The organism is Haloarcula salina (genome assembly GCF_010119195.1).
Classification (GTDB): domain Archaea; phylum Halobacteriota; class Halobacteria; order Halobacteriales; family Haloarculaceae; genus Haloarcula; species Haloarcula salina.
This window is the reverse complement of sequence record NZ_WRXL01000004.1, coordinates 280,928-336,998: the sequence shown is the minus strand read 5'-3', so window position 1 is coordinate 336,998 and position 56,071 is coordinate 280,928. Positions and strand designations below refer to the sequence as shown.

53 protein-coding genes and 3 tRNA genes (2 of these 56 cut by a window edge) are annotated in these 56,071 nt (G+C 67.4%); 26 read left to right on the top strand and 30 right to left on the bottom strand.

The genetic code is table 11. The features are described from left to right. Window positions 1-181 carry the 3' portion of an MBL fold metallo-hydrolase gene (locus tag GM656_RS13045; RefSeq protein WP_162414109.1) on the top strand. Its footprint begins 395 nt before the window's first position, so only the last 181 of its 576 coding nucleotides appear in the window; its start codon lies off the left edge, out of view; the stop codon is at window positions 179-181. A gap of 24 nt (window positions 182-205) precedes the next feature. Here GM656_RS13045 and sugE read toward each other — a convergent pair whose 3' ends face one another. The 3 genes from sugE to GM656_RS13030 form a co-directional block, all read right to left on the bottom strand. Further along, window positions 206-529, bottom strand: a complete 324-nt coding sequence (gene sugE, locus GM656_RS13040; RefSeq protein ID WP_162414108.1) for a quaternary ammonium compound efflux SMR transporter SugE — start codon at window positions 527-529, stop codon at window positions 206-208. A gap of 178 nt (window positions 530-707) precedes the next feature. Continuing rightward, a complete protein-coding gene (locus GM656_RS13035) occupies window positions 708-1,532 on the bottom strand; it encodes an ATPase (RefSeq protein WP_162414107.1) in 825 nt (274 codons plus the stop codon). Then, on the bottom strand, window positions 1,529-1,798 hold the full coding sequence (locus GM656_RS13030) for a DUF5827 family protein (protein ID WP_162414106.1): 270 nt from the start codon (window positions 1,796-1,798) through the stop codon (window positions 1,529-1,531). The genes GM656_RS13035 and GM656_RS13030 overlap by 4 nt, the downstream gene beginning before the upstream one ends. Window positions 1,799-1,879: 81 nt before the next feature. Between GM656_RS13030 and GM656_RS13025 the strand changes: the two genes are divergently transcribed. From GM656_RS13025 to GM656_RS13015, 3 genes are all read left to right on the top strand, one after another. Beyond that, on the top strand, window positions 1,880-3,553 hold the full coding sequence (locus tag GM656_RS13025; protein WP_162414105.1) for a histidine kinase N-terminal 7TM domain-containing protein: 1,674 nt from the start codon (window positions 1,880-1,882) through the stop codon (window positions 3,551-3,553). A gap of 24 nt (window positions 3,554-3,577) precedes the next feature. Next, complete coding sequence (locus tag GM656_RS13020; protein ID WP_162414104.1) at window positions 3,578-5,755, top strand: beta-glucosidase family protein; 2,178 nt, start codon at window positions 3,578-3,580, stop codon at window positions 5,753-5,755. Window positions 5,756-5,852: 97 nt separating this feature from the next. Then, the gene (locus GM656_RS13015) at window positions 5,853-6,242 is read left to right on the top strand and encodes a thioredoxin family protein (protein ID WP_162414103.1); all 390 of its coding nucleotides are present in this window, start codon (window positions 5,853-5,855) and stop codon (window positions 6,240-6,242) included. Window positions 6,243-6,257: 15 nt separating this feature from the next. Here GM656_RS13015 and GM656_RS13010 read toward each other — a convergent pair whose 3' ends face one another. Next, window positions 6,258-8,498, bottom strand: a complete 2,241-nt coding sequence (locus tag GM656_RS13010; RefSeq protein ID WP_162414102.1) for a thioredoxin domain-containing protein — start codon at window positions 8,496-8,498, stop codon at window positions 6,258-6,260. Window positions 8,499-8,642: 144 nt separating this feature from the next. Between GM656_RS13010 and GM656_RS13005 the strand changes: the two genes are divergently transcribed. Together GM656_RS13005 and GM656_RS13000 are read left to right on the top strand one after the other, a co-directional pair. Further along, the gene (locus GM656_RS13005; protein ID WP_162414101.1) at window positions 8,643-9,392 is read left to right on the top strand and encodes a pirin family protein; all 750 of its coding nucleotides are present in this window, start codon (window positions 8,643-8,645) and stop codon (window positions 9,390-9,392) included. Between the two features lie 63 nt (window positions 9,393-9,455). After that, on the top strand, window positions 9,456-10,016 hold the full coding sequence (locus tag GM656_RS13000) for an NAD(P)/FAD-dependent oxidoreductase (RefSeq protein ID WP_162414100.1): 561 nt from the start codon (window positions 9,456-9,458) through the stop codon (window positions 10,014-10,016). Window positions 10,017-10,090: 74 nt separating this feature from the next. On the opposite strand, the gene GM656_RS12995 is transcribed toward GM656_RS13000, so the two are convergent. Further along, window positions 10,091-10,705, bottom strand: a complete 615-nt coding sequence (locus GM656_RS12995) for a TetR/AcrR family transcriptional regulator (protein WP_162414099.1) — start codon at window positions 10,703-10,705, stop codon at window positions 10,091-10,093. A 138-nt stretch (window positions 10,706-10,843) separates the two neighbouring features. On the opposite strand from GM656_RS12995, the gene purD reads away from it, so the two are divergent. The 3 genes from purD (at window position 10,844) to GM656_RS12980 (ending at window position 14,351) form a co-directional block, all read left to right on the top strand. Then, window positions 10,844-12,193, top strand: a complete 1,350-nt coding sequence (gene purD / locus GM656_RS12990) for a phosphoribosylamine--glycine ligase (protein ID WP_162414098.1) — start codon at window positions 10,844-10,846, stop codon at window positions 12,191-12,193. 50 nt (window positions 12,194-12,243) lie between these two features. Continuing rightward, complete coding sequence (locus GM656_RS12985; RefSeq protein WP_162414097.1) at window positions 12,244-13,740, top strand: TrkH family potassium uptake protein; 1,497 nt, start codon at window positions 12,244-12,246, stop codon at window positions 13,738-13,740. A gap of 77 nt (window positions 13,741-13,817) precedes the next feature. Continuing rightward, window positions 13,818-14,351, top strand: a complete 534-nt coding sequence (locus tag GM656_RS12980; protein ID WP_162414096.1) for an acyltransferase — start codon at window positions 13,818-13,820, stop codon at window positions 14,349-14,351. Window positions 14,352-14,368: 17 nt separating this feature from the next. Here the strand turns inward: GM656_RS12980 and GM656_RS12975 are convergent, their stop codons facing one another. The 4 genes from GM656_RS12975 to GM656_RS12960 all read right to left on the bottom strand — a co-directional run bounded on the left by GM656_RS12975 (window position 14,369) and on the right by GM656_RS12960 (window position 18,417). After that, a complete protein-coding gene (locus tag GM656_RS12975; protein WP_162414095.1) occupies window positions 14,369-15,163 on the bottom strand; it encodes a mechanosensitive ion channel domain-containing protein in 795 nt (264 codons plus the stop codon). Window positions 15,164-15,166: 3 nt separating this feature from the next. Further along, a complete protein-coding gene (dacZ, locus tag GM656_RS12970) occupies window positions 15,167-15,976 on the bottom strand; it encodes a diadenylate cyclase DacZ (RefSeq protein WP_162414094.1) in 810 nt (269 codons plus the stop codon). An 88-nt stretch (window positions 15,977-16,064) separates the two neighbouring features. Next, window positions 16,065-17,387: a cobyrinic acid a,c-diamide synthase gene (locus tag GM656_RS12965; protein WP_162414093.1), complete on the bottom strand. Its 1,323-nt coding sequence runs from the start codon at window positions 17,385-17,387 to the stop codon at window positions 16,065-16,067. A 13-nt stretch (window positions 17,388-17,400) separates the two neighbouring features. Next, window positions 17,401-18,417 (bottom strand): nicotinate-nucleotide--dimethylbenzimidazole phosphoribosyltransferase, encoded by a 1,017-nt coding sequence (locus tag GM656_RS12960; RefSeq protein ID WP_162414092.1) that lies wholly within the window; start codon window positions 18,415-18,417, stop codon window positions 17,401-17,403. 87 nt (window positions 18,418-18,504) lie between these two features. Here GM656_RS12960 and GM656_RS12955 point away from each other — a divergent pair, with 87 nt between their 5' ends. Next, window positions 18,505-18,729: a DUF7385 family protein gene (locus tag GM656_RS12955; protein ID WP_162414091.1), complete on the top strand. Its 225-nt coding sequence runs from the start codon at window positions 18,505-18,507 to the stop codon at window positions 18,727-18,729. 399 nt (window positions 18,730-19,128) lie between these two features. On the opposite strand, the gene GM656_RS12950 is transcribed toward GM656_RS12955, so the two are convergent. Further along, a tRNA-OTHER gene (locus GM656_RS12950) sits at window positions 19,129-19,230 on the bottom strand. A gap of 129 nt (window positions 19,231-19,359) precedes the next feature. Between GM656_RS12950 and GM656_RS12945 the strand changes: the two genes are divergently transcribed. Then, entirely contained in the window at window positions 19,360-19,680 is a 321-nt protein-coding gene (locus GM656_RS12945; protein ID WP_162414090.1) for a cupin domain-containing protein, read from the top strand. On the opposite strand, the gene GM656_RS12940 is transcribed toward GM656_RS12945, so the two are convergent. Beyond that, the gene (locus GM656_RS12940) at window positions 19,681-21,507 is read right to left on the bottom strand and encodes an FAD-binding protein (RefSeq protein ID WP_162414089.1); all 1,827 of its coding nucleotides are present in this window, start codon (window positions 21,505-21,507) and stop codon (window positions 19,681-19,683) included. Between the two features lie 241 nt (window positions 21,508-21,748). Between GM656_RS12940 and GM656_RS12935 the strand changes: the two genes are divergently transcribed. Both GM656_RS12935 and GM656_RS12930 read left to right on the top strand, forming a co-directional pair. Continuing rightward, complete coding sequence (locus GM656_RS12935) at window positions 21,749-23,104, top strand: PAS domain S-box protein (protein ID WP_162414088.1); 1,356 nt, start codon at window positions 21,749-21,751, stop codon at window positions 23,102-23,104. A 63-nt stretch (window positions 23,105-23,167) separates the two neighbouring features. Next, window positions 23,168-23,470, top strand: a complete 303-nt coding sequence (locus GM656_RS12930; protein WP_162414087.1) for a hypothetical protein — start codon at window positions 23,168-23,170, stop codon at window positions 23,468-23,470. Between the two features lie 79 nt (window positions 23,471-23,549). Here GM656_RS12930 and GM656_RS12925 read toward each other — a convergent pair whose 3' ends face one another. From GM656_RS12925 to GM656_RS12910, 4 genes are all read right to left on the bottom strand, one after another. Beyond that, window positions 23,550-24,437, bottom strand: coding sequence for a succinate dehydrogenase/fumarate reductase iron-sulfur subunit (locus GM656_RS12925; protein ID WP_162414086.1), 888 nt, complete (start codon window positions 24,435-24,437; stop codon window positions 23,550-23,552). A gap of 3 nt (window positions 24,438-24,440) precedes the next feature. Continuing rightward, entirely contained in the window at window positions 24,441-24,806 is a 366-nt protein-coding gene (locus tag GM656_RS12920; RefSeq protein WP_162414085.1) for a succinate dehydrogenase hydrophobic membrane anchor subunit, read from the bottom strand. After that, window positions 24,806-25,201, bottom strand: coding sequence for a succinate dehydrogenase, cytochrome b556 subunit (sdhC, locus tag GM656_RS12915; protein WP_162414084.1), 396 nt, complete (start codon window positions 25,199-25,201; stop codon window positions 24,806-24,808). The genes GM656_RS12920 and sdhC overlap by 1 nt, the downstream gene beginning before the upstream one ends. Window positions 25,202-25,281: 80 nt before the next feature. Next, window positions 25,282-26,322 carry a succinylglutamate desuccinylase/aspartoacylase family protein gene (locus GM656_RS12910; protein WP_162414083.1) on the bottom strand — a complete coding sequence of 347 codons (1,041 nt, stop codon included), beginning with the start codon at window positions 26,320-26,322 and terminating at the stop codon, window positions 25,282-25,284. A 137-nt stretch (window positions 26,323-26,459) separates the two neighbouring features. Here GM656_RS12910 and GM656_RS12905 point away from each other — a divergent pair, with 137 nt between their 5' ends. Beyond that, complete coding sequence (locus tag GM656_RS12905; RefSeq protein WP_162414082.1) at window positions 26,460-27,812, top strand: RimK family alpha-L-glutamate ligase; 1,353 nt, start codon at window positions 26,460-26,462, stop codon at window positions 27,810-27,812. 27 nt (window positions 27,813-27,839) lie between these two features. On the opposite strand, the gene GM656_RS12900 is transcribed toward GM656_RS12905, so the two are convergent. The 3 genes from GM656_RS12900 to GM656_RS12890 all read right to left on the bottom strand — a co-directional run bounded on the left by GM656_RS12900 (window position 27,840) and on the right by GM656_RS12890 (window position 30,433). After that, complete coding sequence (locus GM656_RS12900; protein ID WP_162414081.1) at window positions 27,840-28,451, bottom strand: DNA-3-methyladenine glycosylase family protein; 612 nt, start codon at window positions 28,449-28,451, stop codon at window positions 27,840-27,842. 38 nt (window positions 28,452-28,489) lie between these two features. Beyond that, a complete protein-coding gene (cysE, locus tag GM656_RS12895; protein WP_162414080.1) occupies window positions 28,490-29,047 on the bottom strand; it encodes a serine O-acetyltransferase in 558 nt (185 codons plus the stop codon). 228 nt (window positions 29,048-29,275) lie between these two features. Beyond that, window positions 29,276-30,433 carry an acyl-CoA dehydrogenase family protein gene (locus GM656_RS12890; protein WP_162414079.1) on the bottom strand — a complete coding sequence of 386 codons (1,158 nt, stop codon included), beginning with the start codon at window positions 30,431-30,433 and terminating at the stop codon, window positions 29,276-29,278. Between the two features lie 114 nt (window positions 30,434-30,547). On the opposite strand from GM656_RS12890, the gene GM656_RS12885 reads away from it, so the two are divergent. After that, entirely contained in the window at window positions 30,548-32,512 is a 1,965-nt protein-coding gene (locus tag GM656_RS12885; protein ID WP_162414078.1) for a 3-hydroxyacyl-CoA dehydrogenase/enoyl-CoA hydratase family protein, read from the top strand. Window positions 32,513-32,522: 10 nt separating this feature from the next. Here the strand turns inward: GM656_RS12885 and GM656_RS12880 are convergent, their stop codons facing one another. Further along, window positions 32,523-33,188 (bottom strand): DUF502 domain-containing protein, encoded by a 666-nt coding sequence (locus GM656_RS12880; protein ID WP_162414077.1) that lies wholly within the window; start codon window positions 33,186-33,188, stop codon window positions 32,523-32,525. A gap of 137 nt (window positions 33,189-33,325) precedes the next feature. Here GM656_RS12880 and GM656_RS12875 point away from each other — a divergent pair. From GM656_RS12875 to GM656_RS12860, 4 genes are all read left to right on the top strand, one after another. After that, window positions 33,326-33,400, top strand: a tRNA-Glu gene (locus GM656_RS12875). Between the two features lie 119 nt (window positions 33,401-33,519). Then, on the top strand, window positions 33,520-34,701 hold the full coding sequence (gene glmU, locus GM656_RS12870; RefSeq protein ID WP_162414076.1) for a bifunctional sugar-1-phosphate nucleotidylyltransferase/acetyltransferase: 1,182 nt from the start codon (window positions 33,520-33,522) through the stop codon (window positions 34,699-34,701). Between the two features lie 120 nt (window positions 34,702-34,821). Beyond that, on the top strand, window positions 34,822-35,001 hold the full coding sequence (locus tag GM656_RS12865; protein ID WP_162414075.1) for a DUF7576 family protein: 180 nt from the start codon (window positions 34,822-34,824) through the stop codon (window positions 34,999-35,001). A gap of 177 nt (window positions 35,002-35,178) precedes the next feature. After that, window positions 35,179-37,164, top strand: a complete 1,986-nt coding sequence (locus tag GM656_RS12860; protein ID WP_162414074.1) for an AMP-dependent synthetase/ligase — start codon at window positions 35,179-35,181, stop codon at window positions 37,162-37,164. Window positions 37,165-37,169: 5 nt separating this feature from the next. On the opposite strand, the gene GM656_RS12855 is transcribed toward GM656_RS12860, so the two are convergent. The 7 genes from GM656_RS12855 to GM656_RS12825 form a co-directional block, all read right to left on the bottom strand. Further along, window positions 37,170-37,559 (bottom strand): secondary thiamine-phosphate synthase enzyme YjbQ, encoded by a 390-nt coding sequence (locus GM656_RS12855; protein ID WP_162414073.1) that lies wholly within the window; start codon window positions 37,557-37,559, stop codon window positions 37,170-37,172. A 38-nt stretch (window positions 37,560-37,597) separates the two neighbouring features. Next, the gene (locus GM656_RS12850; protein ID WP_162414072.1) at window positions 37,598-38,584 is read right to left on the bottom strand and encodes a hypothetical protein; all 987 of its coding nucleotides are present in this window, start codon (window positions 38,582-38,584) and stop codon (window positions 37,598-37,600) included. A 108-nt stretch (window positions 38,585-38,692) separates the two neighbouring features. Further along, window positions 38,693-40,732, bottom strand: coding sequence for a SpoVR family protein (locus tag GM656_RS12845; RefSeq protein WP_162414071.1), 2,040 nt, complete (start codon window positions 40,730-40,732; stop codon window positions 38,693-38,695). Further along, window positions 40,729-42,039 (bottom strand): YeaH/YhbH family protein, encoded by a 1,311-nt coding sequence (locus GM656_RS12840; protein ID WP_162414070.1) that lies wholly within the window; start codon window positions 42,037-42,039, stop codon window positions 40,729-40,731. Before GM656_RS12840 ends, GM656_RS12845 begins: the two co-directional genes overlap by 4 nt. Beyond that, window positions 42,030-44,312: a PrkA family serine protein kinase gene (locus GM656_RS12835; RefSeq protein WP_162414069.1), complete on the bottom strand. Its 2,283-nt coding sequence runs from the start codon at window positions 44,310-44,312 to the stop codon at window positions 42,030-42,032. The genes GM656_RS12840 and GM656_RS12835 overlap by 10 nt, the downstream gene beginning before the upstream one ends. Then, window positions 44,312-46,384, bottom strand: a complete 2,073-nt coding sequence (locus tag GM656_RS12830) for a PrkA family serine protein kinase (protein ID WP_162414068.1) — start codon at window positions 46,382-46,384, stop codon at window positions 44,312-44,314. The genes GM656_RS12835 and GM656_RS12830 overlap by 1 nt, the downstream gene beginning before the upstream one ends. Window positions 46,385-46,838: 454 nt before the next feature. Next, the gene (locus tag GM656_RS12825; protein WP_162414067.1) at window positions 46,839-47,501 is read right to left on the bottom strand and encodes a helix-turn-helix domain-containing protein; all 663 of its coding nucleotides are present in this window, start codon (window positions 47,499-47,501) and stop codon (window positions 46,839-46,841) included. 99 nt (window positions 47,502-47,600) lie between these two features. Between GM656_RS12825 and GM656_RS12820 the strand changes: the two genes are divergently transcribed. Continuing rightward, window positions 47,601-47,978: a DUF5820 family protein gene (locus GM656_RS12820; protein ID WP_162414066.1), complete on the top strand. Its 378-nt coding sequence runs from the start codon at window positions 47,601-47,603 to the stop codon at window positions 47,976-47,978. Window positions 47,979-48,011: 33 nt separating this feature from the next. Then, the gene (locus GM656_RS12815; RefSeq protein ID WP_162414065.1) at window positions 48,012-48,464 is read left to right on the top strand and encodes a UPF0179 family protein; all 453 of its coding nucleotides are present in this window, start codon (window positions 48,012-48,014) and stop codon (window positions 48,462-48,464) included. Window positions 48,465-48,485: 21 nt separating this feature from the next. On the opposite strand, the gene GM656_RS12810 is transcribed toward GM656_RS12815, so the two are convergent. The 3 genes from GM656_RS12810 to GM656_RS12800 all read right to left on the bottom strand — a co-directional run bounded on the left by GM656_RS12810 (window position 48,486) and on the right by GM656_RS12800 (window position 50,493). Then, a complete protein-coding gene (locus tag GM656_RS12810) occupies window positions 48,486-49,055 on the bottom strand; it encodes a hypothetical protein (protein ID WP_162414064.1) in 570 nt (189 codons plus the stop codon). A 122-nt stretch (window positions 49,056-49,177) separates the two neighbouring features. Beyond that, a complete protein-coding gene (locus GM656_RS12805) occupies window positions 49,178-49,966 on the bottom strand; it encodes a M14 family metallopeptidase (protein ID WP_162414063.1) in 789 nt (262 codons plus the stop codon). A gap of 44 nt (window positions 49,967-50,010) precedes the next feature. Beyond that, entirely contained in the window at window positions 50,011-50,493 is a 483-nt protein-coding gene (locus tag GM656_RS12800; protein ID WP_162414062.1) for a DUF309 domain-containing protein, read from the bottom strand. 104 nt (window positions 50,494-50,597) lie between these two features. Between GM656_RS12800 and GM656_RS12795 the strand changes: the two genes are divergently transcribed. The 5 genes from GM656_RS12795 to GM656_RS12775 all read left to right on the top strand — a co-directional run bounded on the left by GM656_RS12795 (window position 50,598) and on the right by GM656_RS12775 (window position 55,849). Beyond that, window positions 50,598-50,681, top strand: a tRNA-Leu gene (locus GM656_RS12795). Window positions 50,682-51,228: 547 nt separating this feature from the next. Further along, window positions 51,229-52,551, top strand: coding sequence for a PGF-CTERM sorting domain-containing protein (locus GM656_RS12790; RefSeq protein WP_394352098.1), 1,323 nt, complete (start codon window positions 51,229-51,231; stop codon window positions 52,549-52,551). 191 nt (window positions 52,552-52,742) lie between these two features. Continuing rightward, complete coding sequence (locus GM656_RS12785; RefSeq protein ID WP_162414061.1) at window positions 52,743-54,362, top strand: PGF-CTERM sorting domain-containing protein; 1,620 nt, start codon at window positions 52,743-52,745, stop codon at window positions 54,360-54,362. A gap of 56 nt (window positions 54,363-54,418) precedes the next feature. Beyond that, window positions 54,419-54,940 carry a metal-dependent hydrolase gene (locus GM656_RS12780; RefSeq protein WP_162414060.1) on the top strand — a complete coding sequence of 174 codons (522 nt, stop codon included), beginning with the start codon at window positions 54,419-54,421 and terminating at the stop codon, window positions 54,938-54,940. Window positions 54,941-55,504: 564 nt separating this feature from the next. After that, window positions 55,505-55,849, top strand: coding sequence for a hypothetical protein (locus tag GM656_RS12775; protein WP_241692766.1), 345 nt, complete (start codon window positions 55,505-55,507; stop codon window positions 55,847-55,849). A gap of 169 nt (window positions 55,850-56,018) precedes the next feature. On the opposite strand, the gene GM656_RS12770 is transcribed toward GM656_RS12775, so the two are convergent. After that, window positions 56,019-56,071, bottom strand: partial view of a proline racemase family protein gene (locus GM656_RS12770; RefSeq protein WP_162414059.1) — the final stretch only. The gene runs 979 nt beyond the window's last position; only the last 53 of its 1,032 coding nucleotides appear in the window; its start codon lies off the right edge, out of view; its stop codon occupies window positions 56,019-56,021.

Here is a 56,071-nt window from a genome sequence, read left to right as displayed (position 1 = left end):
CGGGAGCTTCGGCCGGACCGACCTGGAGGAAGGGAACCGGAATCTGCTCGTCGAGAGCATCGAGCGCGTCCTCTCGGTCGCGGACGAGGGCCTCGCCGAGATGCACACCGGCCACGGGCCGAGCGTGACCGACCGCCCGTACCAGGACGTCGAACTCGCGCTGCAGGCCGCGAAGTTCTGAGTGCGCCCGTCGGCCCGGACTCCGTCAGCCACCGGCCGACGTGAGATTGAGGCCGACGATTCCGACGACTATCACGCCGATGAACGCGATGCGGGAGAGGCTCGCCGCCTCGTCGAAGAGAACGATTCCGAGCGACGCGGTCCCGACGGCTCCGATACCGGTCCAGACCGCGTACGCCGTCCCCACGGGGAGGTCTTTGACGGCCTGCGCCAGCAACACCATACTGATACCGAGCGCGAGGACGGTGCCCAGCGTGGGCACCGGTTTCGAGAGCCCGTCGGAGTATTCGAGGCCGACCGCCCACGCGATCTCGAACAGGCCCGCGAGCACCAGAACGTACCATGACATCTCGACTCCCGCATCCGTCGCCGGGCGGGCTATATCTTCCGTTCCCTCTCGGCACCGCCCGCGACGGGGGCGCTCTCATAGGGATTATCGTAGCCAGCCGGAGGTCCGGAGACCCTCTGCCGGCCGAGGGAGTCGATTCTGATGAAACAGAATCTATGGACTTCTACGATACCCTCTATCAGTCGAACGCGCAGGCGAGCAGCGCGTCGTAGGCGTGGTCGTAGGCGTCGGCGACGGCCGCCGGGTCGCGCCGCGACTCGGCGTCGAGCGCCGGGAGCCTGACCGCGGCGGCCCGCTCGACGAGGTCGACGACGTTCGGGACCCGTTCTTCCAGTTGGCCGACGCCCGCGCCGCCGGTCGCGATCTCGCAGGCCTTCGCGTAGCGGTCGCCGTCGTAGATTCGGGCGCGGCCGGGCTCGACGACGGCGACGGCGTCGGGCTCGAACCCCGACAGCGGGCGAGCCACGTCCCCGTAGGACTCGACGACGGCCCGGTTGGCCGCCTCGATATCAGCGGCCACCGATTCCAGCGCCTCGACGTGGAGCACGCGCATCAGGTCGTTGAAGTCGGCGACCGAGGTGACCCGCGGCGCGTTCTCGACGGGGAGGCGCTCGCGGACCGACTCGGGGAGGTCGACGGTGCCGTTGACGACGTACTCGACGCCCTCGTCCCCGCTCGGGCGGCCGACGCGGTCGACCACGAACTGCTGGTCCTCCCGGCCGAGCAGGCCCGTTTCGGCCCCCGGCGACGGGTGCCAGAGCCGGTGGATCGGATTGATCTCCTCGGGAGCCACGTCGTTCGGTGCGGCCTCGGTCAGCCGTCTGGCGTCCTTGCCGTACAGCCGCCCGTCGGCGGTCGATCGCTTGTAGTCGTCGTGGTCGAACCAGTAGTTGTTGCCGGCGCGGGGCTTGAACCCCTCGGCGCTCGTCCGTTCCAGCAGGCCCACGCTGAACGTGGTCTTGCCGGCGTCCACGCGGTCGCCGCCGGCGACGAGGAGCTTCATGCGTCGGCGAGCCCGTACAGCCCGACCAGGTCGTCGGCCTCCGGTTCGGCGAACACGAGGGCGTCCTGATTGAAGATCATCCACGGGATGGCCCAGTCGATGAACACCGCCTCGTTTGCCTCGTTGAGTTCGGCGTCGGCGGGCAGGCCCTGCAGGAGGCGGGCGAGCTCCGGAATCGTGTACAGTTTCTCGGGGTCGAGCACGTCTTCGGGTTCGTGGAGGTCGAACGGGCGGATCTCCTCGAACTCGTCTCTGTCGACTGGCATACCCCCCGGTATGCCGAGGGGGTGGGTAAATCCCTCGAACCTTCGGAACCCATTTACACTGGCATGGAAACAGTCCCCACAATGGAGGCGCTGTTCGTCGGGTACGCGATGGCGCTGCTGCTGGTGACGGTGGTCCTCGTCTCGCTGGTCGCGTACGCCTGGAACCGGCGGGACTACGCCGGCGGACGGGCCCTTGCGGTGCTGCTCGGCGGCGTCTCGATCTGGTGTTTCTGTGCGGCCGCCGGCGTCCTCACCCGCGGGACCGAACTGGCGCTGCTGTGGGCTCACGGGGTCTTCGTCGGCGTCATGCCCGCCGTCGCGGGGCTGTTCGTGTTCGCGCTGGCCTACGCCGGCCACGAGCGATACCTCGACGCACGGACCTACGGCCTGCTCGCGGTCGAACCGATCGCGTTTTTCGCGGTCATGGTCGCGGGTCCCGACGGCCTGGTCTATCGCATCGCCGGTCAGTCGGAGGCGGTCATGTACGGCTGGGAGCTCGGCTACGGGCCGGTGTTCCTGGCGCACGTGGTCTACTCGTACTTCCTCGTCGCCGCGTCGAGCGCCGTCCTCGTTCACTTCGCGCTGGTCGGCGGCGACCTCTACCGCCGGCAGGTGTACGCGGTCCTGCTCGCGATTGTCCTTCCGTGGGTCGGGAGCGTCGCCGACACGCTGAGCACGTTTCCGGTCGCGCCTACGCCGCTCCTGTTCGGCGCGACCGGAATCGTCCTCACGTGGGCCGTCTTCGAGGCGCGACTGCTCGACATCTCGCCCGTCGCGTACCGCGAGGTGGTGGACTCGCTGAACAGCGCCGTGGTCATCGTCGACACGTCCGGGACGGTCCTCGAAGTGAACGACGCCGGGGGGCGTCTCTTCGGCGACGAGGCCCTCGTCGGCCGCCCGGTCGCGGACGCGCTGGACGACTGGCCGGAACTGGTCGAGTGTTACCGGGCACGGGACGACGGCGACGAGGCGCGGCGGACGGTCGTCGAGCACGGCGATCGGTACTTCGACGTCGACCTCTCGCCGCTGCGCGACTCGCGGGACGCGCTGGTGGGCCACGTGCTCCTCGTCCACGAGATCACCGAGCAGAAGGAGCGCGAGCGGGAACTGGAACACCGGAACCGACAGCTCGACCAGTTCGCCGCCGTCGTCAGCCACGATCTGCGAAACCCGCTGAACGTCGCGAGCGGTCGGCTCGCGCTGGCCCGGGAGCGAAACGACCCCGCGGAGTTCGACCGGATCGAGGCGGCCCACGAGCGGATGAGTCGGATCATCGACGACGTGCTCGCGTTCGCCCGCGACGAGCAGACGACGAACGCGGAGCCCCTCGACCTCTCGGCCGTCGCGGAGGCCGCGTGGGCCCACGTCGACACTGCGGAGGCGACGCTCGAAGTCGACGACGACCGCGTGATCGTCGGCGACCGCGACCAGCTCCTCCAGCTGTTCGAGAACGTCTACCGGAACAGCGTCGAACACGGCGGCCACGGCGTCGCGATCCGCGTCACGGGGACCGCCGACGGGTTCGCCATCGCCGACGACGGGCCGGGAGTCCCCGAAGCCGAGCGCGAGGCGGTGTTCGAACACGGCGTGTCGCGGACCGATGCCGGGACGGGGCTCGGACTGGCCATCGTCGAGCACGTCGCGGACTCCCACGGCTGGACGGTCGAGATGGCCGAGAGCGAGGGCGGCGGCGCGCGGCTCGTCGTCGGCGGCCACACCACACCGGACCCGGCCGCCGGCGGGTCGGCAGTATAAGGGGATGGGGCGTCGAGGGTCGGTGTGACCACGACTGACGACCCCGTCGAGGCGACACTGGAGCGCCTCTCCCGACAGCAGAAGCTCTCGCTGGTCCGCGGCGCGCCCGATCCGGAGGGGACGGCCACCGGCTACCTGCCGGGCGTCGACTCAGTCGGCGTCCCGCCGTTCAGACTGGTCGACGGCCCGCTCGGTATCCGTGCCGAGGGCGAGCGAGCGACCGCCTTCCCCGCTTCGATTGCGACGGCGGCGGCGTTCGACACCGACCTGGCCCGCCGCCAGGGCGCGGCGATGGCTCGCGAGGCGACGGCGCTGGGACAGGACGCGCTGCTCGCGCCGGGCGTGAATATCATCCGCGTCCCCCACTGCGGGCGGAACTTCGAGTACCTCTCGGAAGACCCGGTCGCGTCGGGCGACATCGGTGCGGCCCTCGTCTCCGGCGTCGAGTCCGAAGGGGTCGTCGCCACCGTCAAGCACTTCGTCGCCAACAATCAGGAGACCCGCCGCACCAGCGTCAGCGCCGAGGTCGACGAGCGGACGCTTCGGGAACTGTACCTGCCGCCGTTCCGCGCGGCGGTCGACGCCGGCGTCGGCTCGGTGATGACGGCCTACAACCGCGTCAACGGCACGCACATGAGCGACCACGAGTACCTCGTCGGCGACGTGCTCAAGGGCGAGTGGAGGTTTTCGGGCTACACCGTCTCGGACTGGTACGGCCTGGAGACGGCCGTCGGCGCGGCCAACGCGGGGTTGGACGTGGAGATGCCCGGCGTCTCCATGGAGGTCTGGGGCGGTGACGGCGACGGAGACGGCGAACTTGACGACTTCGAGTGGCCCGACGGCATTCCCGACGGGACGCATGCGGGCCTGTTCGGCGAACCGCTCGCCGAGGCCATCGACGCCGGCGAGGTCCCGCCGGAGCGACTCGACGACATGGTCCGGCGCGTCCTCGGACAGTTGGCCAGGTTCGGACGGCTGGACGAGGCCGGCGCGGGTGCGGGGGACCGCGGGACCGACGACGGAGAGGGTGACGCCGGGGAACTCGACAGCCAGCGCCACCGGGACCTCGCCCGGGACGTCGCCGCCCGCGGGACCGTCCTCCTCGACAACGATGGCCTGCTCCCGCTGGACGACGTGACCGACGTGGCCGTCATCGGGCCCCACGTCGACGAGGCGAAACTGGGCGGCGGCGGGTCCTCGGAGACGACGCCGTTCCGCTCGGTCTCGCCGCTCGACGGCATCGAGGCGCGGGCCGAGGGCGCGGTCGCGTCGGCGTTCGGCGTCCCGCGAATCGAGTCCGTCTCGCTGTTCGACATGCTGCCGTTCGTCGGCGACGAAGCGGACGACGAGACGGGGGACGCTGGCGACACGGCCGAGGCGGACGACCGCGACCCGTCGCTCGACGACGCGGTCGCCGCCGCCGAGGCCGCCGACGCGGCCGTCGTGGTCGTCCGCGACGCGACCACGGAGGCGCTGGACCGCGACACCCTCGACCTCCCCGGCGAGCAGGACGCCCTCGTGGAAGCGGTCGCCGACGCGAACGACGACACCGTGGTCGTGGTCCGCTCCGGTGGCCCGGTCTCGCTCCCCTGGCGCGAGGACGTGGCGGCAGTGGTCGAGCAGTGGTACCCCGGCCAGGCCGACGGCGAGGCACTCGCCGACGTGCTCTACGGCGACAGAGACCCGAGTGGACGACTCCCGGTCACGTTCGCGCCGGAGGGGGCGTACCCCACGGCGGGCGACGACCGCCGCTTCCCCGGCGTCGACGGCGAGGTCCACTACGACGAGGGCCTGTTCGTCGGCTACCGGCACTTCGACGCCGCCGAGGCGGAGCCGACGTACCCCTTCGGCCACGGCCACTCGTACGCGGCGTTCGAGTACGGCGCGGTCGAGGCAGGCGACGACCAGACCGTCTCGGTCACCGTCGAGAACGTCGCCGACAGACCGGGCCGGGAGGTCGTTCAGGCGTACGTCCGGCCGCCGGACGTGGACGGCGTCGAGCGCCCCGAACGGGAGTTCGCGGCGGTCGAACCGGTCCACCTCGACGCGGGCGAGCGACGGACGGTGACGCTCGCGCTCGACGACCTCGCGCTGTCGCGCTACGACACGGACGAGGGCTGGACGGTCGATTCAGGATCCTACACCGTCGAAGTCGGCCGTTCCGCGCGAGACGTTCGAGGGACGGCGACCTTGGAGCGATAGCCGGCGCTCCGCGGTCGCGATTCCGTCCCTGTCGGCCGGCTGACGCGAAAACGCCCCGGCCGAGGATTTCAAGCCCCCCGACTCCGTAGCGATGCCCATGAGCGAGACTCTGGAGACGATGGAACCGAACCCGGTGTGGGTGAAAGACGCGTACTCGGACACGGTCGACGTGCTCACGCGCCACTCGCAGGACCTCGTGTTCAAGATCTGGGGTGGCGACTGGTGCAAGGACTGTCGGGCGCAGCTCCCCGACTTCGGCGCGGCGCTGGACGCCGCCGGCGTCCCGGACGCGAACGTCCACCACTACCCGGTCGAGAAGGAAGACGACGGTTCGAAGACCGGGCCGCAGGTCGAGGAATACGGCATCGAGTACATCCCGACGGTCGTCGTCGAGCGCGGCGGCGAGGAGATCGCCCGCTTCGTCGAGGAGGAGCCGGTCCCCATCTCGGTACACCTCGCACAGAAGATCGACGCCGCGCTGGAGTGAGCGAGTCGACGGTCCTTATTCTTCGCCCCACGCCAGCGCCTCGCCGAGGTCGTGTGCCGGCGGCGAGCACGCGAAGTTCCGGCAGACGTACGCGGTCGGCCGGCCGTCTTTCGCTTCTCTCCCCGCCCAGATCGGCGGGGCCTCGTCCAGTTCGAGCGCGTCGAGCCAGTCCTCGAGGCGGTCCGCGTCGGCCGGCCGGTGGGCGACGAGCCGACGGGGGAGGTACCGCTCGGACAGCGTCTCCGTCCACTCCTCCGGATAGGTCCCACGCTCGCCGACCAGCGTGAGTTCGAGCGCGCCCTGCTCGTACGTGTCCGTGGCGAGCGTGAGCGAGGCGTGCTGGAGCGGGTTCGACGAGACGCGGTCGGCGTGGGTCCTGACGACCCGCTCGGCCACGTCTTCGAAGCGGTCGTCGTCGCTGAAGTGCGACAGCGACAGCAGGAGGTCGACGGCGACGCCCGTGCTCGACGGCGTCGACTGGTCGGTCAGCTCCTGCGGGCGGGCCACGAGCGATTCGCCGCCGCTCGGCGTGAAGAACAGGGTGTCCCGCTCGTCGTCCCAGAACGCCTCCGTGATGGCCTTGCCGATGTCCATCGCGAACGCCAGGTGGTCCACGTCGCCGGTCGCCTCGAACAGCGTCAGCGCGCCGCGCCCGAGGAAGGCGTAGTCCTCCAGGTAGCCGTCGATGGCCACGTCGCCGTCCTTGTACCGTCGGCTGAGTCGCCCCGACTCGGCGTCCCAGAGGTGCTCGCGGACGAACTCCAGCGCGTCGGCGGCCACGTCGGCGTAGGCGTCGTCGAGGACGATCGCGCCCTCCGCGAGCGCCCGGATCATCAGGCCGTTCCAGCCGGCCAGCACCTTCTCGTCGCGGGCCGGCCGCGGGCGGTCCTCGCGGGCCGCGAAGGCCTGGTTCAGGGCGCGCTCTAAGATCTCGGTGATCGCGTCCTCGCCGCGGTCGTACTCCTCGGCGAGCGCCGACACGGGCTTTCGGACGGCGAGCACCGTCGCCCCCTCGAAGTTCCCGCGCTCCGTGACGCCGTAGTAGTCACAGAAGATGTCGGCGTCAGTCTCGTCGTCGACGGCCTCGCGGACCTGCTCGGGCGTCCAGACGTAGAACAGCCCCTCGTCCGTCTCGCCGTGGGGGTCGTCTCGCGGGCTGCCCCCGCTCGACTGTTCCGAGTCGCTCCGCGACTCGCTATGCGGCGCGCTCTCCGCATCGAGCGTGCTGTAGAAGCCGCCCTCGGGGTGCTGGAGTTCGCGCTGAACGAACTCGAAGGTCTCGCGGACGACCGCGGCGTAGCGCTCGGAGCCGATTGCCTGGTACCCCGCGAGGAAGGCCCGCGGAATCTCGGCGTTGTCGTACAGCATCTTCTCGAAGTGCGGAACGGCCCACTTCGAGTCCGTGGCGTAGCGGTGGAAGCCGCCGCCGACGTGGTCGTACAGCCCCCGGTCGGCCATCACGTCCAGCGTCTCCTCGACGACGGCGAGGTAGTCGTCGTCACCACCGTCTCGCGGGTCGTTGCCCGCCCCGCGAGCCCGTTTCGAGTCGCGTGGCGACTCGCTGTCGGCAGCGGCGCGCAGGAGCGCGTGGAGCCGCCCGTTCTGCGGGAACTTCGGGCCGCCGGACCCCCAGCCGCCGTGCTGTCGGTCCGCGCCGCGGTGGGCGATGGTCGCCGCGGTCTGGACGATGTCGTCCGCGGGGTCCCCGGGGTCGGCCGGCGTCGCTTCGAGGTCGCTCTCGATGGCGTCGGTCCACTGCTGGGCACGGGTCTCCATGTCCGCGCGCTGCTCGGGGTCGGCCCACGAGTCCGCCAGCCGTCGGAGCAGGTCCCCGAAGCCCGGTTGGCCGCGCTTCTCCTCGGGCGGGAAGTACGTCCCGACGTAGAAGGGCTTGCCCTCGGGCGTGAGCCAGGCCGACAGCGGCCACCCGCCACCGCCGGTCACCTGCTGGCAGATGCTCATGTACACCGAGTCGAGGTCCGGCCGCTCCTCGCGGTCGACCTTGATCGGGACGAAGTTCTCGTTGAGGAACGCGGCGATGTCCTCGTCCGCGAAGCTCTCCTCTTCCATCACGTGACACCAGTGACACGCGGCGTAGCCGATGGAGAGGAAGATGGGCACGTCGCGCTCCCGGGCGGCCGCTAGGGCTTGGTCGTCCCAGGGCTGCCAGTTCACCGGGTTGTCGGCGTGCTGGCGGAGATACGGGCTCTCCTCCTCGTCCAGCCGGTTCCGCTCTGTGGGCGCGGTATCGCTCATGATCGGGAGTCGGTGCGCCGCGGGGAAAAGAGGCGCGACGCCGGCGACGGGGGCCGTCCCTCGGCTCCGAAAGTCGTCGCGAGGTGCCCGCCGGTTTCGGCCGCTTCCCGAGCGGTTTTACCGCCCGGTAAACTACTGGGGCGTATGAACGGCAACGAGTCCCGAGCGGCCGTCGACAGTCCGATCGCCGGCGAGCGGGTCCGTCACGGGACGGGCGTCGAGTCGAACCGCGCGTTCCCGACGAACGGCTACCCGCACCACCTGGACCCGTTCGTGCTGTTCGAGCGGTTCTACATCGACCCGGACGAGGGCTTCCCGATGCACGGTCACAGCGGCTTCGAGATCGTCTCGTACATGCTCGACGGCGGGATGGATCACGAGGACTCGCTGGGCGTCGTCGACACCGCCGCCGAGGGCGACGCGATGCGAATCACCGCCGGCGAGGGCATCAGACACTCCGAATTCCCGGCGGACGGCCGGGCCTGCTCCGGCCTGCAACTCTGGGTGAACCTCCCGCGAGCGGAGAAAGACATCGAACCGGGCTACGCCGACGCGTCGGCCGACGACCCCCCCGTCGACGAGCGTGACGGAGCGACCGTCAGGACCGTCGTGGGTGACGGCTCGCCCCTCGACCTCGTCACGCCGATGCGCTATCTCGACGTGTCCGTCGCCGAGGCGTGGACGTGGGAGATTCCGGAGGGCTGGTCTGGCTTCCTCTACGCTGTCGAGGGCGACGGGACTGTCGACGGGGCGGAGTTCGGCGGCGGGGACGTGCTGCCGGTCGCCGAATCGCGCTCGCTCGACCTCCGAAGCGAGGACGGACTCCGGGTCGTCGCCGTCGCGGGCCGGCCACACGGAGACCCCATCCGCCAGCGCGGTCCCGTCGTGTACTGAGCGACGACCGGCTCGTTTTACCAGATGGTAAAATATTAGGACGAGCGGTCCGACCGGTCACGTATGGTAGACGTAGCAGTCGTCGGCGGCGGTCCCGCCGGCCTGAGCGCGGCACTGTACGCGGCCAAAAACGACCTCGAAACCGTCGTCTTCGACACGGACGAGTCGTGGATGCACAAGGCGCACCTGTTCAACTACCCCGCCGTGCGGAGCATCAGCGGCGACGAGTACCTCGAAATCGCTCGCGGACAGGCCCGCGACCGCGGCGCGACGCTCCACGACGCGGAAGTGACCGACGTGGAACAGGCCGACGACGGCTTCGTCGTCTCGACCGACGACGACGAGTACGGCGCGGACTACGTCGTCCTGGCGACCGGCGGCGCGCGCGACCTGGCCGAGGACCTCGGCTGTGCGTTCACCGAGGAGGACGTGGTCGACGTGACTCTCGACATGGAGACCTCCGTCGAGGGCGTCTACGCGACCGGGGCGATGGGGCGCGCCGAGAAGTGGCAGGCCGTCATCGCCGCCGGCGACGGCGCGGCCGCCGTCCTCGACATCCTCTCGAAGGAAAAAGGCGAGTACTACCACGACTTCGACATGCCGTCGGACGTTCCCGAACTGTAATTCGGGCGTCCGGCGTCTCGGCGCTTCTCGTTCGACGGCCGCGGAACCGACCGTGGGCTCGACCGCCGCGGCCGTCAGTTCTCCGGCGACAGCGAGTCGAGGACGAACTCGTCTATCGCCCGCTTGGTCTCCTGGGGGGCGTCCTCGTGACCGAGGGCGATGCGGCGCTCCCTGGCCGCGTGGATCGCGTCCGTGATCAGTTGTCCCATCCGCCGGGCGTCCACGTCGCGGAACGCGCCCTGCTCGATACCGTCCTCGATGACGGACACGATGCTCCCGCGGATGCGGTCGTAGTGCTCGTTGAACCGCTCGCGGTGTTCCGCGTCGTGCTGGGCGTAGGCGTACAGCTCGTGGTACACTTTCATGCGGTCCCAGTGCGTGAACTGGTCGAACTCCGGCCCGAACAGGCAGCGGTCGATTCGCGCGTCGAGCTCCGCGCGCGGGTCCGTCTCCGCGTCCACCTCGACGCTGCCCTCGTACTGGTCGATGACGTACTCGAGAAACGACGACAGCAGGTCGTACTTCCCGTCGAAGTGGTAGTGGATCACCTGCCGGGACAGATCCATCTCCTCGCCGATGTGGCGCACGCGCAGGTCCTTGTACCCGTGTTCGCTGAGCGCCCGGAAGGTGGCCTCCATGATCTCCTCGTGCGTGCTTCCGGACTCGACTGCCCCGTCCGACCCGGTCATTACGGGGGAATAGACGTGCGCGCCACAAATCGGTTTCTCCATCGGACCGGCTCTGCGTGAGCGCTGAGACGGCCGCGCCAGCGGGCGTGAACCGCGGAAAAGACAATACTTACGTGAAAGCCCATCCGGCCTTCGGGTATGTCTGAGACAGTGCTGCTCGTGGGTGGCGGCGGCCGCGAACACGCGATCGCTCGCGCGCTCGCGGACTCGCCCGCGGACCTCTACGCCTGTGCCGGCAACCGGAACCCGGGAATCGTCGCCCTCGCCGAGGGCTTCGAGACGCTCGACACGACGAACCCGCAGGCCGTGACGACCTACGCGCGCTCGGTCGACGCGACGCTCGCCGTCGTCGGGCCGGAGGCCGCGCTCGCCGCGGGCGTCGCGGACGCGCTCGACGACGCAGACGTCTACACGTTCGGGCCACAGGAACAGGAGGCCCGCATCGAGACGGACAAGGCCTTCCAGCGCCGCTTCATGCGGGAGCACGACATCCCCGGCTGTCCGGACTTCGAGACGTTCGAGGACATGGACGCCGCCTGCGAGTACATCGACGAGTACGACGGCGACCTCGCCGTGAAGCCCGCCGGCCTCACCGGCGGCAAGGGCGTCCGCGTCATCGGCGACCAGTGCACCGCCGAGGAGGCGAAAGAGTACCTCCGCAGTTCCGACTACGACCGCGTCGTCCTCGAGGAACGACTCGTCGGGGAGGAGTTCACGGTCCAGGCGTTCGTCGCCAACGGTCAGCTTCGGGTGACGCCCGCCGTGCAGGACCACAAGCGCGCCTACGAAGGCGACGAGGGGCCGAACACCGGCGGCATGGGGAGCTACTCCGACGCCAGCCTCCACTTGCCGTTCATGGACGAGGACGACTACATGGACGCCGTCGACGTGCTCCGCGCGACCGTCGACGCCCTCGACGGCTACAAGGGCGTGCTGTACGGGCAGTTCATGCTCACGGAGACCGGTCCGCGGGTCGTGGAGTTCAACGCCCGCTTCGGCGACCCCGAGGCGATGAACACGCTGCCGGTCCTCAACACGGACTTCCTCGACGTGCTGACGGCCGCGCGCGACGACGACCCGCTCCCGCAGCTCTCCTTCCGACCGGTCGCGACCGTCTGCAAGTACGCCGTCCCGGACGGCTACCCGACCGACCCGGACGCCGGTGCGAAGGTCACCATCGACGACGACGTCATCGCGAGCGTCGTCGAGGAGCACGCAGACCAGTCCGGCGACGCCGGTGACACCGCCCCCGAAGCACTGCTGTTCTACGCCAGCGTCGACGACCGCGACGACGGCATCTACACCACGACCTCGCGATCCTACGCCGTCGTCGGACTCGCCGACACCATCGCGGCGGCGGAGGCCATCGCCGAGGAGTCGCTGGAGCGCGCCGGCACGGAGGGGCTCCGCGTCCGCCACGACATCGGGAAAGCCGACCTCGTCCAGCAGCGCATCGACCACATGACCGACATCCGCGGCGGCGACTGAGCGGACGCTCCGGCCGTGGTTCACTCACAGCAGCGGGACGGTGATTCGACGTGGCGCTGACCTCCGTCGACATCCGCTCGTCGCTCTCCGTCCTCGGCGCGATCCTCCAGTGGCTGGCCGTCCCGCTCGCGGTCCCCGTCCTCGTCGCGCTCGTCTACAGCGAGTCCCCGGCTCCGTACCTGCTCGCCATCGCCGTCTCGCTGGCCGCCGGCACGCTCTTCACGCGCTTCGAGCGGGACCGCATCCACAACCGCGAGGCGTTCCTGACCGTCTCGCTGGCGTGGCTGTCAATCGCCGTCGTCGGCGCGATTCCGCTGTACGTCGAGGGGACCGGCGTCTTCGCCAGCCCGGTCAACGCGCTGTTCGAGGGCATGAGCGGCATCACGACGACGGGCGCGACGGTCATCCGCGACTTCGACGCCCACTCGCAGGCGCTGTTGATGTGGCGGCAGGTCCTCCAGTGGCTCGGCGGCCTCGGCGTCCTGTTGCTCGCGACGGCGGTCCTCTCGCGGCTGTCGGTCGCCGGCGCACAGCTCATGGAGACCGAGTCGCGGACGAAGGACGTGACGAAGCTCACGCCCGGCATCGAGGACACGGCGCGGATTCTCGGCGCGCTGTACCTCGCGCTGACCGCCGCCGCCGCGCTGATCCTGTTCCTCCTCGGCGCGGTCGGTCTCGCCCCGAACATGACCGCCTTCGACGCGGTCGCTCACGCCTTCACCGCCATCGCGACCGCCGGCTTCTCCCCGCGGGCCGAGAGCGTCGGCGCGTTCTCGCCGGCCGTCCAGTGGGCCGTCGTCGCGTTCATGGTCGTCGGCGCGACGAACTTCGTGTTGCTGTACGCGCTGCTGCGCGGCGACGTGAGACGACTGCGAGACAGCGAGGAGTTCCACTTCTACGTCGGCATCCTGGCCACCGCCACCGTCCTCGTCGGCGGCCTCCTCGTGCTCGGCCCCGGATTCACCGGCGGCGCCGAGGAGACGGCCCGCCACGCGGCCTTCCAGGTCGCCTCCATCGTCACGACGACGGGCTACGCCTCGACCGACTTCAACACCTGGTCGGCCGGCGCGAAGAACGTCCTCTTCGTGTTGATGTTCGTCGGCGGGATGGCCGGCAGCACCACCTGCTCGATCAAGACGCTCCGGTGGGTCATCGTCACCAAGTCGTTCTGGCGGGACCTGAACGTCTCGGCCCACCCGAACAGCGTCCGGCCGGTCCGTCTCGGCGACGAGGTGGTCAGCGAAGACACGGTGCGGGACGTGTACGCCTACACGCTGGTCGCGCTCGTCTTCTTCATCCTCGGGACCGTCCTGCTGGTCGCCGACGGGGAGCGAGCGGGCACGCCGATCTCCGAGTTCGAGGCGCTCAGCGCGGCCGCGTCGATGTTCTTCAACATCGGCCCGGCCTTCGGACGGGCCGGCCCGTTCGGGACCTACGAGGGCTTCGCCCGGTCGAGCAAGCTCCTGATGATCCTGCTGATGTGGGTCGGGCGCATCGAGATCGTCCCGGTGCTCGTGCTCGTGACGCCGACGTTCTGGCGGCGGTGAGCGTGCTCGTGTCGCCGGAGTTCCGGCGGCGCTGAGAGTCGACGGGTTTGATTACCGCGGCCGCGTAACCGGCAGGCGTGAGTGGTCCACGACACGACCGACTGCGCCGCCACCCGACGACCGGCCCGCACAACTCGCTGTTCCCGTGGCCCGACGCCAAGCACCCGCTCCGGGTGATGGTCAACTACGCCGTCATCCTCGTCTGTCGCATCTCGCCCAGTCTCCCGCTGAAGAACTGGCTCCTTCGTCGGCTGGGCGTCACCGTCGGCGACGGCGTCGCCTGGGGGCTGGAGTCGACGCCCGACGTGTTCTGGCCGGAGCTCATCACCGTCGACGACCACGCGATCATCGGCTACGACGCGACCCTGCTGTGCCACGAGTTCTTACAGGAGGAGTACCGAACCGGCGAGGTCGTCGTCGGGGAGCGCGCGATGATCGGGGCGGGCGCGATCGTCCTGCCCGGCGTCGAGATCGGTCCCGGCGCGCAGGTCGCGGCGAACTCGCTCGTGACGGAGGACGTGCCCGCGGACGCGACGGTCGCGGGCGTCCCGGCTGAACCGCTCTCCGACGAGGAGACGGACGGAGCGGATTCGACAGACGAGGCGGCCTAAGACGCGAGCGGCGCGGCTCAGTTCCGGATCCGGGTGATGCCCGTCTGGAACACCCGCTTGTTCGGGATGATGTACTCCTCGCCGTCGTCTTCGATGCGCGTGACGAGGACGTCCACTTCCTGGACGATGCCGCGTTGCTCGCCGATGACGATCTCGTCGCCGATGCTGTAGGGCTCGGTCAGCAGCAGGTAGATGCCGGCCGCGGCCGCCTGCAGGAGGTCCTTGAGCGCGAGCCCGCTGACGAAGACCAGCCCGAACGCGTACGCGCCGAGCAGGATGAGCAGGGCCAGCGTGGCGACGCCGAGCTGCCCGAGCGCGATGAGGACGGCCAGGTAGAAGATGCTGTACTTGACGAGCTCTGGCAGCACCGTCGCCTCGGGCATCTTGACGCTGCGAAGCCGCTCGGAGACGACGAGCTTGGCCTTGTCGCCGGCGATGAGACCGATGATGACCGCGAACAGGGCGATGAAGAGGTCGGGGAGAAAGGAGGTAAAGCGGGCCCAGTACAGTTCTGGGTCGGTCAACTGGGCGATGTTGAGGACGGCCGTGACCGTCGTGATGTAGATGAACAGGGCGGCCAGGTTCGAGATGATGCCGACCGTCGACGTGCCCAGTCCGCGTGCCGTGCGCTCGAAGGGCGTTCCCTCGACGGCCTCGGGGACGCCGAGCTCCCGCATGAACCGCCGCGAGGAGCGCCAGACGAGGTAGCCGAGGACGAGGCCGAGCGCCAGCACGACGAGGGTGATGATGAAGATCCCCTCCGGCGAGAACACTGACCGGATGAACTCCCAGATTTGTTCGCCAGGCTGCATGGCTCAGTACTCCTCTGGGTCGATCTCCAGGACGAGTTCGCCGCCCTTGAACGCCCGGACGAGGCCGTCGCTCTCCGAGAGGACGATTGCCGTCGCGTTGGTGTCGCGCGTGATCGCGCCGGCGGCCATGTGGCGAGCGCCGAGGCCCTTCGGGATGTCGACGCCCTCCGCGGAGGGTTCGAGGTAGCGGTACGCCGAGACGATCTTCCCGGCGTCGGAGATGACGAACGCGCCGTCGAGGCGCGAGAACTCTTTGAGCATCACGTTGACGATGGGGTCGCCGACGTGGACGTGGGACTTCTCGAAGGGGTTGTACGACAGCGGCCGGGACTTGTTCATCACCTTCCCGGCGTCGCCGACGACGAACAGCGCGCCGACGGGCTTGCCCTTCTGGCCCTTCTTGCCCAGTTCGATGGCGACCTCGAACACGTCGCGGACGACGCCGGCCTCCGCCCGGGAGTTGACGAACAGGTCGTAGACGCCCGACGGCGAGAAGTCGTTGGTCTGGACGCGCACGAGGGTATTCTCGGTCCCGTCCAGTACCTCGGTCACGCAGAGGACCTCCTCGCCCTCGTCGACGATGCCCTGTTCGAGCGCCCCCTCGATGCCGAATCGGAGGCGGCCCTCGAGGTCGGTGAAGTCAAGCGGGAGTTCGACGAACGGCTCTGCGTCGAGGGCGTTCTCCGGCCCCACGACGACCACCTCGTCGTCGAGCGACTCGAACCCCTCGAAGAACGAGGCGTTCGGGGAGAACAGGAACACGGAATCGACGTCTGCGACCAGGTCTCCGAGCAGGTCGCGCAACTCGTTCATTGCGTGTATCACGCCGCCAGACGGGAAAAAAGTTTATGGGCGGTCAGCCGCGCGTGGCACAGGTGTCAGACGCTCTCCCGGCGGAAAATCACTCGGACGATCCTGTCAGGAGGCTGTCGAACGCGCCGCTCTCGGCGTGGCAGTGGCAGTAGGTCCCGACCGTCCGGTACTCGGTCAGGCCGTCGCGCTCTCCGTCGATGCCGTCGCCCCGAACCACGTCGAAGGCAAACGCCGCGTCGCCGGCGACGGACGCCGACGAGTAGTGGAACTCGTGGCCCCTGAGCGTCTCGCCCGCGGCCGCGGTCACCGCGTTCGTCCGGGCCGCCAGTTCGACGTGATCGAGGGCCTGGTAGCGCTCGCACATCTCGACATCGGCCGGCAAGATGCCCGCCATCTCGTAGGTGTCGCCGTCGGTCGTGGTCAGCGACTCGGACAGCGCCATCAGCCCGCCGCACTCCCCGTACACCGGAACGCCGTCGGCGGCCAGGCGGGCGATGCCGTCGAGGGTCCCGCCGCGGGACAGCGACTCCGCGTGGAGTTCCGGGTAGCCGCCGGGCAGGTAGACGGCGTCGGCGTCGGGCGCGGGATCGCCCGCGACCGGAGAGAACGTCTCGACGGTCGCGCCCGCCCGCAGGCGGTCGAGGACCGACGGGTAGGCGAAACAGAAGGCGCTGTCGCGCGCGACCGCCACTCGCCGGTCCCCCGGCGCAGTCGGTGCGGTCGCGTCGGTCGAATCGGTGGCCGGCGGGGCCGCCGGCTCTCGCGCCGCCTCGACCAGTCGCTCGACGCGGATCGTCTCGGCCGCCGTCGAGAGCGCGTCTCGGTCGAGGTCGGTTTCCGACCCCATGTGCAGGCCGAGGTGGCGGTCCGGGATCTCCAGGTCCGGTATCGGCGGGATGCGCCCGAAGTAGGTCAGTTCCTCGGGCAGCGCGTCCCTGATGCCGTCCGCGTGTCGGCCGCCGTGGGCGCGTTGGGCGAGGACGCCGGCGACCTCGATATCCGCGCCGGTTCGCTCGGCGTACTGCGCGAAGCCGAGCGCCGTCGCGGCGACGCTCTCCATGCCGGCCTTCGCGTCGACGACGAGAACGACCGGGAGGTCGAGCCCTTCCGCCACCGAGGCTGTCGAGGCCTTCGACCCGTCGTACAGCCCCATGACGCCCTCGACGACGCAGACGTCGCCCTCGCCGCGCCAGTACGTCCGACGCATCCCCTCCTCGCCTTCCAACCACGGGTCGAGCGTTCGCGAGGGACGATCCGTGAGCGCCTCGTGATGGCTCGGGTCGATGAAGTCCGGCCCGGCCTTCGCCGGCTGTGGGTCGTACCCGGCCTCGTCGAGCGCCGTCAGCGTCGCCAGCGTCGCGACGGTCTTGCCGACGCCCGAGCGCGTGCCCGCGAGGACGAGTCCCTTCATCGCGCTCTCCCGTTCATTCCAGGGCCCCGATGCGGTCGTCGTAGAGTTCTGCGAAGCGGTCACGGACCTCGGCCATCGGGACGCCGGCGCGGTCGGCGAGCGCCAGCGCGCCGCCCATCCCGACGCCCTCCTTGGCCTCGCCGGCGACGAACCGCTCCATCGCGACGTGGTCGCCCTCGTCGAAGCCCGGGTCGGTGACGGTCAGGTCGAGGTCGAGTCGGTCGGCGCTCTCGCGGAGGTCCGCGCTGTCGTCGTCGGCCACGTAGCTCGTCGTCGCCAGCCCGAGCGTGCCCTCGTAGCCGCCGTGGCGGACCAGGGCGGCGACGGCGACGCACTGGCTACCCCCGGCCAGCGTCACGGCGGTATCGGTCTCGACCGCCCCCGCGGTCAGTCCGGCCATCGTCGCCAGCACGGGGTCCCCCATCCGGCGCAGCGCCCGCTTCGGCTCGCCGGCGGCGTCGCCCGGGTCCATCGAACTCGCCGCCAGTCCCTCCGCGACCAGGTCCGCCTTGCGCGCCGTGGGGTTCTCCGGCAGCGACGAGGATACCATCACGTCCTCGCCGAGCGCGCGCAGGACGCCGAGCGCCGTCGTCGTCCCGCCGGGAATCGTCTCTCCGAGCCACAGTTCGTCCGCCGGGAGCGACTGTCCGAACTGCCGAGCCGCCGCGAACGCGCCGTGCGCCGTCGATACGGGGTCCTGCTCGGCGATGTCCTTGCCCGGGCGCGCCCCGACCGTCACCGTCGGCGCGCCGGTCGCCTCCGCCAGCCCGCCGTCGACCACCGTCACGTCCATTCCCAGCACCTCCCGCACCGCTCGCGTCACGAGCGCCGGGGTCGGACAGCCGCTCGGACTGACCGGAATCACGTCCGTCCGGACCGGGCCGCCGTAGGTCAGAATTTCGGCGTCCGCGGCGGGCGTGACGGGCATCAGTTCCGGATCGGCTCCGGCCGCGCTGATCCCGTCCCGAGTCGCCGTCTCTGTCGTCCCTGCAACGAGCACGAACCGCGTTCCGCTCCCGATTCTGGCCATTATATTTGAGTTACTACAAGCAAACTTTAATACATCGGTGGTCGCGCCGGCGTGTGATTTATGCCACGCGGTCACGCTTGCCAGAACATGGACGATTTCGACGAACTCGTCTCGTCGCTGACCCCGCGCGAGGACAACGAGGCCATCGCCTCCTACCAGAACACTACCGCGGTCGCCTGTCCCGCCTGCGAAGACCCCTTCGACGACATGGTCGTCTGCAAGCAGGAGTTCACCTCGCTGAATCTCGACTTTGAGATGGACCTCTGTACGGCTATCCACGACGACAGCGTCGTCTTGTTCACCCACAAATAATCGGCTCCGGGTCGTGATTCGAGCAGCGCTCCGTTTTCTCGTCTATCGAATATCATATCTGAACCGTCAGATCGAGTGTCCGATATTCGGACGACTTCGACAGCGTCGAGAGGCTTCTGTCTGACCGTCGTCACCAGAATATCAGCTATGATAATTCAGGCACAAGGCTTTTACAGTAATCTACCGTTACATAGAGTAGGCACCGTTCTGGTGCCGCACCACCCCCACCCCCCACCCCCCCACATTCCTTACCTTTCCAGACCGAGAGTTGCTGTTCCCCCCGGCCGACTCTCGGATTTTCGAGCGGGACTCCCCCGAGGCGTAACTCTGTGCCCCCAGTCGCCACTCGCGTGTTCGAGTCCCCTTCGCCAGTCGCCACTCACGAGTGGTTCGTCGGGATGGAAGGGGCGGGAATCGAACCACGCGGAGCCCATTGCGGGGTAACTACCGACCGGAATCTGGCGATTGGTCGGTAGCGCTCTACCACTGAGCCACCCTTCCAGACACCGATACGTACGGGTCTGTGTCTCAAATAGGTGACGGGGTGGGCCAGTGCAACCGGATTCGTTCTGTCCAACACGCTGTCCGATCGACCACAGCTATTACTGAAATCGGTCCGAACAATCGTCCGTGAGTTACTCCAAAGTCTCCACCACCGAGGTCGAACCGGTCGCGGACGCGATGCGCTTCCTCCGAGAACCGCTGGACTGCGAGCAGGTGGGCGTCACCGTTCTCGAGTGTGACCCCGGCTGGACGGGCAAACCCCACGATCACGCCGAGGACGGACAGGAGGAGGTGTACCTCCTGCTCGAGGGCGACGCCACGGTCGAAGTCGACGGAGAAGACGTCCAGTTGTCCGGGGGAGACGCGCTCAGGATTCCGCCGGAGTCGGAGCGGACAATCCGAAACGGCGACACCGAGAGCACGTTCGTGCTCGTCGGCGCGCCCTGATCAGTACGAGCGCTCTTTGGGCTCGTAGGTCTGCTCGTCGCCCTCGAGGATCACAGGCTTGTAGTAGAGTTCGGGGGTGCCCTCGTTCCAGGCCAGCATCGTGTGCTTGATCCATTCGTCGTCTTTGCGCTCCTGGTGCTCCGCGCGCCAGTGCGCGCCGCGGAACTCCTCGCGGGCGAGCGCGCCGAGCGTGATGGCCTCGGCCACGTCGAGGATGTTGCGCGTCTCGATGGTGTGGATGAGGTCCGTGTTGTACGTGCGCGAGGGGTCCTCGACGGCGACATTCTCGTACTCTGTGCGGGCCTCGCGGATGTCCCGGAGGGCCTCTTTCAGGCCGTCTTCCTCGCGGAACACGTTGACGTTACCCGTCATCGTCTGCTGGACGTCGGCGCGGACCTCGGCGTGGTTGATGCCGTCGGATTCCAGCAGTTCCTCGACGCGCCGGCGCTCGTGATCGACGGCGTTTTCGAGCACCGACTGGGGCTCGACGGCAGCGCCGTCGGCGGCCACATCGTCGCTGCCGGCGTCGACCGCACCGGGTTCGACCGGCGGTTCCACGTCGCCCGGCTCGCTCTTGGCCGAGGGGCCGGTCTGGATCTCTGCGGTCTTCATGTCCTTGCCGGCGGCGTGGTGGCCGGCGCGGGCCCCGAAGACGAGCAGTTCCGGCAGGGCGTTCCCGCCGAGGCGGTTCGCGCCGTGTAGCGAGACGCAGGCCGTCTCGCCCGCGGCGTACAGCCCCTCGATGCAGGTCTCGCCGTTCTCGTCGCACTCGACGCCGCCCATGGCGTAGTGCTGGCCGGGCTTGACCGGCATCGGTTCGTCGAGGCCGTCGACGCCCTCGAAGTCCTCCGCCAGGTGGAGGATGTTCTCCAGTCGGTCGATGATGCGCTCCTCGCCGAGGTGGCGCATGTCGAGGTGGACGTACTCGTCCTCGATGCCGCGCCCGTTGTTGACCTCGGTCAGTTCGGCGCGGGCGACCACGTCCCGGGAGGCGAGTTCGCCGTCGTTGTTCGCGTAGCCGTACTCGAACATCAGGCGCTCCTCGTTGTCGTTGTAGAGGATGCCGCCCTCGCCGCGGACCCCCTCGGAGATGAGCACGCCCGTCGACGGGAGCGTCGTCGGGTGGAACTGGATCATCTCCATGTCCTCCATCGGGACGCCCGCGCGGTAGGCCATCGCGCAGCCGTCGCCGGTGTTGGCGACGGCGTTCGTCGTGTGGTCGAACGCCTGTCCCAGCCCGCCGGTCGCGAGGATGACGCCGTTGTTGGCGCGGAACCCGTGAATCTCGCCGGACTTGATGTCGTAGGCGACACAGCCGTGACAGACGCGGTCCTCGGGGTCGTCGTGGTCTGTGACCGCGAGGCGGGTCACGTACCACTCGTCGTACACCTCGATGCCCCGCTTGACCGCCTGCTCGTACATCGTGTGCAGCAGGTGATGACCGGTCTCGGCGCCCGCGTACGTCGTCCGCGGGTACGAGAGGCCACCGAACGGCCGCTGGGAGACGCGCCCGTCGTCCTCGCGGGAGAAGGGCATCCCCCAGTGTTCGAGCTGGATGACCTCCTCTGGGGCGTCCTGCGCGAACGTGTCGATGGCGGGGGCGTCACCGAGGTAGTCCGACCCCTTCATCGTGTCGTACGCGTGGAGGTCCCAGGAGTCCCCCTCCTGGAGGGCGGCGTTGATGCCGCCCTCTGCCGCGCCCGTGTGGCTCCGAACCGGATGAAGTTTAGTCACGAGAGCAACGTCAGCGCCCTCTTCGTCCGCTGCGATCGCAGCCCGGAGGCCAGCGCCACCCGCGCCGACCACGATGACGTCGTGTTCGTACATTGGTAGAATGTCTCTTGGCGTATATTCGGCTTAGGAGTACCCGAACTTAAGCCTCCCTGTTGCGCCCAACGAGCGGCCCGTGCGGCGTGTCGCGCTCGACCTCGAGGGCGTGCGTTCCGACGCAAATGGGACGGCGGCCGATGGAATTATATCATCCGGACTGGAATTCCAGACAAGGACTACGGCGGCTTCCAGGCGGAACCACAGCGGATCGGTACGACCGCTCCATCGCCGTTCCCCGATGTCAGACCCGCATTTCCAGACTGCCGACGATTTCCGATCGCTGCTCGCCGACGCCCCGGCAGTGCTGACTGTGACGGACGCCGACCTCGCGGTCCAGTTCGCCAGTCCCGCCGTCGAGCGAATCCTCGGGTACGATGCCGACTCCATCGTCGGTAGCGACTGGCTCGATTTCGTCCATCCCGAGGACCGAGAGCGCGTTCGTGCGGCGCTGGCCGCTCCCGGGTCGCGCTCCGACACCGGGACGGAGTACCGCTTTCGCGACGCCGAGGGAGAGTGGGTGTGGATCGAGTCGTTCACCGGTGACGGTCCCGAGCGCGAACTCGACTACCGCGTGTTCTCCTCGCGCGACGTGAGCGAGCGCCCGCGCTTCGAGGCCCAGTTCAATCAGTTCGTCACCCACACGTCGGACGTGCTCACCGTCTTCGACCGTCAGGGAACGGTCCAGTACATCAGCCCGTCCGTCGAGCGCGTTCTCGGCTACGACCAGTCCGCCATGCAGGACGCGGATCTCTTCGAGTACGTCCACCCCGACGACCTCCCGGAGGCCATCGAGCAGTTCGGACGTATGATCGAGGACTCGTCGCATCACGCCATCATTGAGCACCGCTACCGGACAGCCGACGGCGAATGGATCTGGACCGAGTCCCGCGGCAAGCAGATCACCACCGGACCGCTCGCCGGTCAGATACTCGTGACCACCCGCGACATCTCCGAGCGGAAGCACCACGAGCAGGAACTCGAACGCCAGAATCAGCGCCTCGAGCGCTTCTCAGACGCGATCAGCCACGACCTCCGAAACCCGCTCGACGTGCTCGACGGGTCGCTCGAACTCGCGCGCGAGACCGGCGCGGAGGAGCACTTCGAGCGCGCCGAGCGCAGCATCGACCGGATGTACACGCTCATCGACGACTTGCTCGTCCTCGCGAAACAGGGCGTCGACCCGGAAGACGTCGAACCGATCGACGTCGGCGACGTCGCTCGCAGAGCGTGGTCGATGGTCGAGACGCGGGACGCGGACCTCGCGGTCGACGCCGAGACCCCCGTCACCGCCGACAGCGGCGCGCTGCTCGAACTGCTCGAAAACCTCTTTCGCAACGCCGTCGAGCACGGTGGCAGCGACGTGACCGTGACCGTCGGGACGGAACCGTGGGGCTTCTACGTCGAGGACGACGGCGCTGGATTCACCGACGGCACCGACGAGGTGTTCGACCCGGGCTACTCGACGGCGACCGACGGTACGGGCTTTGGCCTCTGCATCGTCGAACAGATCGTCGACTCGCACGACTGGGACGTCATCGCCACGGCGAGCGAGCGCGGCGGCGCGCGCTTCGAGTTCGTCTGTCGGAACGACTGAGGCCCGTGCCGGCGCACCCGCTCCGGCGAACGAGACATTACCGTTCGAGTGCTACTACTCCGCATGGACCCCGAGACCGTCTTCGAGCGGGCGGACGTGTCACGTCGACCGGGAGACCTCCTCCCCCGCGGCTCGGACGAGACGAAGTGGATCGCCACCGACCCCGAGACGGACTGCCGCGGCGTCGGCGACTTCGAGCAGGCGGCCCGGACGAACCTCGTGTACGCCGTCCAGGCCTACCGCGAGGACCCGGAGCACACCGTGCCGTTCATGAGCGCCGGCAAGGACCAGACGTTCGAGATGCACTGGCTCGGGACAGATGACGCCTCGCTCGCCGACCGCCTCCAGGACCTCCTGTCTCGCTGATTCACGGAGGCGTCGTGGCACACGCGACGCTGTTCGGCGGGAGAAACACAGCGACGAGAGGACGTAGCGGAGTCGGTCGCTACCAGAACTTCAGGTTGTTCTTGACGGCTTCCCGCTTGAGCTCCTGGATGTGCTCGGTCAGCGGGATGTCCTTCGGACACACCTCGGTACAGGAGAACTGGGTCTGACAGCGCCAGACGCCGTGTTCCTGTTCGATGATACGGAGGCGTTCCTGTTTGCGCTGTTCGCCCTCGCGCTCGTCCATCGCGAACCGGTACGCCTTGTTGATGGCGGCCGGGCCGAGGTACTCGTTGTCGCCGGCGGCGATGTTACACGAGGACATGCACGCGCCACACCAGATACACCGCGTGGACATCTTGACCTTCTCGCGGTTCTCGCGGGTCTGGCGCTGCTCTTCGAGCGGGTCGTCGGGCGTCTCGTCCGCGTCGAAGAACGGCTCGACGGACTCCATCTGGTCGTAGAAGTGCTCCATGTCCACGACGAGGTCCTTGACGACCTCCTGGTGGGGGAGCGGCTCGATGCGGACCGGGTCGTCGAGGTCCGACATCTGGGTCTTACAGCCCAGCCGCTGCCTCCCGTTGACGAACAGGGCGTCAGAGCCACAGACCGCCTGCCGACAGGAGTGCCGGAAGGTCAGCGACGAGTCGTAGTGGTCCCGCGCGTAGATGAGCGCGTCGAGGACGGTCATCCCCTTGTGGAAGGGGACGCTGAAGTCGTCGAAGCGGGGTTCCTGCTTGCCCTCGACCTCGGGGTCGTAGCGGAACACCTTCAGCGTGATCGTGTCCTCGTCGTCGAGGGTCGCTTCCTCGGTCTCGCGCTGGGCCTCCTCGATGGCCTGGCGTTCGCGTTTCTGTGCGCGCCGACGATCGCCCGGGGACTCGACTTCGGGCTCCGCCTCTTCGTCGGCTTCCGTCTCGGTTTCCTGTTGTTCGATTTGCGTGCTCATTGTTCAGACGAGGTTCGTCATGGCCAGCGACACCCGCGTCCCCTGAAGGACCAGCAGGACGCCGGCCGCGAGGAGCAGGTACTTGACCGCGTTCTTCCGGGACCCGGTGAGGCCCTGATTGACCAGCGCGTTGTACACGCCGTTGACGCCGTGGAACGTCGCGGTGACGAGGAACAGCCACATCGTCGCGAAGTAGCCTACCTGGCTCATCCGGGCCTGCGTGCCCATGAACGTGATGTCCGCGGCGTGGTTGACGAAGTGCAACAGCATGAAGTGGAACGCCAGGACGCCGATGAGGAACACCGCCGTCAGCCGCTGGAAGAGCCAGCGGCGACCGCCGCGCTCGAACGAGGAGTAGTGCTCGGCCATTAGACGAGTGCCCCCCCGAGGAACGTCGGCACGCTGGCGACGACGATCGCACCCGTGAGCAGCAGCGACGCGTAGAAGCTCTTGTCCTGCGATTCGAGTCCGACACCCAGGTCCACCATCAGGAGCCGGATCCCGTTGAGGATGTGGAAGACGGCGACGGCCAGCAGGCCGACCTCGAGGAACCGGACGATCAGCAGCGCCTCGAGTCCGCTGATCGTGCTGGTGTAGAGGTCGGCCGTGCCGAGGGCCGTGCTCAACACGGCGATGTGGGTGAAGAGATAGCCCACGAGCACCCAGCCGGTGAACTTGTGGAAGATCCAGGCCCACATCCCGGCCGAGAAGTCTCGCCACCGTCCGAAGTCCTCGACGGTGCCGCGGTTGTAAGACTGACTCATACATTGGGGGCTTAGCGCGATAACAGATAGTAGTTTCTACAACGGTCGGAAAGCACCGGCAAGACGGCCGAAGACGTTCGTCAATTGACTGTTCCGTCGTCCCCAATCGTCGTCTCCGAGCGCCGGTTCCACTCGATGGCGCGCTGGGTCCGGTCGTCGAGTCGGACCAGGTGACAGAGCGGGTTCCCCGGGTACACCAGCGGGTTCTCCAGCACGCCGACGAGCAGGCCGGTAAAGGGCGCTCGCATCAGCGTGTTGTCGGTCTTGAACGGGTTCGTGATGGTGCAGATCACGTCGTCCTCGTAGACGAGGTCGCCGCGCTCGTAGTGCATGTCGACCAGCCCGCCGGAGTCCGCGCGGATCCAGGTCTTCTCGTCGCTGTCCGAGATGACGGTCCGCCAGCCGGGCCACTTGACGGTGTCCGAGTCCCGGAGGCCGAACTCCGCGAGGACCGACCGGACGCTGTCGAGCGCCGAGTCGATGAGCGGCCGCTGGAACCGGTGAGCCTCGCCCATCTCGATGGTGATCGTCGGCACGCCCGCGAGGCTCGCCTCCCGACGGAGCGACCCGGACGGCCCCTCCGAGGAGATGATGACGTTCGTCGCGAAGGCGTTCGCCACGCGGGCCACGTCCGGGTCCTCCATGTCGGCCCGGGCGTGGATCATGTTCGTCCGCCCCCGCGTCGACGTGTGGAAGTCCAGTCCGAGGTCACACGGCGCGAGGAAGTTCCGGAAGATCTGGTGGGCCATCCGCTTCGCGCTCGTGGAGTCCGGGTCGCCCGGGAACGACCGGTTCAGGTCGCGGTCGTAGATCGGCAGGTAGCGCTCCTGTGCCAGGAACGCCGGGATGTTCAACACCGGCAGGCAGACCAGCGTCCCGGCCAGTCCCTCGTGGTCCCACTCGTGGGCGACCTCGCGGACCACTTCGATGCCGTTCAGCTCGTCGCCGTGTGCAGCCGCCGTGAGGAACGCGGTCGGCCCGGGGCGCTCCCCGTTGACGATGGTGACCGGAATTCGGATGGCGTCGCCCAGGTACGTCTCACTGACCGTGTAGCGGACGTTCCGCGTCTCACCCGGGTCGACGCGTCCGCCGTCGAACGTGAACGGCTCGGCCTCCTCCATGCCCCGACAAGTGCGGTCGCGAGGTAAAACCCCTCCGGGTCCGTCGGTCCCGGAAGCGCCGGTGCGGTGGTCGCGACCGCCTCGCACACGGGAAATACATCCTTACCTCTTTTAGCTGGCCCCCTGAACGCGACTGCATGAGCAACCAAGACATCACTGTCGGCGTGCTGAGCCTCCACTCCAGCAAGGAGTCGAAGGCCATCCTGAACGCCGTCGACGAGATGGGGTACGGGACGGAGTGGCTCAGAAGCGAGAACACGGCCATCACCGTCGAAGACGGCGATATGCGCCTCGAACCCGAGGTCGACGTGGTCGCGAACCGACTCCTCCTGTCCAGCGACGAACACCCGGCCGAGGGAATCGGGCTCGCGATGACGATGAACCGGCTCGAACCGATGCTGAACGAGCCGATGGCCGCGACGACGGCGCTCCACAAGTTCGCGAGCGCCGCCGCGCTGGCCGAGGCCGACGTGCCCGTTCCCGACGCCGTCCTGGCGCTGTCGAACGATCAGCTCAACGAGCGCCGGGGCCGTTTCGGCGAGCGCGCGGTGTACAAGACCGCCATCGGGACCCACGGCGGCGGCACGTGGATGGTCGACACCGAGAACTCCGTCAACGCGCAGGTCGGCGGCCGCCACGCGTTCCTCCAGGAGTTCATGGAACACGACTCGAAGCGCCACCACGACCTCCGCGTGTACGTCGTCGGCGACGAGATCGTCGGTGCGATGAACCGCTACGCGCCCGAGGGCGAGTGGCGGACCAACGTCGCGCTCGGCGGCGAGGTCGAGGACATGACGGGCCGGCTCCCGAAGCGCGTCCGCGAAATTGCGCTCAACTCGGTCGAGGCCGTCGGGCTCGACTACGCCGGCGTCGACATCGTCCAGAGCGACGACGGCTACTACGTCCTCGAAGTCAATCCCACCGCGGGCTTTCGCGGCCTGTTCAAGGCCAGCGGCATCAGTCCCGCACCGCATATCGCCCGGCTCGCCATCGAGCGCGCCGGCGGCAGCGTCGACGAGGAGGAAGTCGAACGCCTGTCGGACCGCCTCGACGACTCCCGGCCGGCCTGTACGCCGAAGAAACAGAGCACGAAAGAGCCGGAGAACGTCACCGTCGGCTACATCGAGGAGGTCGTCGTCACCGGGACGCAGGGGACCAAGACGGTGCTCGCGAAGTCCGACACCGGCGCGACGCGGACCAGCATCGACGCCAAGCTGGCCGCCGAGATCGGGACGGGCCCGATTCTGGACATCGTCACGATCAAGTCCGGAAGCGTCAAGTCCGGCCGCTCGCGCCCGGTCGTCGACCTCGTGGTCGGCGTCGGCGGCACGCAACACACCGTCACCGCGAGCGTCGAGGACCGCTCGCACATGGACTACCCGCTCTTGCTCGGGCGGGACATCCTCAAGCACTACCAGGTCGACGTGAACCGCCGCGCCGACGAGGAGCACGAACTCGACGCCGAGGAAGAAGAGCAGGCCGAGGAGTAGTCCCTGCCGGCGCGGTCGCCGCCTCGCTCAGTCCTCGCGCACTTCGTCGACACTGTCGGCGACGTCCTCGTCCGCGCGCCACAGGTAGAGGCTCGCGTAGCTCCGATACGGTGACCACCGCTCGGCGTAGTCGGTCATCTCCGCCCGGTCGTAGCCCTCGCCGACCGCGGTCTCGAACCCCTTGCGGATTCCGAGGTCGCCCACCGGAAACACGTCCTCGCGGCCGAACGCGAACATGAGTTGCATGTCCGCCGTCCAGTCGCCGACGCCCGTGATCGCCGTCAGCGCCTCTCGAATCTCGTCGTCGGTGTGGTTCGCGAAGTGCGCGAGCGAGTAGCCGTGTTCGAGGAAGGCGTCGGCGACCGCGTTGACGTAGCGCGTCTTCTGCCGGGAGAGTCCCGCGTCGCGGAGCACCTCGTCGTCGGCCGCGCGGACGCCTTCGGGCGTGACCGCGACGGCGTCGAACAGTCGCTCTCGCGTCGCGGCGGCCGACGCCATCGACACCTGCTGTCTGAGGATGGCGACGACGAGGCGCTCGAAGAGGTCGTCGGCGGGATCGAGCGTCAGTTCCCCGTGCGCCTCGACGAGCGGGCCGAGGTCGGGGTCGGTCCGGAGCGCGTCGTGTGGCGAGTCACTCATCTGTCGGTGGAAGGGCCGCGAGCGAAAAGAGGGTGTCCCTACCCGTCGGCGATGATCGGGTCGGGGCGCTCGGGGGCGGCGTCGTCCTCGTCGGTCGGTTCCGCCGGGTTGCCGATGACGGTCGTGTCGGGAGCAACGTCGTCGACGACGACGGCACCGGCCCCGACGGCGGCGTTCTCGCCGACCGTGATCGGTCCCACGAGCGACGCGGCCGCGCCGACGGTGACGCCGTCTTCGAGCGTCGGATGGCGCTTCTCGCGGCGCATGGACGCGCCGCCGAGCGTGACACCGTGGTACAGCAGCACGTCGTCGCCGATCTCGGCGGTCTCGCCGATGACGACGCCCATGCCGTGGTCGATGAAGAAGCGCTCGCCGATATCGGCGGCGGGGTGAATCTCGACGCCGGTGAGAAAGCGGGTGAGATGCGAGAGGAGCCGGGCCGCCAGTCGGTGGTCGCCCTCCCAGAGCCAGTGGGCGACGCGGTAGGCCCAGATCGCGTGCAGGCCGGGGTAGGTGAGCACGACCTCGAGCGCGCTGGTCGCGGCGGGGTCTTTCGCCAGTGCTGTGCGAACGTCGTCTTTCAGTCTGTCGAACATCGGTGTGTGGATTCTGGAGTCGGGTAGTCAGCGCGTGATACAAGCGGTCGGCGTCCGGAACACCGGACGACGGGCCATCAACAGCGACACCGACAGCACTGGCAGACGGAGCGGCGGCTGATAACGGTCCGAGGCGGGCGAACTGCGCGACGCGGATTTCGGTCGCCCATGAGTATCGGACCTTGCACGCTCAGCGGCTTAAAAGCACGGTTCGACCGGTCACGCGTCTCACATGATGCCCTTGCCGAGGAGTTCGCGCGCGACGATGTTCTTCTGGATCTCCGTGGTGCCCTCGTAGATCTGCGTGATCTTCGCGTCCCGGTAGAACCGCTCCACGTCGAAGTCGTCGACGTAGCCGGCCCCGCCGTGGATCTGGACGGCCTCGTCGGCCACGTCGACGGCCACCCGCGACGCCTTCTCTTTCGCCATCGACGCCAGCTGGGTCAGCTGGTCGTCCGCGTGGTCGACGCTCCAGGCGGACTTGTAGGTGAGCTGCCGCGCGGCCTCGATCTCGGTGAACATCTCCGCGAGCTTGTGCTGGATGGCCTGGAACTCCGAGATGGGCTGGCCGAACTGCTCGCGCTCCTGGGCGTACGCCAGCGCGCGTTCGGCGGCCCCGCGAGCGATGCCCACGCCCTGTGCGGCCACGCCGGTCCGCGTCTCGTCGAAGAACTGCATGAGCTGGAGGAAGCCCGCACCGCGCGTGCCGACGAGGTTCTCCTCGGGGACGCGGACGCCGTCGAAGACCAGTTCCGCGGTGTCCGAGGCGCGGATCCCGAGCTTGCCCGTGATCTTCTCGGCCTCGAACCCGTCGCGGTCGGCCTCGATCACGATCTGCGAGAAGCCGTTGTACCGGCCCTCGGCGTCGGGGTCGGTCTGACAGAGGACGACGAAGTAGTCGCCGACCGTCCCGTTCGTGATCCACATCTTCGTCCCGTCGATGACCCACTCGTCGCCCTCTTTCTCCGCTCGCGTCGAGACCGAGGACACGTCCGAGCCGGTGTCCGGTTCGGAGATGGCCGCGCCCATGACGGCCTCGCCCGTCGCCACCGGTTCGAGGTAGCGCTCCTTCTGCTCGTCCGTCCCGAAGCCGACGATGGCGTCGGCTCCGAACGCGGCGGACTGGATGCTCAGCCCGATGCCCGCGTCCGCGGCGAACAGCTCCTCCGCGATGATCGCGTTCGTCAGCGTGTCGTAGCCCGCGCCGCCGTACTCGAGCGGGATGTTCGCGCCGGTCAGCCCCATCTCGGCGGCCGCCTCGACGACCTCGTGGGGGAACTCCTCCGCGCGGTCGTGCTCGGTGGCCACCGGTTCGATCTCGTTCTCGGCGAAGCGGGCGACTTCGTCGCGGATCTGTCGCTGTTCGTCTGTCAGGTCGAAGTCCATGTGCGAGGTGTTGTCGTGGACCGCCAATAATTGTTTGTAATCAAAAATAAACCAGAGAGTGGTTGTCTCCTGAGAGAAACGTTGAAACGTCGGCCGAGAGTGGAGGGACATGTCATGGATTTCGAGGATATCGACACTATCGCCGTGCTCGGGGCCGGAAACATGGGCCACGGAATTACGGAAGTGGCCGCGCTCGCCGGCTACGAGGTCCGCATGCGGGACATCAAAGACGAGTTCGTCCAGAACGGGTACGACAACATCGAGTGGTCCCTGAACAAACTGGCCGAGAAAGACCAGCTCTCCCAGGAGGAGGCCGACGCCGCGCTCGACCGCGTGACGCCGCTGGTCGACGTGCAAGAGGCCGTCGGCGACGCCGACGTCGTCATCGAGGCGGTCCCCGAGAAGATGGAGATCAAGAAGGATGTCTACACCGAGGTCGAAGAGCACGCGCCCGACGAGGCCATCTTCGCCACCAACACCTCTAGCCTCTCCATCACGGAACTCTCCGAGGTCACCGAGCGCCCCGAGCAGTTCTGCGGGATGCACTTCTTCAACCCCCCGGTCCGGATGCAACTGGTCGAGGTCATCACGGGGGCCCACACCGCCGAGGAGACCCTGGAGACCGTCGAGGCCCTCGCCGAGGACTTCGAGAAGACGCCGGTCCGCGTCCGCAAGGACTCGCCGGGCTTCATCGTCAACCGCATCCTCGTCCCGCTGATGAACGAGGCCGCGTGGCTCGTCCACGACGACGTGGCGACCATCGCGGAAGTGGACTCCACGACGAAGTTCGACATGGGCCTGCCGATGGGCTCGTTCGAACTCTCTGACCAGGTCGGAAACGACGTCGGCCTGCACGTCCTCGAGTACATGCATGAGGTGCTCGGCGAGGCCTACGAGCCGTGCCCGCTCATCGAGGAGAAAGTCGAGAACGAGGAACTCGGCAAGAAGACCGGACAGGGATTCTACGACTACGAGAACGGCGGCGCCGACATCCCCGCCGACGCCGGCCGCGAGGACGTGCAGAACCGCCTCGTGGCCGTCATGGCGAACGAGGTCGGCAAGCTCGTCGAGAACGACGTGGCCCCGGTCTCGGACATCGACGAGGCCGTGATGCTCGGCGGCGGCTTCCCCGAGGGGCCGGGCAAAATGGCCGACAAGATCGGTCTGGACGCGCTCGTCGAGACGCTCGAATCCGCCCACGAGGAGACCGGCGCGGCGCGCTACGCCGTCTCCGACGGCCTGCGAGACGCCGCCACCGAGGGCGGCTTCTACGGCGGCGACGACGCCGGCGACGCGGAGTTCGACACGGTCTCGATCTCGTATCCCGGCGACATGGTCGGGCACCTCGAACTCGACCGCCCCCACCGGATGAACACCGTCAGCCCCGAGCTGCTGGACGACCTCGCCGCCGCCGTCGACCACCTCACCGAGGACGACGACGTGCGCGCGATCCTGCTGGCCGGGGCCGGCGACAAGGCGTTCTCCGCCGGGGCCGACGTGCAGTCGATGGCCTCGAACGCCGCCCCGCTCGACGCCGTCGAACTCTCCCGGAAGGGCCAGGAGATATTCGGAAAACTGGAGGAGTGCCCGATGCCCGTGGTCGCCGGGATCGACGGCTACGCGCTGGGCGGCGGGATGGAACTGGCGACCTGCGCCGACCTCCGCGTCGCCTCCGAGCGCTCGACGCTCGGCCAGCCGGAACACAACCTCGGCATCATGCCGGGCTGGGGCGGCACGCAGCGCCTCGCCCGCATCGTCGGCGAGGGCCGCGCCAAGGAGATCATCTTCACCGGCGAGCGCTACGACGCCGCCGAACTGGCCGAGTACGGCTTCATCAACGAGGTCGTCGGCAACGACGAACTCGAAGAGCGCGCGATGGAACTGGCGGCGGATCTCGCCGCCGGCCCGCCGGTCGCCCAGCGCTACACCAAGCGCGCGATGCACGCCGGCCGCGACGACCTCGACGCGGGGCTCGAACACGAGGCGCAGGCCTTCGGCGCGCTGTTCGGCACGGAGGACATGATGGAGGGCGTCAACGCGTTCATGGGCGACGACGAGCCCGACTTCCAGGGCAAATAAGACGCGGTGATCACGGCTGACCGGGCGTCGCCCGATCCAGTTCGTCCTCGTCGAGCTCGATGACGCCGTCGGACTGGGCCATGCCGGTCGTCATCAGGAGTCGGATCGCCGCGCGGACGCTCAGGTCCGACTCGTGGGTCTGGCTCTCCGGGACCATCACGAGCATCCCCTGCGTGGGGTTCGGGCTCCCGGGGACGAACACGCTCGAAACGTCCTCGTCGGCGGCTTCGGCCGCGTCTCGCGGCCCATCCCCGGTCTTCAGTCCTAGCTGGTACACGCCCTCTCGCGGGTACTCGACGTAGACGACGGACTCGTAGTCCGACCGGCGGTTGACGACCGACGACGTCATCTGGCGGATGCTCCCGTAGATCGTCCGGACGACGGGGACGAAGTTCACGAGCTGGCCCGTCCGGCCGAACAGCCGCTGGCCGACGCTCCGCTGGGCGACGTAGCCGAGGACGACGAGCAGCGCCACCAGCACCGAGAGCGTCAGCAACTGGGCGAGCAGGAAGTTGTCGGCTGTCAGCGTCGCGAGGCGCGTCCCTCGGATGAACGGGTCGAGAACGCCGCCGACCCACCCGAGGACGATGCGGACGATGACGACGGTCGCGACGAGCGGACCGACGAGGACGAGCCCGGCGAGGAAGTTGCTCTTGAGAAACGACTTGAGGCGCATACCGACAGACTGACAGCGAGCCGAATAAGCTGTGTGGCGGCTGTTAGTCCGTTGACAGCCACTCGGTAGTGAGACACATCCACAGGAAGCCGAGATTTCGATGGGGTTAAATTGGAGCACCCGAAACGCCAGAATACGCTCGGTTGGTGTAGTCCGGCCAATCATCTTGGCCTTTCGAGCCGAGGACCAGGGTTCAAATCCCTGACCGAGCACATTCCTGCCGCGAACGAGTTCGTGAGCGGCTGGCACGCGCATATTTGAATCGTTTCCGACGGCCTCGTAGCGAGTCCACAGCGGTAGGTATTTTTCGGGGCCGGGAGAGGCCACGATCATGCAAGCTGTCGTACTCGCGGCGGGCGAAGGCACACGGATGCGGCCGCTGACCGAGCAGACGCCGAAGCCGATGCTGCCGGTCGCGGACCGACCGCTGGTCGCGCACACCGCCGACACCGCCATCGAGGCCGGGGCCGACGAACTGATCTTCGTCGTCGGCTACGAGGCCGACGCGGTCCGGTCGTACTTCGGCGACCGCTACGGCGGCGTCCCCGTCTCCTTCGCCGTCCAGGAGCGCCAGCAGGGCACGGCCGACGCCGTCGCCGCGGCGCGCGAGCACCTCGACGGCCCCTTCGCCGTCCTGAACGGCGACAACCTCTACGACGCGGCGAGCCTCGGCGCGCTGTTCGACGCCGCGCCGTCGGTCGCCGCCTACCGCGTCGCGGACCCCACGAGCTACGGCGTGCTCTCGACCGACGGCGACACCGTCACCGGCATCGTCGAGAAGCCGTCGGACCCGCCGACGGACCTCGCCAACGCCGGCGCGTACGTCTTCCCGGCCGCGGCCCGCGACTGGCTCGACGTACCCCTCAGCGACCGCGGTGAGCGCGAGATCACGGACGTGCTCGGTCGAGTCGTCGAGGAGGCGTCCGTCACCGCCGTCGAGGTGGACCGCTGGCTCGACGTGGGCCGGCCGTGGGAATTGCTCGAAGCGAACGAGTGGAAACTCGGCGAACTGGAGCGTCGACTCGACGGCGAGGTCCGCGGCGACGCCGACCTGCGCGGCGAGGTGGTCGTCGAGGAGGGCGCGGTCGTCGAACCGGGCGTCGTCGTCGAGGGCCCGGCGCTGATCCGCTCGGGCGCGCACGTCGGCCCGAACGCGTACGTCCGCGGGGCGACGCTGCTCGGCGAGGACACCCACGTGGGCCACGGCGTCGAACTCAAGAACACCGTCCTGATGGCGGGCTCGAACGTCCCGCACGTCTCCTACGTCGGGGACAGCGTCCTCGGGCGCGACGTGAACTTCGGGGCGGGGACGCAGGTCGCCAATCTGCGCCACGACGGCGAGTCCGTCCGGCTGACGGTGAAGGGCGACCGCGTCTCGACCGGGCGACGGAAGTTCGGCGTCGTCGCCGGCGACGGGGCCAAGACGGCCATCAACACGAGCCTCAACGCGGGCATCGTCCTCTCCTCCGGTGCGACGACGACGCCCGGCGAGTCGGTCACGCGCGACCGGTGACGACCGGCCACGGAATTGCTCGAATTCGAGTACCGTTTTCGAACCCTGACTGCGTGTAGGATCGTTACGTACGGGCCAAGTATATGGGATTAAGTGCCGTGAAAAACACCCTCAACTAAGATGGTCGACCCCACATCCGATCACCACGAAGATATCGACGAGGAGGAGGCCCCGGAGTGTGACACCTGCGGCGAGCCGATAGTCAACGAGGTGACCCACCGCGTCATCACCTGGATCGAAGACGAGAGCGTCCAGACGGCGCACTTCTGCGACGAGGACTGCCGAATGGACTGGCAGTAGTCGACCCGTCGCCACTACGACCGCTCGCTGGACCGGCGTCTCTGTCTGCCGCGGGACGGCGGGACGTTCGTCCGCCCGAGGTTGTGACGCAGTTCTTACCTACCAAAGAAACTCCCGAAAACTGACCGACTGTTAACACCCTGCACGTATTTGGGTGTACCCCCAGAATACTACGGTATGACCGGGGGCGATCGGACGGCGGACTGGCGGACGGCGGAACGGGAGTACACCGACGAGGTGATCGGCGACGACACCCTCGGCGAGATGTTCGCCGCGAGTGCCGAGCGAAACGCCGACACCACCGCCCAGCTCTACAAGGGCGGCGTCTACGACCGCTCCCTGACCGACGACGTGATCGCGTCCGCCCCAGACGGCGGGTACGCAGCCATCTCCTACGAGCGCATGAACGACCTCGTGCGTCACCTGGCCGCCGGATTTCGAGACCTCGGGGTCTCCGCGGACACGCGCGTCGGCATCTTTGCCGACACCCGCATGGAGTGGGCGCTGTGTGACTTCGCGCTCCTCTCGGCGGGGAGCGTGGTGACGACGGTGTACACCGACTCCTCGACGAACCAGGTCGAGTACCTGCTCTCCGACCCGAACGCGAGCGCCGTCGTCGTGGAGAACGAAGCGCTCCTCCAGCGCGTGCTCGCGGTCGAGGACGACCTGTCGCTGTCGTTCATCGTCGTCATGGACGACCACGACGTTGACCGGGAGGACGTGTACTCGCTCGCGGGCGTCTATCGCCGCGGCGTCGAGGCGTTCGACGAGGCGACCTACCGATCGTGGCTGACCGAGCGCGAACCCGACGACCTCGCGGGCCTCATCTACACGTCCGGGACGACCGGCCAGCCGAAGGGCGTGCGGCTCACCCACCGGAACTTCCGGGCGAACGTCAACCAGACGCGCAGGCGGATCGGACCGCGCCCGGACAAGCACCCGGACCTGCCGGCGATCACCACAGACACCAGATCGGTCGCGTTCCTGCCGCTCGCGCACGTCTTCGAGCGCCTCGCCGGCCACTTCCTCATGTACGCCTCCGGGGCCGCCGTCGGCTACGCCGAGAGCCCGGACACGCTGGCCGACGACCTCGGGAAGCTCCGTCCAACGACCGGCGCGAGCGTGCCCCGGGTGTACGAGCGCATCTACGACACCATGCGCACGGAGGCCGGTCAGTCGGCGATCAAAGAGCGGATCTTCGAGTGGTCGATGGACGTGGCGCGGGCGTACGCCCGTGCTGACGACCCCGGCCCGCTGCTCTCCGCCAAGCACTCGCTCGCCGACCGACTCGTCTACAGCACGGTCACAGAGCGCCTGGGCGGCAACGTCGAGTACATGGTCAGCGGCGGCGGCAGCCTCTCGAAGACGCTCTGTGAGACGTTCCTCGGGATGGGAATCACGGTCATCGAAGGCTACGGCCTCACGGAGACGTCGCCGGTGCTGACGGTGAACCCTCCGGAGGACATCCGGCCCGGGACACTGGGGCCACCAGTTCAGGACGTCGAGGTGCGCATCGACACCGCCGTCGTCGACGGGAGCGAGTTCGACGACGCCGACGGCGAGGTCGGCGAACTCCTCGTCGCCGGCCCGAACGTCACGGACGGGTACTGGAACGACGCCGACGCGACGGCGGCGGCGTTCACCGAACTCGACGGCACGCGCTGGTTCCGGACCGGAGACATCGTCGAGCAGACGCGCGACGGCTACCTCGTCTACCACGACCGGATCAAGGAACTGCTCGTCCTCTCGACGGGCAAGAACGTCGCGCCCCAGCCCATCGAGGACGCGTTCGCCACCAGCGAGCGCGTCGATCAGGTCATGGTCGTCGGCGACGACCAGAAGTACGTGGCCGCGCTCGTCGTCCCGAACTTCGAGGCGCTCGAGCGGTGGGCCGAGAACGAGGGGATCGACCTCCCGTCGGACCCCGAAGCCCAGTGCGAAGACGAGCGCGTGCGCCAGTGGGTGCAAGAGGCGGTCGACGAGGTCAACGCGGACCTCGAACGCGTCGAGCGCATCAAGGCGTTCGAACTCGTCTCCCGCGAGTGGACCGCCGAGAACGACCTGCTCACGCCGTCGATGAAGAAGAAACGCCGCAACATCCGCGGCGAGTTCCGCGAGAAGCTCCGGGAGCTGTACGGACCCGAGCAGTTCGAGTCCGCCTGACCGAGTTATTCGACCACAACGTCGACCGCGCGCTCTCGCGGTCCGTCACACTCGACGAGCAGCACCGACTGCCACGTCCCCACGTCGAGGCTGCCGTCCTGGACGGGAATCGTCTCGCTCGGGCCGACGAGCATCGCCCGGACGTGCGAGTCGGCGTTGCCGTCGAGTTCGTCGTGCGCCCAGCCGCTGTCGGGTACGAGGTCTGCGAGCGCGTCGCCGAGGTCGTCCAGCAGCCTCGGCTCCGCCTCGTTGACGGTGACGCCGGTCGTCGTGTGCCGGGCGAACACGGTGCACGTCCCGGACGCGTCCGGCGGCAGCGCCGCCTCGACCTGTTCGGTGATGTCGACCACCGACAGCCGCTCGTCGGTCGAAACGGTGAACCGATTGGTCGTCATGCGCTCGACTACGACGGGCCGGGACTCAAACACTCCGGTCAGGACGGGGTCGCAGGACCGCCACTCGGGACGACGTGGACGCCGGTCGGCCCGTACGCGATGGCGTCGTCGCCGTCGTCGACGTTCGCCCCGTCGAGGTACAGCGTCGCCGTCGCGGTACCGAGGTCGGCGGTGACCGCGCCGTTCGTGCTCTCCATCGTCGACTCGTTCGCCAGGATGTCGCCGTTCGATTCGAGCGTCACGTCGTTGTTCTGCGACGCGAGCGACGCGCCCGTCACGTCGAGGGATCCCCCGCCGTTTCGCGTCGCGGAAAGCCCGACGTAGTTGTTCCTCGAGAAGAGATCCGCGTTTCGGGCCGAGACCGTGCGTCCGGCCAGGGTCACGTGGCTGTTCTGGGCCTCGATGGTACTGCCGTCAGCGACGAGGCGCGCGTCCGTCGTGATCTGGACGTTCCCGTTCTGGGCGTCGATGTCCGTCCCGGAGACGTTCACCGCGTCGCCCGCCGAGAGCGTCACGTCGCTGTTCTGTGACTCGACCGTCCCGCCGGTCAGCGAGATACCGCCGTTCGGCGCGTCGACGTCGACCGCCCCGTTCTGGGAGTCGAGCGTGCCGCCGTCGAGGGTCACGTCGCCGTCGACCGCCGTCAGCGACACGTCCCCGTTCTGTGCGGAGACGGAGCCGCCGTACGTGATCGCGCCGGCCCGAACCCGTACGTCGCTGTTCTGCTGGTCGATGGAGTCGACGCTCTCGGGGACGACGAGGTTCGCGGCGGGGTCGTCGAAGTCGACCAGTTCGGCCGCCGAATAGGTCGTTTCGCCCGGGTCGTACTGGCCGTTGCCGTTGGCGTCGTCGAAGGACTGCCCGCTCGGCGGTCCCGACGAGCCGGCGGCGATCTGGACGGTCCCGGACGCGGTGCCGTCGTCCGACAGCAGGCCGTACGTGACGCCCGCCCCGGCACCCGCAGTCGCGACTAGCCAGACGACGAGCAGTACCGCGAGTCCCCCGGTTCGCGTTCGTTTGTCCATCAGACACCGAGCGCCGGCCGGCGCTCCACACTCTCCAGAGTGTATCTTCGGCCCGGACACATAAGGGCACCTGTCGTATCGCGGCGAGAAAGCGGCGAGCGGCCCCGCTCAGGCCAGCCACTCGTCGGGCTTCGTGTTGTAGTCGATGTCCGTCGCGGTGAGGTGGTCGACCTCGGACCAGTCAACGTCGCTGATGACGACCTCCTCGCCGTCGTACCGGATCCGCTTGCCGACTTCCTCGGGTTCGGGCTCGCGGTCGCGGCGCTTCGCCACCTCCACGTCGTGGTCGTCGAACTCCTTGACGATGGTCAGGAGGTTCACGGGCCGACCCCACAGTTCGAACGTCCGCTTGAGCACTTCCTTGGCCTGATTGATGTCGAGCATCACGCCGTTGTACTGGTGGGCCAACAGCAGTTCGTTGCGGTTCTGGTAGTTGCCGTCCTCGACGACGATGGTCGGCTTGCCGAAGTTGGTGAACTGCAACATCAGCTTCTTCTTCACGTCCTCGTGGTCCGTCGAAGTGACGCGGTAGTCGCCGGAGGCGTGGGTGTACTCGTAGGTGAAGTAGTCGTTGTCGTCGACGAACTCCTGGGTGAGGAACTCGTCGAGGAAGGTCACGTCGTTGTGGCTCTCGCGGATCTCTCGCATCCGCTCCCAGCCGCGGGTGTAGTCGACGTCCGCGAGCGCTGCCTCGACGCTGTCGTAGCGCGAATCGTCGAACATGTAGCGGGCGGTCCGCTCTAGTTCCTCCTGGCCGACGCGGGAGACGAAGCCGCGGTACTGGGGCTTGACGAGCGAGTAGTGCCGTTGAGCCAGGCCCTCGTACGTCAGCACCTTCCACGGGTACTGCTCGACGTCGATCTCGCCGTCGCGGGCCGCCGCAAGCCCCTCGCTGTCGACCCGGGGGTCCTCGGGGTCGAGGTCGTCGAGGTGAGCGGGCACGTCACGGAGCCACGCCGGCGGTTCGAGGTGCTCCTGGACAGCCGCGTAGTCGACGCTGTCGTCGAAGTTCCGCCAGGTGATGCCGTCGACGCGGAGCAGGCGCTCGACGACCTCGCGGCGGTTCTCCGTGTTCTCGACGTACTCCCAGATCTCCAGGCCGAGGCTGTAGGGGTTCAGCCCGCCCGAGCCGAGCACCTTCGACATGTGGTCGGCGTAGAGGACGAACTCGTCGTCGCCGGCGAACCCCTCGCCGGTCATCATGACGGACTCCCAGTAGCTCGCCCACCCCTCGTTCATGACCTTCGTCATCTTCTGGGGGGCGAAGTAGTACGCCTCGCGGCGCAGGAGTTCGAGCAGTTCCGTCTGCCAGTCTTCCATCTCGGTGGCGCGTTCGGCGTCCTCGTCGTACTGCATCCCGTGCTTGCGCAGGAAGCCCAGGATGTCCTTCTCGGGCTCGGCCGGGAACGTGACGTTCTCGTCGTCGTCGCGCTGGGCGTCCAGCCACTCGTCGTCGAACACCTGGCGCTTGACCTCCTCCGAGAGGTCGAGGTCGTCTAACTGGTCGGTCACGTCGGCCCCCTCCAGTTCCTCGAAGCGCTCGTCGACCGTCTCGACCGGGCTGTACGGTTTGTGTTGGTCGATGTTGTCTTCGAGACAGAGGACGTGGTCGATGAACCGCTCGACCTCCCCGCGCTCGATCTCGGGGTCCTGCATGAACTCCTGGATGGTGTCGCCGTGGCGCGCGAGCATCCCGGCCGCGTCCGGCCCCCGGCGGCGCTCCCCGCCGGAGTCGTCGGTCGCGGTCCGCGAGGAGCCGTCGGTGAACATCCGGAACCACTCGTTGTTGGCGAAGAAGTCGGCGTGGGCCTCGACGTGGGTGATAACCGCCTTCTGGTCGGCCAGGGTGTTCGACTCCTGGAGGAAGGCGTGTGCGGGGTCGTCGTTGTTGACGATCTCGAAGGCCTTCCCGCCGAGGAACTGGCCCTGCTTCTGCTGGCGGTCGTACTGCATCCCCCAGCGCCAGTGCGGGTAGCGCTGCTGGAACCCGCCGTAGGCGATGAGTTCGTTCATCTCGTCGTAGTCGACGATCCAGTAGTTCACCGGATAGGGCTTCAGCCCGAGCTTCCGGGCGAGCGCCCCCGCTTCTTCGACGGGCTCTTCCAGCCCCTCGGCCACGCGCTGTTTCGCGAATCGGTCGTCGTTCATTGGTCCTCCGTGCTGAGTATCTCGTAGATGGCGTCCACCACGTCCTCCGGCGAGGAGACGTACGCGACCGCGACGTTGTCGCTGTCGCGGAAGCTGCGCTCGACCTCCTCGGCGTGGGTGGCGTTGATGGCGTTCCCGCTCGGCTGGGTCTCCACGTAGGCGTGGAGGTTCGCCGGGATCTTTTCCATCAGCGGGATGACCTTCTCCTCGGTGTCGTTCGAGGAGTTCTCGCTGTCGCCCGCCGCGAACACGTAGCGGTTCCACTCGCTCCAGGGGTACTCCTCCTCTAAGACGGCCGCCGCGAGTTCGTAGGCGCTGGAGATCCGCGTCCCGCCGCCCGAGCGGATGCCGAAGAACTCCTCGCGCTCGACCTCCCAGGCGTCGGCGTCGTGGGCGATGTAGACGAACTCCGCGTTGTCGTACTTGCCCGTGAGATACCAGTCGAGCGGCGTGAAGGTCCGCTCGACCAGCTCTCGCTTCTTCTGGCGCATCGATCCCGACACGTCGCGGATGTTCACGACCACGACGTTCTTCTCGCGCTCCTCGACGATCTCGGGGTAGCGATAGCGCTCGTCCTCCCGCCGGAAGGGGATCTCGTCGACGCCGTCCTGACGGATGCGCTGGGAGGTCTCGACGCGTTCGACGTTGTCTTCCATCTCCTCGATGGACTCCCAGACGGCCTTCTCGTCGCTCGGCAGGTCCGCGTAGGCGTCGTCGATCCACGCCTTCGAGACGGGGATGTTCTGCTCGCGGGCCCACTCGTAAACGGTCGCCGGGCCCCAGCCCTCGACTTTCAGCGCCTCGCGGACGTAGTCCTCGTCGAAGTCCATCGCGAGCTTGCGCTTCAGCCCCTTCTTGAACAGCCGCTCGAAGTCGAGCGTCGAGGAGGGGCCGGTCCGCGTGATGTCCGTGAAGTCGCCCTCCTTCTCCTCGATGACCTTCTTGCCCTTCGGTTCGAGGTCGAGCCCGAGCTGTTCGTCGAGCTCCTCGGCGAACTCCTCGGGGTCCATCTCGTAGTACTCGTGCTCGCCGCCCTCCTCGCCGGGCTCGCCGTCCTCGTCGCCGTCACCGGGCTGGGGCTGTGGCTGGCCGACCGGATCGCCCTCTTCGGCCCCTTCGCCCTGTCCGACGCCGCCCATGTCGCGGCGGTCGTACTCGAACTCCGGCAGGTCGACGATCTTGATCGGGATGCGGACGGAGTCGCCCCGGGACTGCCCGAGGTCGCCGTACTGGATGAACTCGGCGAGGTCCTGGCGGCGCTCCTCGCCCACGTCGCGGTACCGTTCGAGGTCGTCTTTCAGTCCCATCTGTAGGTCACCTGGCTCATGACGTGTCTGCTCGTCAGTTCGGCCGACGCCTCGGTGTACTCGAACATGTCGACCATGTTGTCGAGGGTCTTCGCCTTGAGGCGGGCCGTCTCGGTGCCCGACGGCGGGTTGTCCCACTGGGCGGGCTCGAAGTCCTCGTAGGTCCGCTGGATGTCGTCCCAGTCGTAGCTCCCGAGGACGGTGTTGATGACCGGGATCTCCTTGGGGTTCACGTCGCTGACGCGGAACTCCTCGTCGCGGCGCTGCCACGCGTGTCGGTTCAGCGCAGTGATGATCTTGTCGGTGCGGAACTGCGTGACGGCGTGGTCGGGCTCGTTGCCCTCGTAGTTCTTCTCGTCGAAGCGCCCGAGGTGCTCGATCTCGAACACCTTCATCTTCAGCGGGTCGGGGTCGACGAGCTCGCCGCGCTCGTTCTCGATCTGGTCGTCGGACTCCCAGGCGTAGACGTGCTCGATGTACTCCTCGACGGTCGCCTCGTCGACGCGCTTGTCGCGCATCATCGCGTCGAGCACGTCCTGTTCCTGCTGGCCGAAGACGTAGTTCTTGACCGTGACGACGCGCTCCTCGTACTCCGTGGCCTCGCCGGTCGAGAACACGGGGGCGTCTTCGAGCCCCTCGGCCACGGCGTTGAGCACGTCGCGGGGCATCAGCACGTGTTCGACCGGGAGGTCGGGGTGGTGGCGGTCCTGGGCCTCGTGCAGCAGGTCGGCGATGATGTCTCGGACGTGGGTCACCGGAATGCCGTGGTCGCCGTCGTCGGCGGTCTTCTCCAGCTGGTAGTCGTCGATGTCGACGCGCTCGTCGCCCTCCATCAGGTAGCCGCGGTCGAACAGCAGCGCCTTGTCCACGAGGTCGAGCCCCGTCGGAATCTCCGCGCTGTCGAGCCGGGAGACGACGGCGTACAGCGCCGCGGCCTCGATTGTGTGGGGAGCGAGCTCCTTCTCGGTGGCCGACGCGACTTCGTCCCTGACCGAGATGGTCAGGGGCTCCTGAATCCACGTCTCCAGTTCGTCCCAGGATTCTGGGTCCCAGACCGCCGTCTCGTTCGTGAGTTCGCGCCTGAGCAACTGCGCTTCCAGCGAGAGGTTCGTCAGGTACGTGAACTCGTGCTTGTCGAGGCGGCGCTTGAGCGCCTTCAGCGGGTCCTGGCCCTCGCGGTCGGCGTGCTGATTGAGCTGGGCTTCGAGGTCGGGGTTCGAGATGATGACCAGCTGGGTGTCCACGTCCATCCCGATGCCCTTGTCGAGCTTGACGTGGCTCTCGTCGGGGACGTTCAGCAGTTTCTGGAGCAGGTCGGCGTGTTGGGCCGCGTCCTCGACGACGGTCAGCAGGCCGTTGCCCTGCGAGAGGACGCCGTCGTAGCTGAACGCCTGCGGGTTCTTCCGGCCGCGGGAGTCCAGTTCCCGGAGCATGCCGTGCATCCACGAGCCGACGAGGCGCTCCTTGGGCGTGCCCTCGTCCTCGGAGTGCAGGACGCCGATGCCGTGGCCCACGTCCACGACGAAGTTCTTCACCCGGAGGTGCGCCGGCTGGGTCACCGCCGAGAACAGGTCCGTCTCGCCCTGGCGACGGTACTGCTCTTCGAGGAAGTCGTAGGCCTCCCGCGAGAAGGGGTCCAGTTGGCCGTCGACGCGGATCGGGATGTGGTCGTCGAGGCGCTCGTTGATCTCCGCGACCAGGTCAGCGCGCACGTCGTCAGGGAACACCGTCAGCGGGTGGACCTGGACGGGGCTCTCGTACCAGTCGTCCTCGTCCTCGACCGGCGTGCTCCCGTAGGTCATGCTGGTGGCGTCGTTGCCGGCTCCCGCGACGTTCCACTCGACGGTGTAGCGCCGGCCCGCGGGGGTCTTCGAGTACTCCCGGAGGCCGTTGATGAGGCAGCGCTTGAGCTCGGACTTGCCCGTCGCCGTCGGCCCTTCGAGCCAGATGATCTTCTCGTCTTTTCCGCGGCCCGCCGCGATGGACCGCAGGTCGTCGACGAAGGCGTTCAGCACCTCGGTGTTGCCGAGGATGGCGTGCTCGCCGTCGTTGTGCGGGTCGTCGAAGAAGCGATAGCGCTCTTTCTCCTCGCCCTCTTCGATGACCGTCCGCGTGCCCGCCGCCTCGATGGCGTCGAGCAGGTACTTCGAGGCGTGCGCGGCCACCTGCGGTGTTTCGAGGACGGCGTCGACGTACTCCGCGAGGCTCATCGGGGCCTCGTAGGCGGCGTCGAGCGACGCGTCCGCGCGGTCGATGTACTCCTCGCCTGTCATTACTCTTCCATCTCGCTCTTGGCGACCTCCGCACCGGCGAACTCGAGCACCTCCTTTGCTCCCTCCTCGGAGTAGTGCTGTTCCATCAGCGCGTCGATCCACTGGTTGCGCTCCTCGTCGTCCATCTCCGAACTGGAGACCAGCGCCGAGAAGTTGATGTTGTGCTTCTTGTCCTCCCAGAGCTTGCGTTCGAGCGCGCGGCGCAGGCGGTCGTTGTCCTGCGGATTGAACGTGTCGCCCTCGCGGGCGCGCCGGGACACCCAGTTCGAGACCTCCTGGCGGAAGTCGTCCTTGCGGTCCTCGGGGAGGTTCAGCTTCTCCTCGACGGAGCGCAGGAACTGCTCGTCGGGCTCCTGTTCGCGGCCGGTGAGTTCGTCCTCGACGGTCGCGTCGTCGATGTACGCCATCACGTGGTCCATGTACTTTTCGCCCTGGCGCTGGATCTCGTCCATGTCGTATGCCAGCGCGTGGCGCACGTCCTCGATGGCCCGCTCCTTGTACTCCTCCCGGACGAGTTCGAGGTAGCGGTAGTACTGGTCGAACATCTCCTCGTCGATGGAGCCGTGGTTCTCCAGATTGCCTTCGAGGTGGTTGAACGTCGTCAGCGGCGAGAGGAACTGCCGGTCGCGGTGCATGGAGTCCATGATGGCCTCGGCGATCTCGTCGCCGATGAACCGCGGGGAGACTCCGTCCATCCCCTCGCCGATGTCGGCCACCTTGTCGGCCTCCTCGCGCAGTTTCTTCACGTCGACGTCGTCGGCCTCGTCGATCTCGCCGTTGTAGGCCTTGGCCTTCTGGACGAGGTCGACCGACTCGGTGTCGGGCTCTTCGATGCGGGTGAGGACGCCGAACAGGCCCGCCATCTCCAGCGTGTGTGGCTCGACCTGGATGTCCGGCAGGTCGGCGTTGCGCAGCATCTTCCGGTAGATCTGCGCCTCGGCCTCGTACTGGAGGACGTACGGGAAGTCGATCCGCTTGGTGCGGTCGTTGAACGCCTCCATCTTCTCGTCGCCCTTCTTGTCCCGGTACTCGGGCATGTTCGTCCGGCCGACGATCACCTGGTCGATGTCGATCCGGGGGTTGTTCTTCGGCTTGATCGTTTGTTCTTGACTCGCATGGAGGAAGTCATAGAGGAACTCCCGCTGCAGTTTCAGCAGCTCCTCGCCGGAGAAGATCCCGCGGTTCGCGTTACAGAACGCCCCGGAGTAGTCGAACGCACGCGGGTCGCTCTCGCCGTAGACGGCGATCTTCGAGTAGTTCACGTCGCCGGTGAGCTCCGTCTCGTCCTGGTTCTTCTTGTCCTTGGGTTCGAACGTCTCGATCCCGCGCCGCTGGTTCTCGTCCGCGAGGAAGCGGATGATCTCGACGTGGTTCTCGAGGACCGTCTGGAGGTCGTCGTCGTACTCCGCCAGCAGCCGGTCCATGTAGAACTCGGAGGCTGGGTCGAGCGACTGTTCGTTGCGGATCGTGTAGGGCGCGTCGAGCGCCTCGTTGATGTCCTCGATGACCTTGTCGCGTTGCTTCTGGGGGAGCAACACCAGCGGGTCCTGGTTCATCGGCGACCGGACCACGTCGTCGGCGGGGTCCTGGTCGTGGATCACGTCACAGAGGTTCGTCCACCGGAACGTGTACATCCGGCCGTCCTCGCTGCTCGTGTAGTCCTCGAAGTACCGTCGGACCTGTCGGTCGAAGTCGGACTTCCCCGAACCGACAGGGCCTAACAGTAGTTTGATCCGCTTCTCGGGACCGAGCCCGCGCGCGCCTGACTTGACCTTGTTGACGAACTCGTGGATCGCCTCGTGGATGACGCGCCCGTAGAAGGTGTTCTCGCCGTCGTTGAGCGGGTCCTCGCTCGCCAGTTCGTACTCGACGACGCCTGCGTCTTCGTCGTAGGTCGTCCCGTAGTAGTCGAACATGTCCGCGACCCGCTGGTGCGCGTTGCGGGCGATTCGCGGCTCGTCGTACAGCTGCTGGAGATACCAGTCGAACGTGTGCGTCTTCCGCAGGTCCGCCGGTATCGTGTCTCGGTACTCCTTGCTCAGCGCTTCGAGTGTCTCGTTGTTCTTGCTCATGCTATCTCAGTGCAGTCGTCTCGTGGATGCACGTGGCCGACCACGCCACAGACGTCGCGGGGGAAGTCCCGCGGATTCGTTTCGGAGACAGTCCGTCGTCGATACCGCTCGCTCCGTGCGCGCTCGGGTGCGGACGCCGGATGACCCACCGATGCGGGTCGACGGGTGTGCCCTTCCATGGCTGACCTACCCCGGGGGAACGCGGGGACGCCTCCCGGAATGGTAACGGGTGACAGTGCGAGACTGTTTCCGATACTATTTATTGTATGAGCCTTTCGCGAATAAGTACCTTTTCCCGACACGCATATAACGCCGGATGTGTACACCGCCGAACCGGTCCGGAATGCGGCGATGGCAACGTATCCAAGTGGCAACTACCGGGACGCCGATTGACTCTGTTTATAAGTATCGCCGTCGATACGGCTTCAGGCGGTCGGTAACGCGCTGCTCGGCCTCACGCCGTCTGGATCCCGTCTCGGTCCGGAACGAGCGTCGTCTCGACGAGGTTCCGGTACCCACGACGGAGCCTGGCGGAGTAGGCCTGCCGCGAGATGCCGAGTTCGGCCGCCAGCGATTCGAGGTCGGGTCGGTCCGACTCGTCGTAGTACCCCCGCTCGTAGGCGAGCAGCAGCGCCTCGCGCTGTCGGGCCGTGAGCGTCGCCGCGCCGTCGCTCTGGTCCGCCAGACGACTGAGTTGCGTGAGCCTCACGTCGATGCCGTGTTCCGTGCAGTAGGCCTGAAACGCCGAGATGCACTCGCCGTTCTCGTCCCGGAGTTCGAACAGCCACCCCTCTCGCGACCCGCTGGCCGACACGACCGTGACGCCCGACTCGGCGATGGCCTGCATGATGCCGAGGTACTCGGGCTTCCAGACCGCCTTGAACAGCCCCTTCCCGTCGACTCGCTCCATGAGCGTGACGGCCCGCAGTTCGTGGATCCCCTCGAGCGCGTCCAGCACCGCGTCGAGGTCGGCGTCCGTCACCCAGAAGTACGGCATCGCCGTGTCGCCGCTCGGCACTACGCGGTCGAGTTCGAACGTCGCCGACGGTCGGTCGTCGAACACCGCACCCAGTGGGAACGAGGCCGCCGGCAGCGTGAACCGGGCGATGGATGTCATGTCTCGACATTCGACCGACTTCCCCGTAAAACTGTCCGGTGGCCAACATCACTGCCGCCGACCCGCTGGATTCTTGCCCATCGCACCGAATCGACGCGTATGGACCTGTCGGCCCTGGCGTCGGACTGGACGGTGTGGAACGAGACCGAGGAGAAACTCATCCTCGCCTACCGCCCGGACGTGTTCGACACCGAACGCTTTCCCGCCCCTTGCCTCCCGACGATCTATCTCACGCGCGGGCGACGGACCCGCCGTCCCGGCGCGGACCGGACCGGACAGGACTGGTACGTCACGCTCTACCTCGAACCCGAGGTCGAACGCGACGCCGACTCGTACGAGACCCGCGACGCGGCCGTCGAGGGGGCGGTCGACCTGGCGAACCGCTTCGCCGCGGGCTCGCTCGACTACCGCTCGCTGTATCAGGTGCCCCGCGACGCCTACCTCGACGAACTCGACGACCTGACGGGTCGGACCTGACACCTTTACCCCGCCGGTCGTATAGTGACGGCTATGACCACTGTCACGCTCGTCGGGACCCGTCTCGCGGAGGTCGGCGAGGAGTTCGTCTACCGCGGCGAGGCCAGCGGCTGCGAGGGCTGTCCGTACCGCGACCAGTGCCTCAATCTCACGGCCGACCGCCGGTACCGCATCACCGACATCAGACAGAGCGGGCAGACGCTCGACTGCGCGGTCCATCAGGACGGCGTCCGGGCGGTCGAGGTCGAGCCCGCACCGATCCGGGCGAACGTGCCGTCGAAGGGGGCTTATGCGGGCAGCAAAGCGAAACTGGCGGGCCCGTGTCCGCACACCGAGTGCCCCAGTCATCCCTACTGCGAGCCCGCCGGGGCCGACTTCGACGGCGAGTACCGCATCGACGACATCGTCGGCGACCCGCCCCACGACTACTGCATGCTCGACCGTGACCTGACGCTGGTGGAGTTCGAACCGCCGGAAGACACCTGAGGCGTCCGGACCGAGGCGCGCTCAGTCCTTCCAGTTCTCGTAGACGTTCCGTCCGACCACGCCGAGACCGAACCAGCCGACGAGATTGACGAGCAGTTGTCCGATCAGGGGGATCGCGAACGGAATCGCCAGGACGATCGCGCCGACGACGGCGTCTTTCGCGCCGACCGACTCCCCGCGGGTCCCGGCCACCGTGTTGCCGAGCCAGACGGCCGTCACGCCGAACCCGATGAACTGGAGGACCGCGAGGAGGAGGAGACCCGGAATCGTGACGATGAGCCCGATGATGGTGATCGCCAGCAGGACGAGCCCGACGGGGACGAGGAGGCCGACGACGAAGCCCCAGCCGAACGCGCTGCCGGGGTCGTCCTGAATCTCTCGCACCCTGTTCGTCGTGTACTCGGGGCCGAGGGCGGCACAGGCCCCGCCGAGGACGAGATAGATGACGGCTGCGACGCCGAACCGGATTCCCATTCGGACCGGCAAGCCGAGACCGGTGCCTGCTGTTGGTGACTGTGCGGCTGCGACGCCCGAGAAGCCGACGACGGCGGCGAGGCTTCCCAGGCCTGCGAGCGTGCGTTTGGAGGGCATTGTCGCGTCTCCCCGTTTCGACACCGTGGACAAGTGCTTTGCGTATCTTGTGGCCCTGACACGAGCGGACGGCAGGTCCGCTGTGGGCTGTCGCCGCGACACCCGGCTCCGCGATCCGTCGCTCAGTCCAGTACGCCGATGCGGTCGGCCGTGTATCCGAACACGTCCTCGTAGCCGTACGCGGAGAGCAACACCGGGTGGAACGGCTCATCCGCGACGATCTGCTTGCCGTCGGCAGCGGCGATCGGTTCGCCCTCGGTCACGGCCTCGAAGTTCCGGGCGTACACCTCGTACTCGCCGGCCGCTGCCTTCGGGATCGGGTCGCGCAACTGGAACACCGGCAGCGAGTCCTGGATGGCGTTCGGGTCGGATTCGGTGACGCCGGTCGCTGCGAGGAACTCCCGGATCACCCGCTCGGCGTTCTCCGCGGCCGCCGCCGAGCCCTGGTAGCCGCACTCGACCTCGATCGTCGCCGGAATCGCAGAGAAGATGCGCCCCTCGTTGGCCCCCTCGGTCCGGACGACCGCGTCGATCGAGAGCCGCGGGCAGACGCGCCGGACCATCGGCGTGATCTCGTCGACGAGCGCGAACATCCCGTCGTAGGACTGCGTCGAGTGCAGTCCGAGGACCGTACAGTCCGCGAGTTCCGCCGTCAAGCGGGCGGCGAGGCGCTCCTCGTGGAGGTCGCTGTCAGGGTCGCCGGGGAACGCCCGATTGAGGTCGGTGTCGAGGTAGCGAACCCCGGCGTCGAGGGCCTCCTCGTTCGCGACGACGAACTTCACCGGTCGCTGGACGTCCGGGGGGTCGGCGAGTACCGCCTCGATCCCGTCGCGTCCGCACGGCTCGTCCCCGTGGATACTCCCTATCACGGCAATCTCGGGCTCCCCGTCGCCCAGTTGCTCGATACGCATTTATCGTGGATAGCCGACCCAGCCTTTAGAACTGCCCGATTCGGTCAGTGATCCAGCGACTCCGCGAACTCGATGTCCTCCGGCCGGCAGGTGGGATAGTCGCCGTCGAGTCGGATCTGCCAGCCGTGCAGCGCCGTCGGGTCCGTGAGAGCGTTCGTGACGACGGTGCGAACGTCGAGCAAGTCGACCCCGTAGTAGTCGTTCGGGACCCCCCGGAAGTACTGGAGCGAGGTCCGGAACAGCGACCGCATCCCGTCGTCGTCCTCGAAGTCGAAGTGCTTGTACGCCCCCGCGGCCACCTGAACCATCCCGTGGAGGAACTTCGACTCGGTCGAGCCCCGGCCGTAGTTGTACCACTCGTCCTCGAAGCAGTCGTGCGACTCGTGGAACTCGCCGGAGTTGTAGAGCCGGACCCCGTGTACGACCGCTCGGCGGAGCGTCTCGTGCTCCCACCGCCCGTCGGCCCGCCACCCCGACGGGTCCCCCGCAGGCGGGTCGACCGTCGGGTCCCGCGTGTGGTCGTCCATATCACGCCTATCGGTGTCCGCGCGGGTCAACCCTCCGGTTCGGACGGTCCGCATTCGTACGACCTTTATACCGCACCCTCCGAGTAGATCCTGCGAGCACGCGTGCGAGGGTAGCCAAGCCAGGAAACGGCGGCGGACTCAAGATCCGCTCCCGTAGGGGTCCAAGGGTTCAAATCCCTTCCCTCGCACTGACCGACCGCTATCGCCGCCGGGCGCGGTCGCCGAAGGCGACGACGCCCGGGTCGTGAAAGCGGTCGGGACGAGGGCCACCACGGTCCCTCGCACACAGTGCGGGAAGATCCACGGAGCGATCTTCCCTCGCAAACTCCTGACAGATACTCCTTGATGAGAGGTCCGTCTCCACCGACGGCCTCACGATCCGCTCCCGTAGGGGTCCTCGTGAGCGAAGCGAACGAGGGCTCGGAAGACGAGCGGCGCGAGTCTTCCGGTGGTCCAAGGGCTCGAATCCCTTCCCTCGCACACAGTGCGGGAAGATCCACGGAGCAGGATCGTCGGGATCAACGAACCGATCTGCGACACTTACGTTTGCGTTCCACTTTTATTCGAATATATCACACTTACTAATAGATATATATCAGTAACCGATAATCATAGATTCGGTGAACGTCTCGCCGGCGGATTCCGACTAACCCACAGACGATAGTCGGATTCGACGGCTACGTAGTTTTGTCACTGCACAAGAACTATACCGGATGCATTTGAATCGTGTCAGTAATGACGGACCCACCACCGGTTCGAACCGCGATCGTCGCCACGATGGCCGTCGCGCTGGTACTGGTCGCACCGCTCGCCGCAACGGCTCCCGCTGCGGCCACGCCCGTCGCCGAGGGACAGACGACCGCAGTCACTGAGAACGTCGACATCTGGAACCGCTCTCCGCTCCCGCTGCGGACGACCACGAACGGCTCAACGACGGTCGTCGCACCGCGGACGTTCATCAACGTCGAGTCGGCCGCGACCGGCGACCTGCCGGTGAACAAGCGGACGCTGACGGTGTACGACCGCAACCAGACGGTGAATATGTCGTTCGAGTCCCGTATCGGCGCGGGGACGACCTCGCTCGCTGGCGAGGAGGCACAGTTACTCGCCGTCAATCTGACAGCCTCGCCGAGCGCGGAAGGCGTCGGTAACGGCAGCGTCCAGATGAATCTGGAGCGACTCTTCCGGAACAACTCCAACGTGACCTCGGCCGAACTGCTCGACGACGCCGAGGGCGTCGGGACGTTCGACGAGGACGGCGAACTCGACGCGTCCTACACCCCTGAATCGAGCGGCGCGTACGCCTTCGTGCTGGTGTCCGTCGACGACGGACCGGGCGTGTCCGTGGAGAACGAATCCGTCGCCGTGGACGGGAACGTGACCGTCGTCGGCGTCGAACAGGCGCTCGTCCGCGAGGACGCCTCGTCGGTCGAACCAACGGAAAATCGCCTCAACCCCGGAGACAACGTCACGCTCGACGTGGAGACGGACCTCGAGAACGAGTCGGCCACCCACGCCGTCATGCTGTACCGGAAGGGCGAACTCCAGCGCCAGTCTAGCACCGTGCGCGTGACCGGCGAACTCAACGAGAGTTTCTCGGGTGAGCAGGTCTCCGTCGAGACCTCCTGGGACCGGGTTAGCGGCGTCGCAACGGTCGAGAACGATACCATCATCGGGAACACGAACGTCTCCAATCTCCGGTCGATTCCGGCCACCGGATTCGCGGGGCTGTTCGGGATGGTGCTCTCCGAAGCGACGGCGACCGGCAACACTTCGGGCGACGTGATCCACGCCTCCGCGACGGTCACGTCCGACGGCCCGAGTACGAACGTCACCGTCGAAACGCTCGACACCTGGCCGAACGGTGCCTACGAGTACGTCCACGTGGCGGTCAGCAACGAGACCGGGACGGTGTACACGGACAGTGGCACCGTCGCACTGAGCCAGGCCGGCGGTCAGAACGGACAGGGGCCGCCTGACAATGCCGGCGGTCCGGATGGACAGGGCCCGCCCGACGATGCCGGCGGTCCTGACGACGCCGAAGCAGACGAGGAGTAACGGGCGCGATTATTCGGATCACGCGATCCGGCCCGGCTTTTACTTCCGCAGTAGTGGCCTTCTCGACGACGATCGGGTGCACCTGTCCACGGCTCTGAGTGACCCCGCTATCCGACCGCCGCTCACCGAGACTTCTTGCAAGAATGTCAGTGCAAAAGAAATATATTATAACGGACTGGATACTCTCGACAATGGTACCACGCCAGTCCGCCAAAACCGCCCTGATATGCTCGATCGCAGCGACGTTGCTGCTCGCGTCCCCGCTCGCCGCCACCTCCGTCGCGACGCCCGTTCCTAGCGGGCAGACGACGACGGTTACCGACGGCGTCGACGTGTGGGAGCGGTCGCTGCTCCCGCTGCGAACTACCTCCGAAGGCGCGACGACGGTTACGGCCCCGAACGCGTTCGTCAACATCGAATCCGCGTCGACGGGCGACATCCCGCTGAACCGCGACGCGATGACGATCTACCAGGCAGGCGAGTCGATGGAGATGCGCTTCGAATCCACGACCGGCGCCGGAACGTCGGCGGTCGCCGGTGAGGAGGCCCAGCTCCTCGCCGTTCGACTGTCCGAGCGCCCGAACGCGACCGGACTCGGCGGCGCGGGGACGGACCTCGAAGCCGTCTTCAGTAACGACTCCGACGTCGCGTCGGCCGAACTGTTGGACGACGATGAGGGCGTCGGTTCCATCAGCGACGACGGCGCGCTCGACGCGTCGTACACCCCCGAAAACGGCGGGACGTACGGCTTCTTCCTGGTGACCGTCGACGACGGGACCGGCTTGTCGGTCGACGGGACGAACGTCTCCGTGGACGGTAACGTGACCGTGGTCGGCGTCGAACAGACGCTAGTCCAGACCGACGCCTCGTCCGTCGAGACGACGGGATCGCAACACAGCGTCGGTGACAACGTGACCTTTGCCGCCGAGACCGCGGCGGACGACGAGTCGGTCACCCACGCGGTCGTGCTGTTCCGCCCGGACGAACTCGCGAGTCAGTCTAGCACCGTGACGGTGTCCGGCGAACTGAGCGGTCCCCTCTCCGAAGACCAGGTGTCCGTCGAGAACTCCATCACCGGCGTCAGTGGCGTCTCGACGGCCGGTGACGATCGCGTCCTCGGCGTCGACCTCGCAGGATCGCCGACGCTTCCGGCGGTCAGTTTCCCCGGCCTCTTCGGACTCGTCTTCACCGAGGCGTCGCCACAGGCGGGGTCCGGTGACGGCGTCATTCACGCCTCCGGAGCGGCGGTCACCGACGACCCGACGGCGAACGTGACCGTCGAGACCCCCGACTCGTGGCCGAACGGGACGTACACGTACGTCCACGTCGCGGTCGGCGAAGACACGGGCCAGTTCTACAGCGAGTCCGGGACCGTCTCGCTCAGCGAGGCCAACAGTTCGAACGGAACCGACGACGCGACGGAGACGCCGAGCGGCGGCGACGACGGAAGCGCGGGTGGTTCCGGTGACGGTGGTTCCGGCGACTCCGACAGCGGTGGTGACGACAGTGACGGCGGCGACGGGTCGAACTCCGACGGCGGGGCGGCTCCGTCCACCGACACCGAGACGACTGACGCGGCCGGAAGCGGAACGGCGACGGATTCGGAAGCGACGACCACCGACGAGACGACCGCGACGGAAACGGCCGCGGACACCGAAGCGACGACCACCGCGGGCGGCGCTGGACAGCCCCCGACCGACGGCGAGGCCACCCCGACGGTCCAGACGACGAGCGGGAGCGGTCCGGGATTCACTGCCCTGGCCGCCACTATCGCCCTGCTCGGTGCGGGCTTCCTCGCCCGGCGGCGGTAAGTCCCCGGTCACGACCGCCGCACAGTTTTTGTACAGGTATCGCCTGGTGCCGGTAGATGCTGCCCCTCGGTCACCTCGCCGTCGCCCTCCTCCCGGTGACACTGTACACGCTGGTCCGAAAGCGTCGGCTGCCTACCGGAACGGTCGTGGTACTGCTCGTACTCGCGACGCAGCTCCCCGACCTGATCGACAAGCCGCTGGCGTGGACGTTCCACGTGTTACCCAGCGGTCGAATGTTCGCCCACTCGCTGGTGGTGAGCCTCCCCGTTCTGGCTGGCGTCACCGTCCTCGCACACCGACGTGGCGAGGGGAGACTCGGCCTGCTCTTCAGCGCTGCCTACCTCTCGCACCTCGCGGGCGATTTCTATCCGATCCTGTTCCGCGGGACCGACTACTACTTCTTCCCGAACCTGTTCTGGCCGCTGCTGGCGGCGAATCCCGACCGCGCGCCCTCGTTCGCCGCCCACGGACCCGAGAGCGCGCTGTCGCTGTTCGTCTGGGTCGCCGCCTTCGGCTGTGTCACCTGCTACGGTATCGTCTCGATGTATCGACGGCGCCACCCCGCCGCGCCTGTGTGATCGACGACGCCGAAATCACGCACGTCTACAGTTTCCCGCCAGCGACAAGCTCACCGATAGTAACAATTGAAACAGTTCACACACTGATCGCACGATTGCAGTGCGATCAGTGTGGTACTGACTTTCAATGGCTACTATAGCAGGGTTCGTACCGCCTCCGAGAACGAGTCCTGGGTGCCCGTACTAGTGGCTCCCTAATTTGTCTTTTGGTTGAACATTCTTTTGCAGGGAAACGCGTTCTTATACGGTCTTCTACCGCACATTCACCTGAGTTGAAAGGACATGGGGAAATACGCTAAACCATCTCGCGCCGCGAAGATCAAGTGTATCGAGTGTAACTCACCGGTCGTGACGACGGTCGACGAGGAGTATATCTGCGTCAACTGCGGGGGGACGCCGATCGAACCGTCGATCCGTTCCTGACTCCGGTTTTCGAATCGGGTTCTCGACGCACCTCTCGCGTGTGACAATATGTCACTACCCTCAGTACCCAGGGTAGTGCCCCAGATCGGTCAAAACGTGACCCTAGAGGTTTATCAGAGTTCACACATCTTATTACGGGTAATGGACGACCCCCTTCCCGATATCATTCTACAACCGGGCCTGGACCGCGTGTTCGAGGCGCTGTTCACGCGACGGCGGAGACTGATACTGTTCATGCTGAAGCGGAGCGACCCACGGCCGGTGGTCGACTTCCTGCCGAGGAGCGCCAAAGCGAGCGAGTCGACGAGCATGCAGCTCCAGCAGGACGATCTGCCGCGACTGGCCAGCCTCGGATATATCGACTGGGACAGAGAGGCCGGCGAGGTGTCGAAGGGCGACCGGTTCGAGGAACTCGAACCGATGCTCGACCTCCTCGAAGACCACGCCGACGAGTTTCACGCGTCGTGGTCGAACGGCCGACGCTGACCGGCGCATCCCTGCGACGCAAAAGTCGCTCCTTGTTTCTGCGGTACCGGCCGTACTCGCGCGGGATAGCCCACGGGCGGCTCCTCGAAGAAGCGGTTCAGATCCGTGCGAACGTCCCCGGAAGCCGACGCACATCGGCGACCGGTTGGTGTCTCTCCAGCCTCGATGACTACTCGCCACTCGGAGAGAGTCGCAGGCCGGTGATCGGATCTCGTGGATCTC

Coding starts and splice junctions, on each gene's coding strand:
- GM656_RS12815 (WP_162414065.1), top strand. CDS start 48,012: ATGACCACTGTCACGCTCGTCGGGACCCGTCTCGCGGAGGTCGGCGAG.
- GM656_RS13010 (WP_162414102.1), bottom strand. CDS start 8,498: ATGAGCGATACCGCGCCCACAGAGCGGAACCGGCTGGACGAGGAGGAG.
- GM656_RS13030 (WP_162414106.1), bottom strand. CDS start 1,798: ATGCCAGTCGACAGAGACGAGTTCGAGGAGATCCGCCCGTTCGACCTC.
- GM656_RS12955 (WP_162414091.1), top strand. CDS start 18,505: ATGGACGATTTCGACGAACTCGTCTCGTCGCTGACCCCGCGCGAGGAC.
- GM656_RS12825 (WP_162414067.1), bottom strand. CDS start 47,501: ATGACATCCATCGCCCGGTTCACGCTGCCGGCGGCCTCGTTCCCACTG.
- GM656_RS13015 (WP_162414103.1), top strand. CDS start 5,853: ATGAGCGAGACTCTGGAGACGATGGAACCGAACCCGGTGTGGGTGAAA.
- GM656_RS13035 (WP_162414107.1), bottom strand. CDS start 1,532: ATGAAGCTCCTCGTCGCCGGCGGCGACCGCGTGGACGCCGGCAAGACC.
- GM656_RS12855 (WP_162414073.1), bottom strand. CDS start 37,559: ATGACGACCAATCGGTTCACCGTTTCGACCGACGAGCGGCTGTCGGTG.
- GM656_RS12920 (WP_162414085.1), bottom strand. CDS start 24,806: ATGGCCGAGCACTACTCCTCGTTCGAGCGCGGCGGTCGCCGCTGGCTC.
- GM656_RS12835 (WP_162414069.1), bottom strand. CDS start 44,312: ATGACAGGCGAGGAGTACATCGACCGCGCGGACGCGTCGCTCGACGCC.
- GM656_RS12845 (WP_162414071.1), bottom strand. CDS start 40,732: ATGAACGACGACCGATTCGCGAAACAGCGCGTGGCCGAGGGGCTGGAA.
- GM656_RS13005 (WP_162414101.1), top strand. CDS start 8,643: ATGAACGGCAACGAGTCCCGAGCGGCCGTCGACAGTCCGATCGCCGGC.
- GM656_RS12775 (WP_241692766.1), top strand. CDS start 55,505: ATGGACGACCCCCTTCCCGATATCATTCTACAACCGGGCCTGGACCGC.
- GM656_RS12900 (WP_162414081.1), bottom strand. CDS start 28,451: ATGAGTGACTCGCCACACGACGCGCTCCGGACCGACCCCGACCTCGGC.
- GM656_RS12785 (WP_162414061.1), top strand. CDS start 52,743: ATGGTACCACGCCAGTCCGCCAAAACCGCCCTGATATGCTCGATCGCA.
- GM656_RS12865 (WP_162414075.1), top strand. CDS start 34,822: ATGGTCGACCCCACATCCGATCACCACGAAGATATCGACGAGGAGGAG.
- GM656_RS12810 (WP_162414064.1), bottom strand. CDS start 49,055: ATGCCCTCCAAACGCACGCTCGCAGGCCTGGGAAGCCTCGCCGCCGTC.
- GM656_RS12780 (WP_162414060.1), top strand. CDS start 54,419: ATGCTGCCCCTCGGTCACCTCGCCGTCGCCCTCCTCCCGGTGACACTG.
- GM656_RS12925 (WP_162414086.1), bottom strand. CDS start 24,437: ATGAGCACGCAAATCGAACAACAGGAAACCGAGACGGAAGCCGACGAA.
- GM656_RS12965 (WP_162414093.1), bottom strand. CDS start 17,387: ATGAAGGGACTCGTCCTCGCGGGCACGCGCTCGGGCGTCGGCAAGACC.
- GM656_RS12860 (WP_162414074.1), top strand. CDS start 35,179: ATGACCGGGGGCGATCGGACGGCGGACTGGCGGACGGCGGAACGGGAG.
- GM656_RS12790 (WP_394352098.1), top strand. CDS start 51,229: ATGACGGACCCACCACCGGTTCGAACCGCGATCGTCGCCACGATGGCC.
- GM656_RS12885 (WP_162414078.1), top strand. CDS start 30,548: ATGGATTTCGAGGATATCGACACTATCGCCGTGCTCGGGGCCGGAAAC.
- dacZ (WP_162414094.1), bottom strand. CDS start 15,976: ATGAACGAGTTGCGCGACCTGCTCGGAGACCTGGTCGCAGACGTCGAT.
- GM656_RS12800 (WP_162414062.1), bottom strand. CDS start 50,493: ATGGACGACCACACGCGGGACCCGACGGTCGACCCGCCTGCGGGGGAC.
- GM656_RS12910 (WP_162414083.1), bottom strand. CDS start 26,322: ATGGAGGAGGCCGAGCCGTTCACGTTCGACGGCGGACGCGTCGACCCG.
- GM656_RS12850 (WP_162414072.1), bottom strand. CDS start 38,584: ATGGACAAACGAACGCGAACCGGGGGACTCGCGGTACTGCTCGTCGTC.
- GM656_RS12975 (WP_162414095.1), bottom strand. CDS start 15,163: ATGCAGCCTGGCGAACAAATCTGGGAGTTCATCCGGTCAGTGTTCTCG.
- GM656_RS12890 (WP_162414079.1), bottom strand. CDS start 30,433: ATGGACTTCGACCTGACAGACGAACAGCGACAGATCCGCGACGAAGTC.
- GM656_RS12940 (WP_162414089.1), bottom strand. CDS start 21,507: ATGTACGAACACGACGTCATCGTGGTCGGCGCGGGTGGCGCTGGCCTC.
- GM656_RS12960 (WP_162414092.1), bottom strand. CDS start 18,417: ATGGCCAGAATCGGGAGCGGAACGCGGTTCGTGCTCGTTGCAGGGACG.
- sugE (WP_162414108.1), bottom strand. CDS start 529: ATGTCATGGTACGTTCTGGTGCTCGCGGGCCTGTTCGAGATCGCGTGG.
- GM656_RS12995 (WP_162414099.1), bottom strand. CDS start 10,705: ATGACCGGGTCGGACGGGGCAGTCGAGTCCGGAAGCACGCACGAGGAG.
- GM656_RS13000 (WP_162414100.1), top strand. CDS start 9,456: ATGGTAGACGTAGCAGTCGTCGGCGGCGGTCCCGCCGGCCTGAGCGCG.
- sdhC (WP_162414084.1), bottom strand. CDS start 25,201: ATGAGTCAGTCTTACAACCGCGGCACCGTCGAGGACTTCGGACGGTGG.
- GM656_RS12930 (WP_162414087.1), top strand. CDS start 23,168: ATGGACCCCGAGACCGTCTTCGAGCGGGCGGACGTGTCACGTCGACCG.
- GM656_RS12805 (WP_162414063.1), bottom strand. CDS start 49,966: ATGCGTATCGAGCAACTGGGCGACGGGGAGCCCGAGATTGCCGTGATA.
- GM656_RS12830 (WP_162414068.1), bottom strand. CDS start 46,384: ATGAGCAAGAACAACGAGACACTCGAAGCGCTGAGCAAGGAGTACCGA.
- GM656_RS12880 (WP_162414077.1), bottom strand. CDS start 33,188: ATGCGCCTCAAGTCGTTTCTCAAGAGCAACTTCCTCGCCGGGCTCGTC.
- GM656_RS12935 (WP_162414088.1), top strand. CDS start 21,749: ATGTCAGACCCGCATTTCCAGACTGCCGACGATTTCCGATCGCTGCTC.
- glmU (WP_162414076.1), top strand. CDS start 33,520: ATGCAAGCTGTCGTACTCGCGGCGGGCGAAGGCACACGGATGCGGCCG.
- GM656_RS12840 (WP_162414070.1), bottom strand. CDS start 42,039: ATGGGACTGAAAGACGACCTCGAACGGTACCGCGACGTGGGCGAGGAG.
- cysE (WP_162414080.1), bottom strand. CDS start 29,047: ATGTTCGACAGACTGAAAGACGACGTTCGCACAGCACTGGCGAAAGAC.
- purD (WP_162414098.1), top strand. CDS start 10,844: ATGTCTGAGACAGTGCTGCTCGTGGGTGGCGGCGGCCGCGAACACGCG.
- GM656_RS13025 (WP_162414105.1), top strand. CDS start 1,880: ATGGAGGCGCTGTTCGTCGGGTACGCGATGGCGCTGCTGCTGGTGACG.
- GM656_RS12905 (WP_162414082.1), top strand. CDS start 26,460: ATGAGCAACCAAGACATCACTGTCGGCGTGCTGAGCCTCCACTCCAGC.
- GM656_RS12820 (WP_162414066.1), top strand. CDS start 47,601: ATGGACCTGTCGGCCCTGGCGTCGGACTGGACGGTGTGGAACGAGACC.